Raw genomic sequence first — 57,671 nt, forward strand, 5'->3', positions numbered from 1 at the left:
TGGATGGATGGTAAGGCCGATATCGGCCGCTTCTGCGCCCATCTCGATCGCCAGCGCGATTTCCGAGATGAGATCACCAGCATGCGGACCGACGATGGCGCCACCCACCACGCGATGGGTTTCTTCGTCGAACAGCAGCTTGGTGAAGCCTTCGGTGCGATCGATGCCGATCGCGCGGCCGCTGGCCACCCACGGGAATTTTCCGACGCCGATCTTCAGGCCTTTTTCCTTCGCTTCGCGCTCGGTCACGCCGACCCAGGCGACTTCCGGATCGGTATAAGCCACCGACGGAATCACGCGCGCGTCGAAATGGCTCTTCTGACCGGCTACGACTTCCGCCGCGACCTTTGCTTCGTGCGTGGCTTTGTGCGCCAGCATCGGCTGACCGACCAGGTCGCCGATGGCGAAGATGTGCCGCACGTTGGTGCGCATCTGCGTATCGACATTGATGAAGCCGCGCTCGGTCACTGCCACACCGGCCTTGTCGGCGCCGATCTTGTTGCCGTTGGGTGAGCGGCCGACCGACACCAGCACGCGATCGAACACAGTGGTTTCGGGAATGTTTTCGCCTTCGTAGCTGACCTCGATGCCCTTCTTGGTGGCCTTGGCCTCGACCACTTTGGTCTTGAGGTGCACGCCTTTGAGTTTGCCGCCCAAGCGCTTGGCCAGCGGTTTGATCAAGTCCGCATCGGTACCCGGAATGATCTGGTCCATGAACTCGACCACGGTCACTTCGCTGCCGAGTGCGGAATACACCGTGGCCATTTCCAGACCGATGATGCCGCCGCCGACCACCAGCAACTTGGCCGGCACGTCTTTCATTTCCAGTGCGCCGGTGGAATCCATGATGCGGTCGTCGTCCCACGGGAACGCAGGCAGCTTCACCGACTGCGAACCAGCAGCAATGATGGCGTATTCGAAACGCAGCAGTTTCTTGCCTTCGGCGGTTTCGATTTCCATTTCGTTCGGCGAGACAAAGGTGCCGACACCCTGCACGGTACGCACCTTGCGCTGCTTGGCCATGCTGCCGAGGCCGCCGGTCAGCTGGCCGACCACCTTGGTCTTGAAGTCGCGCAGCTTGTCGATGTCGATCTTCGGCTTGCCAAAGCTGACGCCGTGCGCGGCCATGGCTTCGGCTTCATCGATCACCGCGGCGGCATGCAGCAGCGCCTTGGATGGAATGCAGCCCACATTGAGGCAGACGCCGCCGAGCTTGGCATAGCGTTCCACCAGCACGGTGTCGACGCCGAGGTCCGCAGCACGGAACGCAGCGGTATAGCCGCCCGGACCCGAACCGAGCACGACCAGCTTGCACTCGATGTCGGCCGCTTTTCCCGATGAAGCTGCCGCTTGTGGCGCCTTGGCCTCCACTCCTTTCTGGGGGGAGGGTTGCGGCGAAGGGGCGGGGCTTGCAGAAGTACTCGGCGAGGTCGCCGCCTCACTCTTACCCTCTGCAGAGGGAGATGCAGAGTCGGCTGCGCCCGCGGTTTCCAGGATGGCAATCACCGTACCTTCGGAAACTTCATCGCCCACTTTGAGCTTGAGTTCCTTGATCACGCCAGCGGCGTTGGAGGGAATCTCCATCGTCGCCTTGTCGGACTCCAGCGTGATAAGGCTTTGTTCCTTTGCCACGCTGTCGCCGACCTTCACCATGACCTCGATGACCGGCACGTTGTCGTGACCGCCGATATCGGGGACTTTCACTTCGATCGTATTGGCCATGACCGCCCCCTTCAGAGCAACAAGCGACGGATGTCGCCGAGCTGGGTGGCGAGGAAGGTGGTGAAGCGCGCGGCGAGCGCGCCATCGATCACACGATGGTCATAGCTGAGCGACAGCGGCAGCAGCAGGCGCGGCACGAATTCCTTGCCATTCCACACCGGCCTGGTCTGCGCCTTGGAGACGCCAAGAATCGCCACTTCCGGCGCGTTGACGATCGGCGTGAACGAGGTGCCGCCGATGCCGCCGAGCGAGGAGATGGAGAAGCAACCGCCGGACATGTCGTTCGGCCCCAGCTTCTTGTCGCGCGCTTTCTTGGAGATCTCTCCCAGTTCAACGGCCAGATCCAGCAGCCCCTTCTTGTCACAGTCGCGGATCACCGGCACCACCAGGCCGTCGGGCGTATCCACCGCGATGCCGATGTGGAAGTACTTCTTGAGGATCAGCTTCTCGGTGCTCTCGTCGAGCGAGGCATTGAAGGTCGGGAACTTCTTCAGTGCTGCAACCACCGCCTTGATCTGGAATACCAGCGGGGTGATCTTCAGGTCCTTGTTTTCTTCACCGAGTTTCTTGCGGAAGGCTTCCATCTCGGTGATGTCGGCATCCTCGTGCTGGGTGACGTGCGGGATCATCGCCCAGTTGCGCGCGAGGTTGGCACCGGAAATCTTCTGGATGCGCGACAGCTGTTTCTCTTCGATCTCGCCGAACTTGGTGAAGTCGATCTTCGGCCACGGCAGCAGATTGAGACCACCTGCCGCAGCAGCACTGCCGGACACCGGACGCGCGCCGGACGCCAGGGCGTGCTTGACGTAAGCAGTGATGTCCTCGCGCACGATGCGACCACCGCGGCCACTGCCTTTTACCTGGCTGACATCCACGCCCAGTTCGCGGGCAAAAGCGCGGACGGCCGGCGTGGCATAAGGGGCATCACCCGGCATCACCAGCTTGGCGTCGAACGGCGGACGAGCCTGCGGGGCCACGTCACCTTCCGGGACGTTACCCGGGAGCACGCTGCGACCACCTAGCGGTGCTGGCTCTTCCTTTACCTGGGGCGCCGCCACCGGGGCGGGAGCGGGGGCAGGTGCCGGAGCAGCCGGTGCTTCGGCCTTGGCCGGGGCGGGCGCCGGAGCCGCGGTGGCGCCGGAGGCTTCGATGATGGCAATCACCGCGCCCTCGGAGACTTCATCGCCCACCTTGAGTTTCACTTCCTTGACCACGCCCGCAAAGGGTGCGGGTACCTCCATCGTGGCCTTGTCGGACTCCAGGGTGATGAGGCTTTGATCCTTCTCGACCGTGTCGCCGGGTTTGATCATCACCTCGATGACGGGCACATCCGCGTGTCCGCCGATATCAGGAACGCGGGCTTCTTTTAGGTCGGCCATGATTTCTCCTGCAGTGCGAAGGCGGCCACGCTGGGGAGGCGGGGGCGGCCGCAAGGCTTCCATCATAGCAATCGCTGCTGCTTACGGACATGCCGAATCGGCCATAGCAGGCCATGCGCATACGTATGCGGGTGAATTTGACCCACTTGGAGCTGTCCGATCGGCGTACCGATAACGCGCACTTTGCGCTACGGAAACGGAAAGCTGATGCCTGCGGCTTCGACATGTGGCTCGACTACCTGCAACAAATGGGCCTGCGCGTGCCAGAAATCACCCGTTCGGGTGTTGGCACACTGCAGCAAATAGACGGCGCTTTGGCCCAGGCTGTCGTTCCAGATGGCAGGCACCCGTGCTTTCAGAATGCATAGCCAGGCATTCGGGCAGACATAAAAAAAGTGCCCGGAAGGGAGGCCGGGCACATAACTGTCCCATGCCGGGAAGCATGGTGTTGGGAGGGGCTCTTACCGCTGGGCGTACTGCCTTGCCTGATTGGAACTATCCATGTCTGAAGAGAGCAACTGCAAACGTCCGCCATCGGCAAGGCGAAACTGGAATTGCTGCTGCAGCTGATTGAGCGCGTTCAAGCGTGGGCACAAGGCTTCCGCACGTTGTCCGAGCCTTTCGGCCGGTGTTTCGACCGCCTTGTCGAGTGTTGCATCCAACGCATTGGCCCTGGCTTCCAGTGCCGCAAGCCGATTGGGATCACCGCTGAGTGCATCGCTCACGGCGTCGCCGGTGATACCGCCCACCAGATCGGATACGGTCTTTTCGAGGTCCTGATTGAAGAGCTCGCTTTCGACGCCGGCTTTCCACAAACCACGACCCAACGTCTCATCCACCTGCTGCAATGCTTCAACACGCCGGTCGCGCAGGGTTTGCAATAGATGTGTGCGCTGATCACCATTGTCCACCATTGTGGCAACCACGGTGGCCAGCGCGGCATAACCTACATCCACGCCACCACGTGCAATCGCCGCCATGGCCGGCACGAGTTCGCGCATTTGCTGTTCGTATTCGCGCAGCCGTGCAACGTCCTGAGCAGAAACAGTTACCGCACGGCCATCGACACGCAGTTGCCCGTCATGCATGAAAACATCGGCGGGATGGCCGCTGTCGCGAGTGAATGCGATGCCATTCGGCTGCACCTGCACGTCGTAGTCGCTGTCATAGTCACACTGCAGGTGAGGCCCATGATTGCCCATGGCGTGCACGCCGCCCGCGGCCATCAGGCACGCTATCAATACAAGCAAAACGGCGCGACTGCGCATGGGTCATTCCCTCCCCAACGTAGAACCAGGCCAACCGTTACAGGCTTGGATGCCATCCGATGCGCATAGGGTTTAACGGCAGTGGTGCCATCGACATGGGTCGTACGTCATCCCATGCCATCGGTCACAGCCGAACCGTATGGATCCAACCGGCGTCAGGTTGCGTACGGACTGGCCCGTCGGCAGCTCACCATCCCAGCCCAAGCCACGGTTACAACAAGGCAAACACAGCCTCCGTGCCGAGCTGGGCTAGTGGATGGCGCAGCGCACATAGGAAAAACATTCCACCCACGATAAGTTGCTCTTTCGGATCGCACCCAGGGGCAGAAGCAGATGCAATCCACTGACGTCATCGTGGTCGGCGGAGGGCTCGCCGGATTGGTCGCGGCCACCGAGTTGACCGATGCCGGCCGGCGTGTGCTGGTGGTCGAACAGGAACCCGAACAAAGCCTTGGCGGCCAGGCGCACTGGTCCTTTGGTGGCCTGTTCTTCGTCGATTCCCCGGAACAACGTCGTATGGGGGTACGCGATTCTCGTGCCCTGGCCCTTGCCGACTGGATGGGTACCGCCGCCTTCGACCGGACGGAGGACCATTGGCCGCGGCAATGGGCCGAGGCCTACGTGGATTTCGCCGCAGGTGAAAAGCGATCCTGGCTGCACGGTCTGGGCATGCGCTGGTTCCCGGTGGTGGGCTGGGCTGAGCGCGGCGGGTATGGCGCTATCGGGCACGGCAATTCCGTACCTCGTTTCCACGTTACCTGGGGGACCGGCCCCGGCGTGCTGGAACCGTTTGTACGCCGTGCGCGTGTCGCGCAGGAAAAGGGCTTGTTGCAGTTCGCGTTCCGTCACCGCGTTGATGACTTCATCGTCGAAAACGGCTGCGTGACAGGCGTGCGTGGCACAAGACTCGCCGATGATTCCGTAGCACGCGGCAAACCCAGCTCGCGCGATGTCATCGGTGATTTCGAATGGCGCGCGCAGGCCGTGATCGTCGCGTCCGGCGGTATCGGGGGGAACCATGAGCTGGTACGCAGGAACTGGCCCGAACGCTTGGGGCCCCCACCCTCCCACATGCTTTGCGGCGTACCCGCGCATGTTGACGGCCGCATGCTCGGCATCAGCGAAGCGGCGGGTGCGCGCCTGATCAATCGGGATCGCATGTGGCATTACGTCGAAGGGATCGAAAACTGGGATCCGATCTGGCCCATGCATGCGATCCGTATCCTGCCTGGCCCTTCGTCACTGTGGCTGGATGCGCGCGGACATCGCCTGCCCGGTCCGCTGTGGCCCGGTTTCGACACGATGGGCACGCTGGAATATCTGCGTCGCACCGGTTTCGACTACAGCTGGTTCGTGCTGGACCAACAGATCATCCGGCGCGAATTCGCGCTTTCCGGCTCCGAGCAGAATCCCGACCTGACCGGCAAGAGCTGGCGGCAAGTTGCCAGGCGTGCGGTCGGCAAACAGGCGCCGGCACCGGTGGAAGCCTTTAAACGACACGGTCGCGACTTTGTCGTGCGCGACAACCTCGATGATCTGGTCGCCGGAATGAATGCGCTGGCAGGCAGCCAACTGATCGATGCCACACGACTACGCGAGGAGATCGAGGCACGCGATCGCCAATTTGATAATCCCTATGCCAAAGACAGCCAAGTGATGGCCATCCATAATGCGCGCCGCTATCGCGGCGATCGACTCGTACGCGTGGCCAAGCCGCACCGCATCCTTGATCCGGCCAATGGACCGTTAATTGCGGTACGACTGAACGTGCTCACGCGCAAGACCTTGGGTGGGCTGGAAACCGATCTGCAAGCTCGGGTGCTGGGGCAGGATGGACAGCCGCTGCGTGGCCTTTATGCCGTCGGTGAGGCTGCAGGTTTCGGCGGCGGCGGATTACACGGCTACCGCGCATTGGAAGGCAGCTTTCTGGGCGGCTGCCTGTTTTCCGGAAGGATCGCCGGCCGTGCCACCGCGTCCGCCATCGCATGAAATCCAAGCCACGCATTGCCATCTATGGCACCGGCATGATCGGCAGCTATCTGGGCGGACGGTTGCATGATCATGCACGTGTCCGCTTCATTGCCCGTCCCCACGTCGCCGCCACGCTCAATGAACACGGTTTGCGCGTGAGCGATCTGCACGGCCGGCAGCAACACATAGCGCCGGACGAACTCGATATACACACCCATCCTGATGCCGTACGCGATGCGGACCTGGTACTGGTGACGGTGAAATCCGCGGCAACCATGGATGCCGCACACGAACTCGCCGAGCTGCTGACGCCAGGGACCTTGGTCATCAGTTTCCAGAACGGGGTGCGCAACACCGCTGAGCTGCGCGCCGCCCTGCCCGGACACAAGGTGCTGGCCGGCATGGTGCCGTTCAACGTGACCCAGCCCGAACCAGGGCATTTTCATCAGGGCTCGTCCGGCGAGCTGATTGTCGAACGATCGGACGCGCTGGCAGCTTTCGCCGACGTGTTCGCTGCGAGCGCAATACCGCTGCAGCAGCAGGAAGACATGCAAGCCGTGTTGTGGGCAAAACTGCTGATCAACCTGAATAATCCGTTGAACGCACTAAGTGGATTGCCTTTGCGCGAGGAGCTGGCCCAACGGGCGTGGCGGCAATGTCTTGCACTACTGCAACGCGAAGGTTTACGTGCACTGGACGCCGCGGGAATCCGCCCTGCACAGCTCACGGCTTTGCCAGCACGCTGGCTGCCTGGCGCGCTGTCGCTGCCGGATGGATTGTTCCACCGCATCGCGGCACGCATGCTCGCCATTGATCCACTGGCGCGATCATCCACCTGGGATGACCTGCAAGCCGGGCGACGAACGGAAGTGGATTACATCAATGGAGAAATTGTCGCACTCGCGGCATCGAAGGGGCAGCGAGCATCGGCGAATGCGCGCATAGTGTCGTTGATCCGCGACGCGGAACAGTCGTTCGAGCCATGGAATGCGCAGGCGTTGCTGAGAGAATTACGGGATGCACCATGACGGGGATTACGCGGAGTTTTTTGCACTTCTTGCAGACATCACAAAACCCGCGATCCCGGCGAAGGTCGATACCCCGATAAGCCTTTGAAATGAGTGCCGCTTTACCGCGGCAGATCCTCGATGTGCGCGATCTTGCCATTGGCGATGGTAAAAATCGTTGTATGGCCGTCACGCCGGTACTGCCACTTCTCCCCCTTCTCCTTCGCCTGCTGCTTCTTGCTCTTGCCGACGGATCGGGAGGAGCCCTTGCGCGCACTCTTGTCACTCGCACTTTTCGTCCGCACCACTGGATTTCCCATCAACGCCTTCACCTTGGCCGCGCTGTCACCCACTACCAACAGCTGACTGCCCACGCGCAAGCTTTCCAGCGCATGTGCGCTGACGCTGCATACCAGCAAGGCGACGACAAAAAAATAACGGTGCATGACATGCTCCCTGTCGTAATCCGGCCACATTCCAAGGCCAGCGAAGCAACCCAATCAGAATCCGGTGCCGCGCTCCGCGAGATAGGCCAGTTCGTCCGGCGTACTCACTCGGCCCAGCACGGCATTGCGATGCGGAAAGCGGCCAAAGCACGCGATGACCGCTTCGTGGCGTCGAGCATAGTCGAGAAAGCTGCGAAAACGATCTGGAGCTTCCCTGCACAGGGCCTCGAACAACGCCACAGAGCGTTGCTGTAACCCAATATCTTCAGCATGTTCCAGCGGCATGTAGGCAAACACTCGCTGGAACGCTGGAAGCTGGCGGTCAAAACCTTCCTCGATACCTGACAACGCCAGTTGTTGTGCACGCACATCCTGCGCCCAGGCACGTGGATCGTGACGATAGAGATTGCGCGAAAACTGATCCAGCACGATCAACAGGGCCAGCCAACCGGAGGGTGTGTCAGGCCAATCTGTCAGCTTGTCAGCTGCGGCCAAGTCGACCTGCGCCATGAACCGCTCGCGGATCAACGCATCGAAGGCCGGATTGCTGGCGTACCACTCGTCGTGATGGGCAGGATCGAACCAGAATGCCAGCACAGCCTGTGCGTCTGGCGGCGGGCAAGTCATCAGTGCCCTACGGCCTTGGCTAGGCTGTGCATGTCCAGATCGATCAACTGCAGGCGCGACAGCTGGCGAAGCATGGTGGTCGTCATCTCGCCCGGCCCTAGCCGGCCGAGCACACGCTCGAACGCTCGCAGCAAACGCTGCTCGCTGCGAGCAAGCAGCCGTATCCAGGCGTCATCGCTGCGCGGCAGGCCTCGCAGCAGCAGGGCATCAAAGCGCTGCCGCACCGCACCAATCATGCGGCTGCGGGTCGCTGGCGTCAGCGCATGCCTGCGCATCTGTGCCTGCAGCTCAATGATCACTTGATCCAACGACTGGGCTTCTTCGTTCAAAACGGTGCGTAACCCCGGTTCGCTTACCTGAGCAGAGGCATGGCGATACAACGTCCGCAGCTCGATGCTGCGACGGATCAGTCCATTGCACAGGTATCGGGGTATGAGCGACACGCTGGTCGCCTCCTGCCTGGTCTCAAAACAAGGATGGCGCCATGTTGCAGAACCGGTACTTAGCGGCGCATTAACCTGCGAGCCTTCGTGAGAGCTTGCTCAGCCAACGTTTCACTGGCCGACCTGAACCAGGTTCAATGGCCGGCCGTTACTGGCCCGGATGCCTTCCTGCAAGACGGACAGGCGCTGGATAGAAGGGCACAACGCCTGGATCTGGGGTCGCAGCACCTGTAGGCGCTGCTGCAGACGCGGCTGAAAGCCGGTAGCGAGATGGGTGGCACGATCGCGCAGCGCCGCCGCTTGTTGCAGATCCCCGCTGACGGCCGCGCTGACGGCCTGCTGCCCCAGTGCCGAGGCGAGCAATGGCGCGATATCGTTGATGACCTGATTGGCGTATTGGTTGGCAGCGTCGCCGTGCCAGTCGTGGGTACTCTCGCTGGCCGCGATGCGTTGATGCAGTTCGGCTGCATGAGCGGCCAAACGGCGATCAAGTTCGGCCTGTGTGTCGGCGTCCAGATCCAGGCCACCGGATTCATCCCGCACTGCTTGCATGGTCACATCCACACCTTGCTGGGCAACGGCTTTGACGCGCGGCATCAAAGCGCGCAGATCGCGCTGAAACAGGGCGAGTCGATCTTGGTCTTCATCGTTCAAGGCGACCGTCTGGCCATCCGTAATCAGCGCGCCGTCGGTCAATATCACACGTGTCGGCGCAGGTGCTGGACGATCAAAAATAAGCTGGTTCGGCCGTACCGTGAGGTCATAGCTGCTGGTGGCGCGGCATACCGTCGCCAGGTCCTGCGCATGCAAGCCGCCACAAGCCATGGCAAACATGACGACGGGAAGCAACCGATTCAGGCGCATAGATAAAGATCCGGGCAACGCGATGGCGACATGGGTCGATAGCGATAAAACCCGCCGCAGGAACTGCGGCTGAACCGCCCGGATCAGGCGCGGCGCGCGCGAAATTGCAGGCGTACTGCCGGATGCCCCAGTTGCCAGGCCAGCCATAGCAGCAGCGGTATCGCGAGCACGCGCAAACCGATGCCTGCCAGTAGAACCCGCTTTAGCTCGCCCATCTGCGCAGCCTGCGCGGGCGTGGACTGCCCGCCCGCCAGCAAGACCGTATTGGCCGCCTCGAACACACTCCATTGCTGCCATAGCAATACGCCGCGATAGGCACTCCAGACGCAGAGTCCCAGGGCAACCACGCGCAGCACCGGCCGCGCCCATGCCTGTCGCAGGATGCAGCCCGCACTGGCCACGATCACCACGAACGCCACGACCAGATAGCCGATATCCCAAGCCAGCATGCCATGCAGGGCCGAAGCGCTCTGATCATCGCCGGCAGGCAGCGTCTGCAAGACTCCCCATATCTGCTGGGCGTGATGGATGTACTGCACACCGCCGAAAGCAGCCAGCAGCAGCATGACCCAGGCAAACATGCGCCACCAAGCAAACCCGGGCTTGCGCCGGTCCAGGTTGGTTCGGGAGATCAACATCAGGTGGAAGCCTTCTTTAACGTATTGAGGTCGCTCAACACTTGAGCGGAGTTTTTCTCAGGATCCACGTCGCGGTAGATCTTGGCGATCTTGCCGTTGGGATCAATCAGGAAGGTGGTGCGCTTGGCGAAATGCATACCGATGGCCGAGGTCAGTACCCCATAGCTGGTGGCTACCTGGCGGTTGGCATCCGACAGCAATGGAAACGGCACGTGATACTTGGTCGCGAATTCTTCGTGCGATTTTACGTCGTCCAGGCTGACACCCACCACTTCCGCACCGGCCTGGCGAAGCTTGATGACGTTATCGCGAAAGGTGCAGACCTCGGTGGTGCAGCCCGGCGTGAAGTCCTTGGGATAGAAGTACAGCACCAACCAGCGCCCGTGATAATCGGCCGGGGTACGCCAGTGTCCGTTCTGATCCTCCAGCCGGAAATTGGGCGCGACCTGGCCCACCTGCGGATTACCCAACGCCACGCCCGCCCATGCAGGAATCGCCAAAAGGCCCAGCAGGCAGGCCATCGCGAGCATGATTGAAAAGCGGCGCATGGACATCACTCCCCAAGGAAATAGAAGCCGGTCTGAAAAGCCCTGTGGCATCGAGTATACGCGGGCGATTCATGCCTCGAGCAGTGCGGCTTTGGCAAAACGAAAGGCGCCACCAGGGCGCCTTTCGTACATCGTCATAGCAGAAGCCGATTACTTGGCCGGCTCGATGTCGAACTTGTCGATGGCCACGCCGAGATTGATACCTTCACCCGTGCCCGACAGTGCAATCGAGGTCGTGCCCTTGGTCAGTACCTGTGCCGTGCCGCTGCTGACCGCGCCAGCCGACGCTCCGGCCTGGGCATAACTGCCGAAGACATCGTGGATGCCGTAGACATTACTGATGTCGCCACGACCGCTGACACGGAACTTGCCAGCCGTAAGGCCACCACCGTGCATGCTGAGGCTCACGGCGGCACGCTGACCGTTGTCGCACGTTACATGGCCACTACCCGTCGCATGCTGATAAATCGCCGACCAGCCAGCCAGTTCATACGTCAGATGGCACTTGATGGGTGCCGAGGCAGCGAACGTCGGGGTCACTGGTAGTCCAGCTAGTCCGCCGGCACAAAGCACCATCGCGGCGGTCAGTCCAAAAGTACGCTTCTTCATGGGGGGTCTCCTTACATTGCGTTACGGTCATCAATGCCGTGACGGAAGTGTCACGTTTGGAAACTGAACAGATGAGCAAGAATGCTCCTATGTGTTAAGCATCGGCAAGTTCTTGTGATGGCGATGTAGATCCGGCCTGTTGTTTCCATGCACTTGATGCTTAACTAACGACACGCCATGCACACTGGAACGCGCGTGGCGCCTTTTATTGCCACGGAGGAAACATGGTCAAGTATTCGCTGGTCGGTTACGACAGCTCCGACACCTCGCAGCGCGCCTTTCGTTTTGCCATGGAATTGGCACGCGCGGGCGATGGGCGAGTACGGGTGGTATATGTGCTGCAGGTGACCCAGGGCGGCGCGGACGCATGCTCGCTGATGATCACCGACGAATCCCGCCAGCGTACCCAGGAAATGTTGGATGAGCTGCGCGCGATCGCCCCGGATGCCATCGATCGTGTAGACCTGGAAATCACCCACGGCAGCCCCGGCGATGTGCTGCTCAATCAGGTCCGCCAGCATCCGGATATCGACCACATCGTCATCGGCCATACCTCAAGAGGTACCCTGGCCCGCTGGCTGTTGGGCTCCGTGTCGGAGGACGTGCTGGCCGGCGCCCACGTGCCGGTGACCGTCGTTCGCTAGGGCCCGCTTACACTATTTTCGTGGCTCGCGCCGGGAGCTGTTTGCGCGCCGGCCAAGGGAAGAGCTGTGGAGTGTACGTCCGTACACGACTGAGCGATGACGCGGGATGGTGGGCAAACAGACCCGGCCCCCGGGGTTGCCTTGAATGGCCCTCATGCGGCAACGCGAGCTACGCAAATAGTGTAAGCAGGCCCTATATTCCTGTCATAGCAGCCTTTAGGTCGGCTGGCATTAATCCGCCGCAGCGTTCTCCCTTTATGCTGTTGTCCCCGATCTGTCATGGATCGGACGGCCTTTTCTGTACAGGAACCTCCCCACGTGGACTACAGCTCCGCCCTGCCTTGGACTCTGGAAAGCCTGAATTTCGCGGGTATCGATGTTGCCCGCGTCCGGCACAACCAGGATCTTTTCTTGCTGCTTTGCAGCGCTTCGTTTGTTGAAAGCGGCTCGGACCTGTACACCCATAACCTGATCGAACACTTCGATGGCGACCTGGAGCTGCAAGCCTGGCTGCGCGAGCACTGGGAGCACGAGGAGCTGCAACACGGCCGCGCCCTCGCCGCCTATGTCCGTCATGTCTGGCCGGAGTTCGACTGGGACGCAGGTTTCAAGGCGTTCTGGAACGACTACGGCGCTCTGTGCACGAACGAGCAACTCGAACCGTCGCGCGGCCTGGAATTGGCCGCCCGCTGCGTGGTGGAAACCGGCACCGCCAGCCTGTACCGCGCCTTGAACGACATCGTCGACGAGCCGGTGCTCAAACAGCTCACCAATAACATCAAGAGCGATGAAGTGCGGCACTACAAGCACTTCTACCAGGCCTTCCAGCGTTATCGCGAAAGCGAGCGGCTGGGGCGCTACAAAGTTTTCCGCGCGATCCTGCGCCGGGTCAATGAGATCCGTAACGAGGACAGCGATATCGCGCTGCGCCACGTGTTCAACCAGTGCTATCCCCAGCACAAGGATGACAAGGCGGCATTCCTGAAAGTGGCCGGTCCGGCCCAGGCGCTGCTGCGCCGGCACATCCCGGCAGAAATGACCGTAAAGATGCTGCTCAAACCGCTGAATCTGCCTCCGCGGTTGCTCCAAACCTTGGAGAAGCCGTTGGCCAAGATCAGCGAGAAACTGTTTTTGCACTAGGGCCTGTTTGCGGCCCCCTTTACTGATTAACTACTGGTTGCCACTGGTGCTTGCGGGCGGAGCCGCGTTGCTGCCGTTATCACGCGGCTGCAGGTCCACCTCACGCTGCGCCTGCTGCACAATCTTCAGTTTCGAAAGATCGACAGGGCGGATTTTCGTGATCGTGCACGGCCCATACGGACGCCCCGCCAGGACCTTGTCGAAGTTCACCGATACCTCGCGGAAGGTCGAGGTCAGGCCGATCGCCTGGGTCCATATCAGGTTGGGACAGCTCCATACGTCCAGCAGGTAGGCCTTATTGGGCACGGTGTAAACCACCAATTGCGTATCGGATAGCGGCTCCCACGACCAGATACGAGGGGTCAGGTAGCGGAAGCTACGTATCGGCGCCCCCGCCGCCTCGTTATAGGCATTCTGGCGCTGCTGATCACGCTGGGCGACGGGCAAATTGGAACAGCCGGCCAGCATGGTGGCAATCAATAAGGCGCTTACGGCACGTATCGTCGACATGGCAAAAACTCTCGATTCATCTGCCACGACTTAACGCACCAGCACACGGGAAGTGCACAAGTACCGTCGTTCTATTCAGCCCGACGAGGGTTGCTCCGTTTCGCGTGTGCGCTCACTGCCGCGAGACTCCGATTCCGGCCAGTGATACCAGTCCTTGTGCAACGCAAACTGCTTGCAGCTGAGACAGATGGTGATTTCCCAGCGGTAGGCGCAACCAGGACAAACGCCGCCGGTCCAGAACGTATTCCACACCGTACCGCAGCCGCCCATGTGGCGGGAGCAGAGCCAGCGGCTCGTGCTCAATGGGCGCCAGGCGCAGTGTGGGCAGTAGATGTCCGGCTCTTTCACGGCCTTAGTTGCCGGTCTTTCCCGCTGGCGTGGCGTTGTTGCGCTGCAGACTGTCGATGTGGTGTTGCGCTGCCTTTTCCATTTTGAACTGAGTCAGATCCACCGGCCTGATCTGCTTGATTGCGCAGGGAATATGGCTGCCGCCAACCAACACTTCGTCAAATCCCACCTGCACCTGATTGGCGAAGGAAGTCAGGCCGATGGTGTTGGTAAAGGTCAGGTAATTGCATGGCCAGACATCCAGCAGGTACGCACGTGTCGGCAGCGTGTAGATCACCAGTTGCGTGTCGCTCAGCGGTTCCCACGAATAGATGTTGTTGAGAACCAGCCGGAAACTCCGCACCGGTGCGCCCGCCGCAGCGGTATAGGCTTGTTGACGCTGCTGCAAATGCTGGGCATACGGCACGCTGGCGCAAGCCATCAGGCTTGCAGCCAGGAGTACCACGATCAAAAGCCGCATCTTCGACATACGTTTTCCTCCATGCAGCGGATACGCCATCGTTGACACTTGGGCAGCCTAACCAGGCCTGTTCACTTCTTGCCCAGTTCGGACCACTGCGACGGATTAAAGCCACCGGTCTCGAACACCAGCGTCTGCTTTCCGCCATCCTGCATTTCGACATCCATGGTGATGCGTCTGGTCTTTTCCATGGCCTCGATAAATGGCTTGTCATCACGAATGAAGATCGCCGGCTCATTACCAGTAGTGGGCAGAAAAGCACGCAGCGGATGCGACTTGCCATCGAACTGTGCCTGGATCATGCAATTGCCCTTGCACACAAAGCCATGCCCGCTACCGAACAGGAAGACACTTTGTCCCCATTTGGTGTGGCGCCGCAGCACCAGGCGCACCGCACGGTCACCCGAAGGTGCCGTGGTATAGAGACTGGCCGTGGACTGGGTGCCGCCTTCCATTGGGCCCACCTGATACGTCCACAGCGCAGCCAGACGGTGTTTTTCGCTGGTTTCCTTCCAGCGCTGCTCGACTTCCGGCAAGGTCTGCTGCACTTCCTTGGCGGCGGCGGAATTGGGGAAACGTTGAACGATTTCCTGGCCAAGTCCGGACGCCATCTCGTCATTTTTCATTTGCAGCATCTGGCGATAGGTCTGCAACTGGTCATTGGCTTCTTTGGCCTCCGCCTGGGCCTGTGCCTGCGCGGCATCGGCCTGGGATGGCGCAGCGCTCTGGTCCTGCTGCGAGCAAGCAGTCAAAACCAGCAGACCGCACACAGCAACTGCAGTCACGGAACGGCGAAAAAGCAAACGAGTCATTGTCAGTGCACCGGCGATGGACAGGCTGCTAGCTTGAAACGAGCCCTCTTCCGGCGCAACCGGCCAAAGCGCGAGATCGGCGTTATGCCGCGGCCGACTGACCAAACCGTTCACGCAAAACCGTGCGATAGCGGCGGCTACAGGGGATTTTCACGCCGTCGCGCATCAACAGGCGCGCATCGCCGGTATCCAGCGGTTCGATCTCGGCCAGGAAATCCAGGTTGACCATATAGCTGCGGTGCACCCGCACGAAATGCTGCGCATCGAGCCGTGCCTCGATACCGCCCATGGTCGCGCGCAGCGGATAATCACGCCCGCGCACGTGCAAATTCACATAGTTGCCGGAGGCCTGCAGCCATTCGATCTCACGTGCCGCCAGCAGGAATTCCTTGCCGAGCTTACGTACCAGAAAGCGCTCGGGCTGTTCGACCGGCTCCACCGGCGGCCCGACATCCGGCTCCGCCAACAAGCTCGCTTCGCCCTGAAAACGCACCACCCACAAGCGATACAGGCCGATGCCCGCCAATATCCAGAAATAGCTGCGGACGTCCTTGAGGTATTCGTAGCCGAAATCCTTCCACCAGGCGCCGAATTCGTAGTGACGGCCGACACTGAGATAGGCAAGCTTGCGCAAGAGCACCATGCCGCCGACATGGATCAGGCTGTACACCACGCTGCAGACAAGATGCAGCGGCAGATGACGCCACTAGGCTTCGAGCCGGATCGGCCAGCGCCGCGATGCGTAGACCAGCGCGGGTATCAAGGCCAGCATCATGATCGAGCTGCTGGATTCCCACACCCAGGGCTGCCATGACGACACATCCGGGTGATCCATCACGGCAACCACCGCGTTGAACACGGTATTGATGGCAAAGAATACCGGCCAGAAGCCGATCTCGAACGATCGCCGCCAGCGTTGAAAGCTTTCGAACGTGAAACCGTGATGTGTCCCCATAGCGGGATTCTACCCAGCCTTCTGTGGTGATTCGCCACCCGCAGGCGCGACCTTTCGCAGTATTGCCATAAAGCACAGCAGACGAATCGCTTGCGCATCGGTGAGCGCTTCCGATAATGCCCCATCCAGGCAAGGATCCCTCATGTCGCCCTCCCCCGCGTCGGGCTCTACCGATTCGCTGTTTCAACATCGCGCGTATGTCGCCTTCTGGTGTGCTCGCACCGCCTCCAGCTTCGGCTTCCAGATGCTGGCGGTCGCAGTGGGCTGGCAGATCTATGCCATGACCGGACGCGCCTTCGATCTGGGCCTGATCGGCCTGGTGCAATTCTTTCCATCCGTGTTGCTGGCATTACCTGCCGGTCATCTCGCCGACCAGTTCGATCGGCGGCGCATCGTACTGATCGGGCAGATCGTGGAGTGGATCGCGATCATGCTGCTGGCGATCCTGACCTTGCTGCACGCCATCAACGGAGTCGGCATTCTGTTGCTGATATTCGTCATCGCCACCGCCAAGGCGTTTGAATCTCCTTCGATGCAATCGATGGTGCCGGCATTGGTACCCCCATCGTTGCTGCCGCGAGCCATGGCCGTAAATGGTTCGGCCATGCAAGCGGCATCGATCGTGGGACCTGCCTTGGGCGGCTTTCTTTACATCGCCGGTCCTGGCGTGGTGTACAGCGCCTCGGCAGTGTTGTACCTGATCGCCGCTACATTCGTGTCTCAACTTCGCTATGAGCAGGCGCCACCGAAACGCGAGCCGGCTACGCTCAAGACCCTGTTTGCCGGCGTGCATTTCATTCGCGAGCGCAAGGATGTACTCGGCGTGATTTCATTGGATCTGTTCGCCGTGCTGCTCGGCGGCGCGACCGCATTGCTGCCGATTTTCGCCAAGGATGTGCTGCACACCGGCCCGTGGGGCCTTGGCCTGCTGCGTGCGGCCCCGGCAGTCGGCGCCTTGCTGATGTCGTTCTGGCTGGCACACCACAGCATGGAGCGTCGCGTAGGCAAAATCATGTTTGCGTCCGTGGCTGGTTTTGGCATCGCAACGCTGGTTTTCGCGCTGTCCAAAATCTTGTGGCTGTCACTGGCAGCATTGTTTGCACTGGGCGCGTTCGACATGGTCAGCGTGGTGATCCGTGGCTCGCTGGTGCAGCTGGACACTCCGGATGCCATGCGTGGGCGTGTCAGCGCGGTCAACGCCATTTTCATCAACACCTCCAACCAGCTCGGCGAGTTCGAATCCGGCATGATGGCGGCGTGGTTGGGGGCCGTGGGTTCCGCGGTTTTCGGCGGTATCGGCACATTGGTGGTGGTGGGTTTGTGGATGGGGATGTTCCCCAGCCTGCGCCGCCGCGAACGCCTGCACCGGGAACGGCCCACCCAGGATAAGGAAGCATCGGCACAGACGATCTAGCCAGCAGCCCGATGTCGCCAAGTTATCTACGATGCGTGCAACACCTGTCGGATCACAACATCTTCAGATGACATCGGCACTGGTGATCAGCCCTACATGACAGGCCAGCTGACGATGCTTGAGTTCGTTGTATTGTTCGGCTGAATCACCAGGCAGTTATAGCGTCCGCCTATTCGCCAGGAATTCGTCCACGGATAAACCTTCGCATCCACGGGAGCCGTCGTGATCACTGTTCATCACCTTAATAACTCGCGCTCGCAACGTATCCTGTGGTTGCTGGAAGAACTCGATCTGCCGTACGAGATCAAGCATTACTGGCGCGATCCGAGGACCATGCTGGCGCCGCCTGAGCTGCGTGCGGTGCATCCTCTGGGCAAATCGCCGGTGATCACCGATGAGGCACTAACCTTGGCCGAATCGGGAGTCATCATGGAATACCTGGCGGATCGCTATGGTTCTGGCAGGCTGATTCCTGCACACGGAACCTTGGCCCGTCTGCGCAGCCAATATTGGCTGCATTACGCAGAAGGATCGGCCATGCCGCTGCTCCTGCTGAAGCTGGTGTTCCGACGCGTTGAAACCGCTCCGGTCCCGTTTTTCGTACGGCCGGTCGCGAAAGGCATTGCCGGCAAAGTTCAGCAGAGCTTCGTGGATCCGCAAATCGCCTTGCATCTTGCCTATCTGGAAGGCGAGCTGGCCAAAACGGAGTGGTTCGGCGGCGCAGATTTCAGCGTTGCGGACATCGGCATGAGTTTCCCCCTGGAGGCGGCTGCGGCACGCAGCGGACTCGATGACCGCTATCCGCGCCTGCAGGCCTTCCTGCAACGCATCCACGCGCGCCCGGCCTATCAGCGGGCGCTGCAACGCGGCGGTGAATACAGCCTGTTGAGCAGCTGAATGCGAGTATCATTGATTAACGTCACGCTCACGTCAGCGCTGGCAATTTGCAGTATCCGGACAGTTGGAGAATCCCATGAGCAGGCAAGCCGATATCGAACGTCGCCTCGACGACCTCAGCACCCGCGTGCGGCATTACACCGATGGCGTCTCCGAAACGGCCGATGGCATGGCGACACGTGGACGTCGCGCCGTGGGTCGCTTCAACCGCGTCGATACGGGCAAGCGCATCGTCCGCGCGGCGGAGGATTTCGCGGACGAAGCCAATTACCAGTACCGTCGCCTGCGTCGCCAGGTCAATCGTCATCCGGTGGCGACCGCCGCTATCGTGGCTGGCACCATCGGTGCGTTCCTGTTGTTGCGCCGCGTTTTCCGCAGTGACGACGAGGATTGATCGAGCAGGCCTCAGAGCAAGCAGCCCATCCGCAAAAAGAAACCCGCCTTTCGGCGGGTTCTTTTTTACTACATCAGACGTTCTGCGGATTCGGCTTGTCCGGATCAAGCTTGTACTCGCGGATGGCGCGCGCGACATCCTTGGCGTTGACCTTGCCGTCCTTCGCCAGCGCGGCCAGCGCGGCATGCGCAATCCAGTAACGATCCACTTCGAAGAAGTTGCGCAGGTGTTCGCGTGTATCCGAACGGCCGAAGCCATCGGTGCCGAGCACGGTGTAACGCATGCCATCCGGCATGAAGGCGCGGATCTGGTCGGCGTATTCACGCACGTAGTCAGTCGCTGCAATCGCCGGACCTTGATGGCCCTGCAACAAACCGGTGACATACGGTACGCGCTGTTCGGCTTCCGGATGCAGGCGGTTCCAACGCTCGGCATCGAAACCCTCGCGACGCAGCTCGCTGAAGCTGGGCACGGACCAGATGTCGGCGCTGATACCGAAATCCTTTTCCAGCAGCTCGGCCGCAGCGATCACTTCCCGCAGGATCGTGCCTGAACCCAGCAGTTGCACGCGAGGTTCGCTCTTCTTCGCCTTGCCAGCATCCTTGAACAGGTACATGCCCTTGACGATGCCCTCCTCGACGCCTTGCGGCAGATCGGGATGGGCATAGTTCTCATTCATGACCGTGAGGTAGTAATAGGCGTCTTCCTGATCCTCGATCATGCGGCGCGTGCCATCCTGCAGGATCACCGCGACTTCGTAGGAGAAGGTCGGATCGTACGCACGCGCATTCGGAATCGCACCGGCAAGCAGATGCGAATGACCGTCTTCGTGCTGCAGACCTTCACCGTTCAGCGTGGTGCGGCCGGCCGTACCACCGATCAGGAAGCCGCGCGAACGCATGTCGCCAGCGGCCCAGGCAAGATCGCCGATGCGCTGGAAACCGAACATCGAGTAGTAAATGAAGAACGGCAGCATCGGCTGGTTGCTGATGCTGTAGCTGGTCGCCGCGGCCATCCAGGCGGCCATGCCGCCGGCTTCGGAAATACCTTCCTGCAGCACCTGGCCCTTCTGGTCTTCGCGGTAATACAGCAGTTGGTCGGCATCCTGTGGACGGTACTTCTGGCCGAACGGTGCATAGATACCGATCTGGCGGAACATGCCTTCCATACCGAAGGTGCGTGCTTCGTCAGCGACGATCGGCACCACGCGCGGACCGATGGCCTTGTCGCGCAGCAACAGATTCATGCCGCGCACCAGTGCCATGGTGGTGGAGATTTCGCGATCGCCGGTGCCCTTGGTGATCTGCTCGAACGCAGCCAGATCCGGCGCCTTGAGCTTCACATCGGTGTGGCGGCGGCGCTGCGGCAGGAAGCCGCCGAGTTCCTTGCGGCGTTCCAGCATGTACTGCACTTCCGGGGAATCCTTGCCGGGGTGGTAGTACGGCACGTCCTTGAGCTTGTCGTCCGGCACCGGAATGTTGAAGCGGTCACGGAAGTGGCGCACGGCTTCGTCGTCCAGCTTCTTCTGCTGGTGTGTCGGGTTCTGCGATTCGCCGGCGGCGCCCATGCCGTAGCCCTTCACCGTCTTGGCAAGGATCACCGTGGGCATGCCCTTGGTGTTCACCGCCGCGTGATAAGCCGCGTATACCTTGTGCGGATCGTGGCCGCCGCGGTTCAAACGCCAGATGTCGTCGTCACTGAGGTTGGCGACCATCTCGCGCGTCTCCGGGTATTTGCCGAAGAAATGCTCGCGCGTGTACGCGCCGCCGAAGGCCTTGCACGCCTGGTATTCGCCGTCGATGGTTTCCATCATCAGCTTGCGCAGCACACCGTTCTTGTCGCGTGCGAGAAGCGGATCCCAGTAGCTGCCCCATACCACCTTCAGCGCATTCCAGCCGGCGCCACGGAAGACACCTTCCAGTTCCTGGATGATCTTGCCGTTGCCACGCACCGGACCATCGAGGCGCTGCAGGTTGCAGTTGATCACGAAGATCAGGTTGTCCAGGCCTTCGCGACCGGCCAGGGCGATGGCGCCCAGCGATTCGGGCTCATCGGTTTCGCCGTCGCCCAGGAAGCACCAGATCTTGCGGTCGGACTTGGGAATCAGGCCACGATGTTCAAGATACTTCCAGAACTGTGCCTGGTAGATCGCCTGGATCGGACCCAGGCCCATCGACACCGTCGGCACCTGCCAGTAATCGGGCATCAGCCAGGGATGCGGATAGGAAGAAAGGCCGCGGCCATGGCCGGCGACTTCCATGCGGAACAGATCAAGCTGATCTTCGCCGATACGACCTTCGAGGAAGGAACGTGCATAGACGCCGGGGCTGGAGTGGCCCTGGTGGAACACCAGATCGCCCGGATGATCGGCGCTCGGCGCACGCCAGAAATGGTTGAAGCCCACGTCGTACAACGTGGCCGACGAAGCAAAACTGGCGATATGGCCACCGAGCTCACCGGGCTTGCGGTTGGCACGGACCACCATCGCCATGGCATTCCAGCGGATCAGCGTACGGATGCGCCATTCCATGGCACCGTCGCCAGGCATCTTGGCTTCCAGATGCGGCGGGATGGTATTGACGTATTCGGTGGTGGGGTCGAACGGCATATAACCGCCCGAACGGCGCGCGGAATCGACCAGCTTTTCCAGCAGGAAGTGCGCACGCCCGGTACCTTCGCGATCGATGACGGCACTGAGCGACTCAACCCATTCCTGGGTTTCGGTGGGGTCGAGGTCCTGGTGGAGGATATCGTCGAGCTGATCCATGGAATGTCTCCGCGGCGCCGTGCGCCGCCATGCGGTGGATGCGCGTCGCTGGGGAGGCGACGAAACCGGAGCATCGATCCGGCGACTTGAGGCGGCACGGAATAAGGACCGCGTGGCGTGTTCGCCGCAGGACGAGCTAAGTCTTCCGATTCTAGCCCTCAGCTGGTGATCCCGCCAATTGCCAAGACGCTACATACGTATGCGCACGGGCATAGGCCTGATGCTTTATGGCAAGCACACAAAATGCCATACGGTGTTTTCGACGCGGCGCAAATAAAAAAGCGGCCTAAACGGCCGCTTTTTTTGATTGCCATATGCACGATCCAGACTTGGGTCAGCGTCAGCCCCGCTCACCTTGCGCTGCAGCACGAATCTGCGCATCGACCACAGCGATGGCTGTCATATTCACCACGCGCCTTACGGTGGAGGACGGAGTGAGAATGTGCGCCGGCTTGTTCACGCCCATCAGGATCGGCCCGATCGCTACGCCGTCGGTCATCACGCGGATCATGTTGTAGGCGATGTTGGCGGCATCGAGATTGGGCATCACATACAGGTTGGCACGCCCACTCAACGTGGTGTTGGGGAAAATGCGCTGGCGCAGCGCTTCGTCCCAGGCCGTGTCGGCCTGCATTTCGCCATCCACTTCCAGCTTCGGCACGCGCGCCTTGAGGATCTTGTACACCTCGCGCATCTTGGCCGCACTGGCGTTCTCGTGGCTGCCGTAGTTGGAGTGCGAGAGCAACGCGACCTTGGGCTCGACACCGAACAGCTTCAGGCGATAGGTCGCTTGCAGTGTGGCCTCGGCAATCTGCTCGGCCGAGGGGTCGCACTGCACGTGCGTGTCGAGAAAGAACCAGGTGCCTTTGTCGTTGATCACACCGCTCATCGCCGACGTGCACTGCACGCCCGGGTCGAGCCCGAACACGCTGCGGATATAACCCAGCTTCTTGTGATAACGCCCGACCAGGCCGCAGATCATCGCATCGGCCTCACCACGCTCGACCATGATCGCTGCGATCAGGGTAGGACGAGAGCGAAGCAGGTTCTTGGCTGCCGCCGGTGACACGCCACGGCGCTCGGTCAATGCGTGGTAATGCTGCCAATACTCGTTGAAGCGCGGGTCTTCATTGATGTTGGTCAGCTCGAAATCAACGCCCGGACGCATGCGCAGGCCCATGCGTTCAATGCGTGCCTCGATCACTTCCGGACGGCCGATCAGGATCGGACAGGCGAGCTTTTCATCAATCAAGGTCTGCACCGCGCGCAGCACCGTTTCTTCCTCACCCTCCGCATACACGACACGCTTGCGATCCGTACGCGCGCGCTCGTAGATCGGCTTCATGATGTAGCCGGTGCGATAGATGAACTGCGCCAGCTTCTCCAGATACGCATCCATGTCGGTAATCGGACGCGTCGCGACACCCGACTCCATCGCAGCTACCGCCACGGCGGGTGCCAGCATCACCAGCAGGCGCGGGTCAAAGGGGCGCGGAATCAGGTAATCCGGACCGAAGGTCGGAGGATCGCCGGCGTACGCGCTGGCAAGATCACCGGATTCCATTTGCGCCAGCGCAGCGATCGCGTGCACACAGGCCAGCTTCATCGCTTCGTTGATACCGGTAGCGCCCACATCCAGCGCGCCGCGGAAGATGTAGGGGAAGCACAATGCGTTGTTGACCTGGTTCGGATAGTCCGAACGGCCGGTGGCGATGATGCAATCCGGGCGTACCTTCTTGGCGTCTTCGGGCAGGATTTCCGGATTGGGATTGGCCAGCGCCAGGATGATCGGCTTCTCGGCCATGCTGGCGACCATTTCCGGCTTCAGGATGCCGCCGGCCGAGAGACCGAGGAAGATATCCGCTCCCGCGACGATGTCAGCCAGCGTGCGCGCCTTGGTATCGCGCGCGTAACGCTGCTTGTCGGGATCCATATGGTCGCGGCCGGTGTACAGCACACCTTCGCGATCATAGGCAAGGATGTTCTCCGGTTTCAGGCCCAGCGCCACCAGCATGTCCAGGCAGGCGATGCCCGCTGCACCCGCACCGGCCGTGGCCAGCTTCACGTCCTCGATCTTCTTGCCCACCACTTGCAGTGCGTTGACCACCGCTGCACCAACGATGATCGCGGTACCGTGCTGATCGTCGTGGAACACCGGAATCTTCATGCGTTCGCGCAGTTTGCGCTCGACGATGAAGCATTCCGGCGCCTTGATGTCTTCCAGATTGATGCCACCGAAGGTGGGCTCCATCGAGGCGATGATATCGACCAGTTTGTCCGGATCGCGCTCGGCCAGCTCGATATCGAACACGTCGATGCCGGCGAACTTCTGGAACAACACGCCCTTGCCTTCCATCACCGGCTTGCCGGCCAGCGGGCCGATATCGCCCAGGCCGAGCACGGCTGTGCCGTTGGTGATCACTGCCACCAGGTTCGAGCGGGCGGTGTACTCGCTGGCCGATTGCGGATCCTCAACGATTGCCTCGCAGGCATAGGCCACACCCGGTGAATACGCCAGCGACAAATCACGCTGGGTAATCAGCGAGGTAGTTGGCGAGACCTTGATCTTGCCGGGACGCGGAAGGCGGTGGTACTCGAGTGCGGCTTTGCGGAAGTCGTCGGAATGAGCCATCTGATGCAATGCAACGAAAAAGGGAGGGAAGAGAGCTGCCAAGCAGGCAATGGCGGGCATGGTAGCACCGGGGGTGCTTCGGGTTCGCGCCCGCCTATGTAGGCACCCGCCTTCTTATAACCAGGATTTTGCCCACGAATCCCTCCTTTGGAAGTTACACGCCCAACGACAGTGACTCCGCCTCCACCTTCGACATGCGGATGCGATTGATAAACAACGAGAACGCCAGCTTGCCGGCCAGGCCGTGAACATGCTGCATCCATGGCGGTAGCCAACGCGGGGATGCCAGCACACCGGAAATAAAATGTGGTTCCAGGCTCATCACATCGTGCAGGGTCAGCTTGCCGGCAAACAGATAACGCAGCAGATCCAGACGACGTTCCTTCAATGCCCAGCGGAAGAAGGTGTGCACGTCCAGCAGGCCGGACAGATAAACATTGTCCTTGGCGAAAGCCGCCCCCCCGGTCAGCGGTACGCCGCGAAATACGCGCTGCGCGGAATGGAAGCTGTCGGCCACACTTTGACCGCAGCGATTGAAGAAGCGATACACCTCAACAAAGTCCGCGCCATTCAACGCCATGTCGATGGCCAGAATGCGCAGGCTGATGCGTTTGAGCCTGGCAATATCGATCGCGCCCGACATCAGTTCGGCAAACACCGCCAGCCCTTCCTGGGTTGCCGTGACACGCGGCGAGGTGCGCGCCAGCGATGCCAGCAGCGGTTGTTCGCGGCCATTCAATGCCGTGAGCGAATGCACAAAGGCTTCGTGATTAAGCAACTGGTGGCGATCGTACTGACTGAAACGCATGCCACCACGCAAGCGGATGCGCGTCGCGCCCGCCGCCGCTTTCGCGGTGAGATCGTTATCGATTTCCACCGCAATCTTGCCGGCACCGAAAAACTCATCGAGCACCTTGGCCAGATCCGCGCGGAGTTTTTCGGAAGAGATGTTGGCGGAGATGTCGTCGTCGTGCAGATCCGCGCCGAGCTCGTCGGACAGCTCCACGAAATAATGAGCGGCATCGAGATTGCTGCGGTCACTGCCCGGGATGGCATCACCGGGGCGGCCATAGAGCTGGATGGAAGGCGCCGTGACACCCTCGGTACCGACAGCTTCCAGCATCTCGGCAGCGATGCGCCAGGATTCGGCGGTACGGCGCAGATAGTCACCGAGTGGATCGTCGTTGCCCGCTTCGCTTTCGATCGCGGCAAGTTCCCTGCGCACCTCGGACAGGTCGGGTTTTTTGTAGGTTACTTCCGGCAAGGCGTACTGCCCTCTGCCGTACTCCTCGATCATCCGGTCTTCCAGTGATGCCGGCCAGCTGACCGTCGCCAGGATGTTGATGCCGCGCACCGCCGCCAGCAGACGCTTGTCGAGCGCGGCGTAGACTCCCAAGCCGGCGGGTATCGCGTCGACTGGCGTGCTCATTACTTCATCACTCCCTTTCACGCGAACCGCGCGGCCCATGCAGCTTGCCCACCGGACGCCCGCCGCGCTGACGGCGCAGACGTGATTCCAGCATGGTCGCTTGTTCCTCGCGCTCGTCGCGCAGCTTCAGATAGTTGCGCCAGCGTTCGGCGGAAAGTTCGCCGTCATGCAGCGCTTCTTGTACGGCGCAACCGGGTTCGCTGCCATGGCCACAATCGGCGAAACGGCAGTTTTCGGCCAAGGCTTCGATATCGGCGAACAGATCGAGATTTTCCTCGCCCGTGAGCTTCAACTCGCGCATGCCGGGCGTATCGATCAGGCAACCGCCACTGGGCAGCTGCAGCAAGGCGCGGTAGGTCGTGGTGTGGCGGCCACGGCTGTCATGATCGCGTACCGCACCGGTCGCCATGCGTTCGCTGCCCATCAAGGTGTTGGTCAGCGTGGACTTGCCGGCGCCGGAAGAACCGACCAGCACGGCACTATCGCCTGGCTTCATGTAAACCGACAAGGCGACAACACTGGCCGGATCCTTGCCGTTGATGGCATGGATCGGCGTGCCCACCGGCAAGCGGGCACGCAATTCGGCAATCCTGGCCTCAGCATCATCGCGTTGGTCGAGCTTGCTGAGGATGACCACCGGCTGCGCGCCGGAACCTTCCGTCAGGGAAAGATAGCGTTCGATCCGTGCCGGATTGAAATCACCATCCAGGCCAGTCAGCACCAGCACGTAGTCGATATTGGTGGCGATCACCTGGCGCTCGTAGCGCTCGCCCGCCGCTGCCCGCGACAACACGGTGCGGCGCGCTTGCACGGTGAGGATGTGCGGCGGCTTGCCCGGCTCGATTTCCACGAAATCGCCCACCGCCGGCCGCTCGGCCGGATCCAGTCCGCGCTTGAGGAAGTGACCGGCCGGTTGGGCACCAAAGGTCTGGCTGCCGTCATGCAACTCGTAACCGGCGCGGTGCTGAGCCACCACACGGGCCAATAGCAGTCCGTCACCGGGCAAGGCCTCGCCCCGCCAACCGATACGGCGGAGCTGTTCGATGGTCTGGGCATTGCTCATGAGGTTGGATTATGCCGGGTGGCGCAGGCAACGGGGAACATATCGTTGACGTGAGACAGATATTTTCGCTTCAAGTCTTGCGGGTGGGAGGTGGCGCCGAGGGTTGCGATGCTTTTCCCGCTCCCCTGTTTCGCCCCATTTCGGCCCCACAGCGCCCGTCCACGCTGTTAGCATCGTCCCGAACCGGCGGCATGCCGGGTTTCCTCGAAAAATAAAGGACGAAGCCGTTGGCCCCGATCAAACCCAGCGCGCATCTGAACGAGGTGCGTTACGAAATCCGCGGTGCGCTGACCCGTCGCGCGCGCGAACTCGAAGCCGCGGGATTGCCCATCATCAAGCTCAATATCGGCAACCCCGCCCGCTATGGCTTTACTGTGCCGGATCACCTGCGCGAGGCCATCGCCGCGCACCTGCACGAAAGCGAAGCCTATGGCCACGAGCAGGGCCTGGAACAGGCACGCGAAGCGATCGCCGCGCAACAGCGGGCGCGCGGTGCGCATCATGTGGAAGTCGAGCGCATCTTTATTGGCAACGGTGTCAGCGAATTAATCGATCTAAGCCTGCGCGCACTGCTGCAACCGGGCGATGAAGTGTTGCTGCCAAGTCCGGACTATCCGCTGTGGAGCGCGGCCACCATCCTCAATGGGGGCGTGCCTCGCTATTACCGCTGCCTGGCCGAGAACCGGCACATGCCCGATCCGGAAGAGATCGAGGCGCTGATCACGCCGAGGACCCGTGCGCTGGTGCTGATCAACCCGAACAACCCCACCGGCGCAGTGTATCCGCGCGCCTTGCTGGAGCAGATCGTCGCCATCGCCGCGCGCCACCACCTGCTGCTGCTTTGTGACGAGATCTACGACGAGATCCTCTACGACGACACCACCTTCCAGCCGCTGGCGGAAGTCGCCGGCAACACGCCGTGCATCAGTTTCGGCGGCTTGAGCAAGGTGCATCGCGCTTGTGGTTATCGCGTGGGCTGGTTGAGTCTTTCGGGCGATCCGGCGCGCACCCACGATTACCGCGACGCACTGCAGCTGCTGGCGGCCTTGCGCCTGTGCGCAAACGTCACCGCACAATGGGCGGTGATTCCTGCGCTGCAAGATACGCCGACCATCAACGCCCTCACCTCGGCGGGCGGACGCTTGCACGACGCACGCAAGACCGTGCTGGAAGGTGTTGCAGCCAGCCGCTATCTGGATCTGGTAACACCGGGCGGTGCGCTCTATGCGTTCCCGCGCGTGCGAAGCGATCGCATTGCCAATTTCAGTGACGACGCGTTTGCGCTGCGCCTGCTGGAAGAAGAATCAGTGCTGGTCGTACCCGGCTCCAGTTTCAACGTGCCCACCAGCCGCCATCTGCGTCTGACGCTGCTGCCGCCACCGGCACAACTGCACGAAGTGTTCGTGCGCATGGAGCGGGTATTGGAACGGATGGCGGCCGAACAAACACCGCGCGCAGCGGCGATCGCCTGATCCATGGCTTTGCGTTATCTGGCTCTGGGTGACTCCTACACCATCGGCGAGGACGTGCTGGCTAATCAGCGCTGGCCGATGCAGCTCACTGAAAAGCTGCGCGGGCAGGGTCTGGTTATCGACGACCCGCAGATTGTCGCGGTCACCGGCTGGACCACGGACGAATTGTCCGACGGCATCGACAAGGCCGAGCTCGCTGCAAGCTATGACCTGGTCACCCTGCTGATCGGCGTCAACAATCAATATCGGGGCCGGCCGGCCGAGGAATACCGTGCTCAGTTCCGCGCCTTGCTGCTGCGCGCGATGAGCCTGGCTGGCAAGCGCCCGCAACGTTTGGTGGTGGTTTCCATTCCCGATTGGGGCGTTACGCCATTCGGCCACCAGAGTGGCCGCAATCTGCGGCAGATCGCGGCGGAACTGGATGCATTCAATGGGATCGCCCATGCGGAAACCCTTGAGGCCGGCGCCCGGTTCGTGAATATCACCGGCATTTCCCGCGACCACGCCAATCTGGTCGCTTCAGACGGCCTGCACCCTTCGGGTGCCCAGTACAGCCTGTGGACCCAGGCGATCGAACCCGTCGTGCGGGCCGCTTTAAGCTAAGAAAGCTCGGGGAAAGGCCGGCAGCAACCTCTTTGCAACCTTTTCGCCATCACTTGGTGACGTTGCAGTATGAGACTGAGCACCCGGCAACCAACCGGGGACCGACGCCATGGCCATCCTTCGCTGCCGAAGCGCATTCATTTCCGACGTTCATCTGGGCACACCTGACTGCAAGGCGGCTTACCTGCTGGATTTCCTGCGGCAGCTGCAGTGTCAGAAGCTGTATCTGGTGGGCGACATCATCGACCTGGAAGCCCTGAGCCGCCGCCGCTGGTGGCATCCAGACCACGGAACCGTGATCGCCGAAGTGCTGGATATGGCACGTCGCGGGGTCGAAGTCACCTACATTCCCGGCAACCACGATGCCGCACTGCGCGGCATGGTCGGGCAATCGATCTGCGGCGTACGCATCGAACTGGATGCCGTGCACGTGGGCGCCGACGGACGCCGTTATCGCGTCAGCCACGGCGACGAATACGATCCCGAGCAGATCGGACGCAGCTGGATGTTGCATATCGGCGAAGCCATGCATCGCTTCATCTGCTGGGGCAACCGCCGCGTGAACGCCTGGCGCCGCCGTATGGCGCTCCCCTATCTGCCGTTGTCGATCATTGTGAAATCGCACATCGGCAAGGCCCTGGCCTATATCCGCGCGTATGAAGAACGCGTGGCCACCGACGCGCGCGAACGAGGCATGGACGGTCATATCTGTGGCCACATCCATTACGGCCAGGTACGCACCATCGATGGCGTGGTCTACCTCAACGATGGCGACTGGGTGGAACACTGCACCGCACTGATCGAGGACGAGGTCGGGGCGATGGAACTGATCCACTGGAGCGAGCAGCCCACGGCACTGGGCCGCGCCAGCCGCGAACTGGTCATGCCCTCGCCCACCGCCGCACTGGCCCTGGCGCCGCTGGCCCGTCGCAAGACTGAACTGGAAGACCTGCGCCCGGCAGCCTGACGTCCGCTCCAGGGCCGAAAAAGGGGCGAGCTGGCCACCTCGCCCCTCGCCCTCTCCCCGCCTTGAACGCGCCCAATCCGCCAGCATATGCAAGGGGATACAATGGCCTTTCCCCACCGGAGCCCCTACATGTCCCTCGACAGCACCACCCGCGAACGTATCGAAAGCCTGCTCAAAGACCACCGCGTGGTGTTGTTCATGAAGGGCACCCGCCAGCAGCCGATGTGCGGCTTCTCCGCCGCCGCCACCAACACCCTCAACGAACTGCTGCCGGAATACCACACTGTCAACGTGCTGGAAGATCCGGAAATCCGCGAAGGCATCAAGGCATTCGGTAACTGGCCGACCATTCCGCAGCTTTATGTGGATGGCGAACTGGTCGGCGGCGCCGACATCATTCGCCAGATGTATGGCAGCGGTGAACTGCACCAGCTGTTCGGTGCCGCAGCCCCGGACCGCACGCCGCCTGAAATCACCATCACCGACAAGGCCGCCGAGGCGATCCGCCAAGGCACGGCCAACGCCCAGGGTCTTGCGTTGCATCTGGAAATCGGCCCGGACCATAGCGCCGGCTTCCAGCTCGCACCGAGCAGTGATCACGACATCGTGGTGGTCGCCAACGGCATCGAAGTGCATTTCGATCCCGCCAGCGCACAGCGCGCCAAGGACATCGTGATCGACTGGGTCTCCACCATGCAGGGTGAGGGTCTGAGCCTGAAGTTTCCGGGCGCCACCGAGCTGAAATCGATGAGCGTGCATGAGTTGAAACAGCGCCTGACCAAGGGTGATATCACACTGATCGACGTACGTCCGGCCCAGGGCCGCATGATGGCGGCGCCGCTGCCGCAGGCGCGTGTACTGGAAGAAGAAGGCTACGCCGCACTCGCTGCGCTGCCCAAGGACACCGCACTGGCCTTTATCTGCCATCACGGCATCTCCAGCCGCAGTGCTGCCGAACGCTTCATCGCGCACGGCTTCACCAACATCTATAGCGTCGATGGTGGCATGGATGCATGGGCGGCTGAGATTGATTCGAGCGTACCGCGCTACTGAACCCCATCCCGAGCGCATCCCCGCAATGAAAAAGCACGAGGTTCAAAACCTCGTGCTTTTTTTGTGCCTTGAATGACCCGACTCCCCGACCTGGCGTGTAGTTGCACGGACAAGAACTATCGAGCAGGGAATTCGGCAACATCGACTTCCCAGTGGATCTTTTTGCGACACCCTTCGAGGTCATCGGTTCAGATAGACAGCTATCTAACCCACTCCCCTTCGCGTACTTTCACGACCCACATGCATGTAAGCCTAATGCCATAACTTCAGCAAGAAGTATGCAAAGCACACAAGCATAAACGGACAGAAAGCAAGGTTCTCGCCTACATCGGAAAACTATCTGGTGTGAATAAACAGTTGTATCGCATGCCTTTTGATGTAACGACATCAAGGTGATGTCAGGCACGACATGCGCAACGATTCCCGCATGTGCAATTGCCGCCACCAAGCGCCGTAGCCATTTTTCGGTCAAGTAACCGTTGCACAGCAACTCCTCCAAGCCATAGCGTGTGTCCAGCCAGCGCATCGCTTGTTCGGCGAACCCGCACTCGTGACGGGCACATTCGGCGCCTCGGCAAACAAACCCATCGAGAGCAGCGCTCGGACGCTGCAACTTTCGAGGCGTTACCGCTTCGCGGTAGCGGCTTGCCAACTGGAGGGATCCATGCAGATTCGTCAAAACAACCAAGCACGCCATCGCAAAATCGCGATGAGCATCGCCCTCGTGCTCGGCATGGGCGGCGGCGCCGTGCTGGCGCAAAGTACGTCGGGCTCGATCCACGGAACAGCTGCCGCGGGCGCCGAAGTCACCGCTGTCAATGAAGGCAACGGTTCCTCTCGCACCATTACCGTGGGACCGAGCGGAACCTTTCAGTTCAATGCACTGCTTCCGGGCAAGTATCAAGTCAAGCTGATCGATAGCGGCAAAACGAGCACGCAGGAAGTGACCGTACTGGCCGGTCAAGGCGCCAGCGTGAATCTGGCTGCCGATGTCGCCGCCAGTGCCAGCTCGGCAGATGCCAAGAACCTCGACACCATCAGCGTGTCGGCCAAGTCGATGGCCAATATCGACGTGTCCTCGGTGCAAACCAATACCGTGATCACCGCCGAGCAAATGAAGTCGTTACCGATTCCGCGCAATGTGACTGCCATTGCCTTGCTGACGCCCGGCGCCGTTCAAGGCGACTCAGCCTTTGGCAATCTTGCATCCTTCGGCGGCGCATCCGTTGCCGAAAACAGCTACTACGTCAACGGCTTCAACGTCACAAACCAATTTGACTCACTGAGCTTTTCGCAGGTTCCGTTCGAAGCGATTGACCAGGAATCAATTCAGGACGGCGGCTATGGCGCCGAATACGGCAACTCGACCGGGGGTGTCATCTCGGTCACCACCAAGCGCGGCACGAACGAATGGAAAGGTGGTGTGGATGTCACCTGGAATCCCACATCATTGATGGCGCGCGACCCGAACGTCTACAAAAAGAACGGCAATCCGCAGTACATCACCAGCGGCAACAGGAACTACCGTTTTGGCAACGCTGACGGCGCACCGGTTGACTTCAATTCGCGCTGGAACGCCTGGATTGGCGGCCCGTTGATCAAAGACAAATTGTTCGTGTTTGGTCTGGTAAGCCAGACCCAGACCAACTCTGCCGGATATGGCAGTTATGTTCCGGGCGGCGCCCCCGCTTCCGGTGGCTACACCGCGCAAACCGAGAAAGATCCGTATTGGTTGCTGAAGGTCGACTGGAACATCAACGACAACAACATCCTCGAATACACCGGCTTCAACGACACGCGTCACTACAGTACGGATGTCTACTACGCCGGCTTTGCAACCGATGGCTCCAACCGTCCTTATCATTACGATTACCAGGGCGTGGTGAAGAGCAAGGCCGGTGGCCAGAACAATATCCTGAAGTACACCAGCTACATCACCGACGACTTTACGCTGACCACGCAATATGGCCAGAACAAAAACAGCCGTTATAACGTCGCCTATGCGGCCAATGGCGCGGTGGAATCGTATCCGGGCATTATCACGCAGCAGGCTTCCGGTTGCCCGCGAATCTCCGATCGCCGCAGCCCGGTGGTAGATGGAAGCATTCCGGCTTATAACCACTGCTCCTTCGTGCCTGGAAGCTTCCTCACCGCCCCTCAGAGCAACGACACTCGCAAGTCCTTCCGCATCGACCTGGAGTACAAGCTTGGTGATCATGACATCACCGGCGGCTGGTCACGCGATCGCACGACGTCGTTCTTCGGCCAGGGCTACGAAGGCGGATCGATGTGGTACTACAGCGGCGATCCCGGCGACTATTCGGCGCAGCAAATCATCTTCAATACCGGCGCCAAAGTAGGTATGACGCAGCGCGCCGCGTATCTGCAGGATAACTGGCATATCACCGATAACTTTCTGCTGCGTTATGGCCTGCGCAACGACCAGTTCAACAACCAGAATGGCCTCGGCCAGACTTACGTCAAGCAGGACCACAACCTGCAGCCACGCCTTGGCTTCTCCTGGGATGTCCATGGTGATTCGACCCTGAAGATCTATGGAAGCGCGGGCGACTACTCGCTTCCGGTGGACGCCGGCGTCGCCGTTCGCGGTGCGGCGGCTTCCATCTACAGCTATCAAAACTTCAGCTACACGGAGGTCAATCCGGTCACTGGCGCGCCGATCGATCCGGTTGCCACAGGCCCCATTGCGTATGCGAATGGTGCAGCTGGCATAACCCCCAACCCAACCAGTTACGCAGCGAGCAATCTCAAGCCGTTCAAGCAACGGGAATTCATTCTTGGCGCGCAGCAACAAGTTGCCGACTGGACGCTTGGCATCAAGGGAACCTTCCGCAAGGTGCTCACCGGTATCGACGATATCTGCGATTTCCGTCCGATTGCCAAGTACGCCAATGCAACGTATGGCATGAACCTCCCAACGGATTCACTCTCGCCTCCGTATGACTTCATCAACGGCTGCTTTATCGGCAACCCCGGCAATCGCGCAGATTTGACGCTGCCGCTTGACCCGAACAATCCAGGCAAGCTTTACCCGATCCATCTGACCGGCACTGACGTTGGCGAGCCCAGCTACAAACGCAATTACTACGCGCTTTCACTAACGGCTGAGCGCAATTTCATTAACAAGTTCTACTTGAATGTCTCTTACACGTTTGCCAAGTCATACGGCAACTCGGAAGGTTTGGTAAATTCCAATATTGGTCAGTCCGACACAGCTACTTCTGAGTTGTTCGACTACCCGGAAATCATGATCGGCAACAATGGACCGCAAACCAATGATCACACCCATACGGTGAAGGCTTACGGTGCATGGAAGATCACCCATGAATGGACCGTCGGCGCGAATCTTTTGGCGCAAACCGGACGCCCCAGGAATTGCTACGGCGACGCCCCGATTGATTACGATATCGGCGGTTACGGTTCGTCCGGAGGCTCCTCGCCCTATCTTTACTGCGTGGCGGACGGCGTCGGTCAGTGGGTATCACGTGGCTCCGCCGGAAGGACGCCTACCCTGTGGCAGCTTGATCTGAATGTGGCCTATCAGCCTGAGTGGCTCAAGGGCCTTACGCTTCGCGCAACCGTCTTCAATGTGTTCAATAAGCACACCGTACTCAGCGTCAACGAAAACCAGAACGCCAACTACGCACCACCTTCCAATGGGGGACAAGGTACGTGGCAGACGTTCAACAACACGACATACCTGACTCCGACAGGTTACCAAGTACCCCGCTACGTCCAGCTCAACGCCGAGTACGATTTCTGATCGCGACCTGACAAACACGTAACGAGCTCTTCCACCCCTCAAGGCCGCCGGTTTCCGGCGGCCTTTCTTTATACGTCGCCGTAGTGCGATGTTGATCGCTGATGTAGTCTCATCCATGGATTCAGATCGCGCTTACGGGGAATCGCAGCATGACGGCAAACCAGGCTCACCCGTCGGTGGACCGTGCGGCCGGCCTGTCGCCGTCCGCACGCCGCTTCCTTGATGAGGCAGGAATGGCGCTTGGGCGTGGGCAGCCTGACGTTGCTGAGCGCGCACTGGTGAGCGTGCTGGCGCTGGCGCCGCAATGTGCGGAAGCGCACCGGTTGATGGGTATTGCGTTTCAAATGCGCGGCGATCACGTAAAGGCCGTCGAGTCCTTGCAGCGCGCACTGGCTGTGTGTCCTGGTGATGGCGTGATACTTACCAGCCTGGGCAGCTCGCAGTTCGAGACCGGTGCGATCGATCTGGCATTGGCCAGCTTGCGGCAAGCCTGCGAGCGCGAGCCGGGCATGGCCTCTGCCTGGTACAACCTGGGCAAGGCGCTCAAGCTCCAGGTGCATACGGATGAAGCGTGCTCAGCCTTGCAACGTGCGTTGGCGATTGAGCCTGGCCATGTCACCGCACGCATCACCCTCGCCGATGCGCAGGCCAGCCAGGGAAATGTCGCAGACGCCATCGACAACTATCGAGACATCCTGCGGCGCCAACCCGGCAACTACAAAGCCTGGTTTGCCTTGGCCAACTTGAAGACCTTGCGTTTTACGGAAAAGGACACCGCCCAACTGCATCAGCTTTTTCGGCAGCCCGGCGTGCAAACCGAGGCTCGCCTGTCCATCGGCTTCGCACTGGCCAAGGCGCAGGAAGACCAGAGCAACTATCCCGCCGCTTTCGAAACGCTACGCGAAGCCAATACGCTCAAGCGTAAGCAGGTGCCGTGGAACGCGTCCGCCGAACGGACGCAGATAGACGCCATCATGAGGGCTTTTCAAGGTCCCGCACCCGCACCGCTGGACCCGGCCCTGGGCCAGGAGGTGATCTTTATCGTCAGCCTTCCCCGCTCCGGCTCCACGCTCACCGAACAGATCCTCGCCTCGCATCCCGACGTCGAGGGCGCCAACGAGATCACCGACTTTCCGCAGGTGATTGACGACGAATCCAGGCGCCGCGGACAACCTTTCCCGCAGTGGGTCGCCGCGGCGACTGCCGAAGACTGGGCGCGCCTGGGGCGCGATTATCTGCAACGAACCCAACGCTGGCGGGAAAAGCGGCCGCGCTCCACCGACAAAAATCTGGTGACCTGGGAACTGGTCGGCGCCATAGCGCGGATGTTGCCGGGTGCGCGCATCGTCAACTCGCGACGCGATCCGCTCGAAACCTGCTTTGCCTGCTATCGCCAGCTGTTTAGCAATGGCGCGCATTTCAGCTATGACCTGGACGACATGGTCAGCTATTACGCTGACTACGAGCGCCTGATGCGTTACTGGCAAGAGGTGCTGCCCGGCAAGATTTTCGATCACGTCTACGAAACCCTGCTTACAGACACCGAGCCACAGATTCGCCAGCTGCTCGATTTCTGCGGACTCGGCTTTGATCCGGCCTGCCTCGCTTTTCATGAAACATCCCGCACCGTGCTCAGTACCGCCAGTGCGGCGCAGGTCCGCCAACCACTGCGCATGGATACGCCACGCAACACGCGTTACGGTGACAAGCTGGATCCATTGCGCGAACGGCTCCGCGCAGCGGGCCTGATCTGATCCAGGATTGAACGCCAACGCAAAAGGCCGCCGGATACCGGCGGCCTTTTGTTTGTCGATGTTTCCTTCGTAACGAGGCACCTGACGAATCAAGTGCCGCGCTTTCACACCACGACCCGATTACCAGTCGTAGGTAATACCGAACTGCAGATAGCGCGGTGTTTCCACGCCATAGCTGTTCTGGCTGGGCGTACCGTTCTCGATCGCCGACAGGTACAACGGGTTCGGACTGGACGTCGATCCCGCCTGCGCGTAGATCTGCGTGATGCGCTGCTGGTTGAACAGGTTGTAGACCTGGAGCTGGAAGCCCAACTTCTTGTTCGCCCACTCCGGACGATATTCCACCTGCAGGCTCAGAATTTCCGTCCAGGGGTTGCTGCCAGTCGCACCAGGCGCGGATGGGTTGCCAAAACACCAGTGATACGACGAGCCGTAGCTGATCGGGTCGGTCTGGTTGGGGCCGTAGTAACCCAGGCAATCCTTGGGCGTACCGGAAGCCATCTGCAGAACGCCACTGACGGTCCACTCCGGCAGGATCTGGTACGTACCGTAGAGACGGAACTGGTGCTTCTGGTTGTTCGCCTGCAGACCGTTGGAGAAGGACATGATCTGCGGATAGTCCCACTGCTCGGTGGCGGACACCGAGTTGCCGCCCTGGCCGATGTTGGACTGCACCGGACCTTCGGTGTTACCCCAGCTGCGCGAGAACACGTAGTCGAACTTCGCCGTCCACTTGCCGTCCCACGGATGCTCCAGGAACATGTCCAGCGAGTAGTAGCGGCGAATCAACTGCGGCATGCCCAGCATCGCGTTGGTCACCACCGCTGTGTTGTAACCGCCGGCATTGTTCTTGGCGACGATCACGTTGTACTGGCCCGGGTTGATCAGGATGCTGCCGTCGATATCGCTGAGCGTCAGCGTGGCCGGATTGGCACCCTGCGCGATCATCGCGTTGTAGATCGCCTGGGTATAGCCGGTATCGTCGATCGCACGACCGAGACTGCGATACATCGCCGTCACACCGTAGTCCCACGACGGGTTGATCTGTTGCTGCATACCGAGGACGAATTCGTCCTGGTACTCCGCCTTGAGGTTACGCGACGCCACCACCTTGGGATCCAGCGAGCTGCCGTTTTCGTTGTTGACCGGCACGTTGGTGGTTGGATTGGACGCAATCGGCGTCAGACCTTCCGGAATACCCGTAACCGGATTGATGCTCGAGTAGGTGTAATAGGTTTCCTCGTACAGCGGCGCACCGGCGTCACGCAGGGCGACCGCCGATGGCATGGCCAGATAGTAGCGGCCGGCGTTGCCGAACACCTTCAGGGTGGAATCGCCGAACACGTCCCAGGTAGCGCCCAGGCGCGGCGCCCATTGCGGACTGGTCAGGCGCAGGTAAGGCACGCCGGAGGGGTTGTAGTTGGTGAACTGGTCATTACGCAGACCCAGACTCAACAACAAGTTTGGCAAGACCTGCCAACGATCCTGGATGTACTGCGCGCGCTGCGCCACTTCCACCGTCGCCGCATCCGTGAAGATGTACTTGGCAACGTAATATCCCTGTGCGCCGTTCGGATAATTCGCGGGCGCATCCACCCAGCCGTAAGCACCTGCCGTGCTGCCGGCGATATAGGTAGTCGGACTGGCCGCCTGGTTGTACAGCCAGGCATACCCCGGCCCCGTCATCAGCGAACCGGCGTTGATATCACGCGAAGTGTCGTTGTCGATACCCGCCTGGATATCGTGATCGCCAATCTTCCACTCCACGTCGAAGCGCAGGTTGAGCACGCTGGTGGTGTTGTTGGGATTGTTGATATTCGAGTTGGTGTTCGGATTGGAAATCGGCGAGTTGCCGTTGAGTGCCGGATTCTGCAGGAACGGCAGGATGATACTGGGCAGCGACGAGCCATTGAACGGCGGCTGATCGGTGTACAGCGTACCGCTCATCTTGCCGAACATCGCGTTTACCGTGATGTCGTCGGTGATGTACGACGTGAACTTGCCGTTCCACAGCGAGTAGGAGTTCTTGAAGGACTGGTCGTAGCTGCTGAACGAGCCCGGCGTCAACGTGTTGTAGTTGTAGTTGTAAATCGAGCTGTCATAGGCGTACGAGTTCTTGACGTAGGTAATGCCCAGCGTGTTGCTATCGTTGATGTTCCAGTCGATCTTGCCGTACATCTTCGGATTGGTGTACTGCTGGTAATAGATGTCACCCGTCGTGGCACTCGGCTGAAGATTCGTATCGTGCGTACGATCCGCTTCGGCAGCGATGAAGAAGAACAAGGTGTCCTTGATCAGCGGACCACCCAGATAGCCGTCATACACCGTGTTCCACTGGCTGTCCGCATTGCGGTAGTCGAGCAGATCGCCCTTTTCCTGGCCCGGTGTGGTCGACATCGGGTTTTCGTAATACAGATTGGCCGGCGTGCCGCCTGCAAAGGCCGGTTCCCACAGCACCTGACCGCCGAAGTGCCAGGTGTTGGTACCGCTCTGGCCGATCTGGCTGATCACGCCACCGGCCGAACGACCGTATTGCGCTTCATAACCACTGGTCAGCGTCTGCTGCTGCGCAATGGCACCGTACGGCAGGGTGAGGCCACCCTGGTTGCCGATCGGGTCGGACGTGTTGAAGCCGTTGATGTAGTAAGCGTTCTCGGCCACCGACGAACCACCGAACGACACCAGCGGCGCACCTGTCGGTCCTTTGTTCAAGGCCGAAGCGCCCTGCACCGTACCCGGTGCCAGCAAGGCAATCGCTTCGGCGCTACGCTGCAGCGGCAAGTGCTTCAGCTGCTCGGCGGTAATGGTGGTGCTCTGGTTGGTAGACGTAACGTCGATCGGCGGAATCGCATTCGCCGTCACCATCACCGACGACAGATTCTGCGCATTGGCCGTGCTGGCACCCGATGCAGCGACGAAGTCCACCGCAACCGCGCTGGCAGCAAGCGCGGTCACGTTGTTCTTGCTCTGCACGGTCTTGCCGTTCTGCAACAACGTGACGGTGTAAGTACCGATAGGTAGGGTGATGCTGTAACGGCCGGATTTACTGTCGACCGGCACCGTGCGGTTGAAACCCGAACCACCCGTGATCTGGATGGTTTCGCCCGCTGCAACCGGCGCCTGGCCGGCAATGGTGCCCGTCGTAGACTGCGCAGAGACAAATCCGGAGAAACCAAATCCCATGGCTACAGCCATAGCCAACGCGGTATGACGCACCGGCATCCCTGATGCAGGCGCAAGCCTCTTGATACTCATGCGGTATAACCCCCAGCGGCAAGATTTTTAAAACAGACAAAAAGGCATGCACGGCCTTCCCGAGCCTTGGTGTGGTCTTTTCGACCGCCACCTGCGCGATGCCTGTCTGTCTTCCCCATCCCCTGCAAACCACCTGCGCAGCAAAGTCCCCTTCTTAACCGCTGCTTAGCAATTTGCTGTTCCGACCATAATTGTCTGTATCAGCAAAAGTCAATGACAAAAATTTACGATCTATTTGTAAGCATCAAGTATCGCTATAAATACTTCTAATTCATACAGTTATGCATGTTTTACTGGACGAGAAAAATTGTCGCACGCCAAAACTTACGTTATGAAATAACGTATTTTTGTCGTGTAGCTTACGAAGTGAGGGCTGGCGACGCCGCGGAGCGCGAGGCGGAAAACGGGCGCTCCAGGCCCTTTAAATCGACCCGCCAAGGAGTGAATTACTCCACCGGATCCTCTTCGAACCGCAGATGCTTAACGCTTCGCCCGTTGCGGCGAACCAGCTTGAGGGCTTCGATTCCGATGCGGATGTGCGCTTCCACAAACTGAGCCGTCACACTGCGGTCGCTCAGTTCAGTCTTGACGCCCTCGGGAATCATCGGCTGGTCGGACACCAGCAGCAGGGCGCCACAGGGAATGTGATTGGCAAAGCCCGCGGCAAAGATGGTGGCGGTTTCCATATCGACCGCCATGCAGCGGGTGCGCCGCAGATAGTCCTTGAAGGTCTCGTCGTGTTCCCACACGCGGCGATTGGTGGTGTAGACCGTGCCGGTCCAGTAATCGTGGCCCAGATCGCGGATCATGGTGGAAACACCGCGCTGGAGCTGGAAGGCCGGAAGCGCCGGCACCTCCGGCGGCAAATAGTCGTTGCTGGTGCCTTCGCCACGAATGGCGGCAATCGGCAGGATCAAGTCGCCGAGCTTGTTCTTCTTTTTCACCCCGCCACACTTGCCCAGAAACAGCACGGCCCTGGGCTGGATGGCGCCGAGCAGATCCATCATGGTGGCGGCATTGGGACTGCCCATGCCGAAGTTGATCATGGTGATGCCATCGGCCGTGGCGTTGGGCATCGGGCGGTCGTGCCCTTGCACCTCTACCCCATGCCATTCGGCGAACAGATCGACGTAGTGACCGAAATTGGTAAGCAGAATATGCGGGCCGAACTGCTCCAGCGGGACGCCGGTGTAACGCGGCAGCCAGTTGCTAACGATCTCGTGTTTGGTTTTCATAAGGACTCTATGAGCAACGCGCAGCGAGCCTTCGCAACGCTAAACCGGCGACGCCACGCCGGCAGAATGCCAGATGAGTATGTGCCCTTATCTTAGTGTGTATTGGCGCGGCTGGCTGCACGAAGTCCGTGTGCACCGTCTTGGCGAAGGCTATACGTCGCGCTCGCGCTCCGGCGAATACACTCCGTCCCGCGTACCCGTATCGCCAACCTTGGCGCACTGCGACAATCACATGACAATAACGCGTGTTATGTTCGACACGCCTTTTGAGGGTGAGAGGGGTGGCACATGCGAATGGGTTTGGCTATCGATGCGTCCTGCGATCTGCCGCAGGATTTTCTGCAGCAACACAACATCGCTGTCATGCCCATCGCGGTACGGGTCGACCAATCGACTTTCAAGGACAATCGCGATCCCGCCGAAGTCCAGCGCTTTCTCAGCCTGAAGCTGGGTAGCCGCAGCCATTCCGCGGAAACCGAACCCTGTTCGGTGGAAGACGTGCAGAAGCTGTTCCTGGAAAAACTGGTGCTGGAAAATGACTGCGTGTTCTGCCTCACCATCACCGCGACCCGCAGCCCGATCTACGAGCACGTGGTCAAGGCCAGCTTCGCCGTGCTGAAGCACTACCGCCAGGTGCGCGAACCGGCGGGCATGACCGGCCCCTTCCTGATGCGCGTGATGGATACGCGCAGCCTGTTCGCCGGCTCCGCCCCGTGCGTGGTCGAAGCCGTGCGCCTGATGCAAGCCGATGAAACGCCAGCGGCGATCCGCGAACGCCTGGCCTATATCGCCGAGAATTCCTACGGCTACATGTTGCCGCGCGACCTGTATTACTTGCGCGCACGCGCCAAGAAGAAAGGCGATCGCAGTGTGGGCCTGTTCAGTGCCGTACTGGGCTCCACGCTGGATATCAAGCCGCTGCTGCGTGGCTACCGTGGCGATACCAGCCCGGTCGGCAAGGTGCGCGGCTGGGAGCACGGTTGCGAAACCCTGTTCCAGTATGCCGCCGACCGCGTGCGCGCGGGCTTGCTGGTACCGGTGATGTGTACCGCCTATGGCGGCGATCTCGACGAGCTGCCGAAGCTTCCAGGCTACGACAAGCTGGTCCAGGCCTGCGAAGAGCACGGTGTCACCCTGATGCAGGCGCCCATGAGCATTACGGGCATGGTCAACGTGGGCGAAGGCGCGGTCACCATCGGCTTTGCCGCCGAGGAACATCCGATCGACTTCTGACCGCGGGCGCCCCATCCACTTCGCCTGCCCGCTGGGTTACGCTGCGCCCATCTAGCCCATCGGATGTACGCAGGCAGCGACATGCATCGTCTAGGCGCTCCCGCCCTGTTGCTCGTCGCCCTGCTCTTCGCGGGTTTGCACTTGCCCTTGCCAGCCCGTGCCGACACCACGACGGTATACAAGTGCAGCTCGCCCCAGGGACAAGTGATTTATCAAGGCACGCCCTGTACGCGCAATCAACAGCAGCAGACGATGCAGCTGGAAAACGGCGAGCCAGTCTCCTCACCGCTACCGGCCTCGCCGGGCAGCACCACGAGCATCGCCGCAAAAGCGCCCGCGCCGCCAGCCCTGCCCAGTACGCCACCATCATTGATGTACCGCTGCATCAACGCGGTCAACGGCAACAGTTACTTCAGCAGTAACGGTAATCCGCAGCCGTATTACGCACCCTTGGCGGTCACCGGCATCATCCCCACTCCGCTCGGCCAGACCTACGCGCCGCCCGGCCGCGGCGCGCCGACCGCAGCGACTATCGCCAGCCATTACGTGCTGGTGCACGACTCCTGCCAGGCCATGACAGCCGAAGACACCTGTTCGGAGCTACGCAATGAATACGACGAGAACGAACGCAAACTGTCGCGGGCCTTCAAGAGCGATCAACCGCCCTTGCTCCAGCGCGAAAGCGACTTGATCGCCCAGCTCAACCATTGCTGAGCAAAGTCTGCGCAATATGTACGCAATGTCATGCAAAGGCTTGTCGTGAAAAGCCTGGTAAGAATTATCCACAGGGTTGCTACCAGGGTTTCCCCAATTGCTGTGGACAAACCAAGGAACCGGCTTCGTCAAAAGCCGTAATTGAGAAACCCTCCATCCACCGCCAACACCTGGCCAGTGATGTAGCTGGCTGCCGGCAGGCAGAGGAAGGCAATGGCGGCGGCGACCTCTTCCGGCTCGCCGATCCGCCGCAGTGGCGTGCGATCGAGTACTTCGTCGAGATAGTCCGCATCCGCCAATGCCGGCTCGGAGCGTTGCGTGCGGATGTACCACGGCGCTACCGCATTGACGCGAATACCATCGATGGCCCATTCGGCAGCAAGGTTACGCGTGAGCTGATGCAGCGCCGCCTTGGTCATGCCGTACGGTGAGCCCGTACGCACATGCGTCATGCCAGACACGGATCCGATGTTGACGATCGCCGCGTTGGCGTGTTGCGTCAGATAGGGGTGGGCAAGCCGGCACATTTCGTAAGCGGAAAAAAGATTCTGCTCAAAGATCGAGCGATACTCCGCGGAGTGGTAATCGAGCGTGGCCTTGGGCATGTTGCCACCGGCATTGTTGATCAGGATCGACAGCGGCGTGTCCAGATCGGCAATCCAGTCGAACACCGCCATGCGATCCTCGGCTTCGCTGACGTCCGCCGCGAACGACAGCACGTCGATACCGGGGAAATCGTCGGTCAGCTCCACGCAGACCTGTTCCAGATAATCCTCGTCGCGCGCCACCAGCAGCAGGCTGGCGCCCAGTCCGGCCAATTCGCGAGCCGCGGCATAGCCGATGCCTTTGCTAGCCCCGGTGATCAAGGCGGTGTGTCCCTGTAATTGCCAAGCATCAATACGACTATTCATGCACAAAGCTTACATTAAGGATGCTCTGATCCATTCTACGCAGGCGGCATGATGTCCAGAAGGCCCGCCGACGCGGAGAGGGCACATGGATGTGCCCGGCTTTGAGGAGCGAGGAGACGGCCAGTCTTGTCGAGCCGACGGCCCTGGGCCTGCGAACAGACAGGCTCGGTGACGCCTACGTAGAATGAATCAGAGCATCCTTACCGGCTTGTCTGAAGCGCCACGCGGCGAGACACTTCGCTCGGTCGCATCGCAGACTGAGGTCATCGCCATGAAAGCCGCCCCCGCACTGCTTTGCCTGCTGAGCCTCGTCGCCTGCAGCGGCAAACCCCCGACGCCCGAGTCGGATCCCGCCAAGAGCGCCTCGACAGCGGCCCCCTGGGACGCCATGAAGCAGGACGAGCAGCGCGCCAAGGATGTGCAGAAGCTGGTGAACAAGCAGGCGGCGGATCAGGACAAGCAAATCGAGCAGCAATCGCAATAAGCAGGGTTGCGCACCAATACCTGCGGATCAGTTTTTTCGCTCGCACGTCTGCATTAGAACAACCACTCTCGTGCACGTGACGTTTGGACGTCCGTACGTCTGAAGCTTGTCAAGGCACCCCGATGAAGGCATGGTTCGGGCATGAGCCCTGATACCACGCATCACCTCGACACCACCGTCCCCTTGCTGGAGATCCACGAAGCCAGCGTCATGCGCGGCGAACGGCTGATTCTTGATCGCCTCAGTCTTCGTCTGGCCATCGGCCAGCACACGGCGATCCTAGGCGCGAATGGTTCAGGTAAATCGACCCTGATCCGGCTTATCTCACGCCAGCTTTATCCACTTGCGCGCCGTGACGGTGCACCGGTGATGCGCGTGTTTGGGCGCGACCGCTGGAGCGTCAGCGAATTGCGCGGCCTGATCGGCATCGTTTCGCCCGCCGTACAACTGGACTACACCAGCGACTCGCCCCTGGAAGTCTTCGACGTGGTGGTGTCCGGCTTCTTCGCTGCGCGCGGGCTTGGCCTGGATCATCAGGTCACCGCATCCATGCGCGAGCGCGAGCATCAAGCGCTGGCGCAAATGGAAGCCTCGCAACTGATCGGACGCGAAATGGCCAGCCTGTCCACCGGCGAAGCCCGGCGTGTATTGATTGCGCGTGCACTGGTGCATCGTCCGCGTGCGTTGCTGCTGGATGAACCGTGCGCGGGACTGGATCCGGCCAGCCGCCGGCGTTTTCTGGAAAGCCTGCGCCAACTTGCTCATCACGGCACCACGCTGTTGCTGGTGACGCATCACGTGGAAGAAATCCTGCCGGAGATTGATCACGTGCTGTTGCTGCACGACGGCAAGGTGTTGCAGGAAGGCAGCAAGAACCGCGTATTGACCGATGAAGCGCTTACTGCCGCATTCGGCATGCCGATGCGTTTAGCCAGGCAAGGTGAGTATTACGCTGCCGACGTCGGTTGACGCATCGCGCGCCATCCCTGCCAACATCGGTAACCGTGTGGATAGCTCTCCCGTAAAGGGAGAGCTATCCCGTGCCATCAATGTGGCGAGCAGAAGCAATACGAATACACGTTTGGCCGCCCCGCCTGCGCACTGCTCAGCATCTGCAACTCAGGAGCCAGTGCCGGCAGTTGCGCGACCCAGCCCGGCAGCCTGATGCCATAGCTTTGCAACGCCGACACCATCGCCGTCTGGTTGAGGCTTACCGCAAACCGTTCGAACGCGCTCATCGGCTGTTCCTGGTAGCGCACGGAATAACCCTTGCCCAGGTTGGCCAGATCGGCTGCATTCGCAATGGCGGTATCGAGCCCGCCAAGCTGGTCGACCAGGCCACGCTGCAAGGCCTGATCGCCGGTCCACACGCGCCCCTGCGCAATCGCATCGATGGCGGCGTAATCCTTGCCACGCGCTTGCGCCACGCCACCGACGAAGTCGTGATATCCCTTGTTGATCACGGACTGGATCACGGTCTGTACCTTGGGATCGAGCGGACGGCTGACATCAAACGCGCCCGCCAGCGGCGAAGTGCCGACACCATCGCTGTTGATCCCCAGCTTGGCCAGCGTGTTGGGGATGGTGTAGTACATGCCGAAGATGCCGATCGAACCGGTGATGGTGTTGGGATCGGCGTAAATCCTGTCGGCGTTCATCGAGATCCAGTAGCCGCCGCTGGCCGCCACGTCACCCATCGACACGACGACCGGGATGCCGGCCTTGCGCGTCTGCTCCACTTCGCGCCGGATCTCCTCGGCGGCATACACTTCGCCACCCGGCGAATTCACGCGCAACACCAGCGCCTTGGTGCGCTTGTCTTCGCGTGCGCTGCGAATCAACGCCGCGGTCGACTCACCACCGATGGAACCGGCCGGCTGCTCGCCACCGGAAATTTCGCCCTCGGCCACCACCACCGTCACGCCCGGACCAGCAATCTTGTTGCGGCTGGGCAGATTGGCGACGTAGCGATCCAGATCCACGCCACGGAAGCCATGACCATCCTTGCCCGCCGGCACGCCTTGCGCACGCAACGACTCAACCAGTTCCTCGCGCGTGGCGAGGCCGTCGATCAGATGCTCATCCAGCGCGAGCTTGGCCAGATCGCCTTCTGTGCTGGCAATGCGATCGGGCAGTTCGTCGATATCAGCACGCACGACGGTAGGATCGAGCTTGCGCAGTTTCGCGATGGTGGCGATGTATTGATCCCACAGACCGCCCATCCAATAGCTGTCCGCTAGCTTGGATTCGGGCGAGGCATGATCAAGCACAAAAGGCTCGGCCGCACTCTTGAACTGGCCGACGCGAAACAGGTAGACATTCACGCCCAACTTGTCGAGCAGGTCCTTGTAGAACAGGCGATAGTTGGCCAGGCCAGTAATCAGCAGACCGCCCTGTGGATCGAGCAGGATGCGATCGGCATGCACGGCGAGCAGGTACTGGTACTGATCCAGACTGGATGCCCACACCACTACCGGCTTGCCCGCAGCGCGGAAACGATCCAGTGCGGCGCCTACTTCAGTCAGCGCGGCAAAACCACCGCTTTGCAGCTCGCCCGGATCCAGCACGATGCGGGTGATGCGCGAATCCTTTGCCGCCGCATCGATGGCGCCGGTGAGGTCGCGCAGCTGCACTTCCTTGGGCTCGTTGCCGGAGAGTTTGGACAGTGTCCGCTTCAATGGACTGATGCTGTACTGCTCCACCAGTCGTCCTTCCGGCTTCAGCACCAGCACGCTGCTGTCCTGGATATCGCTATTGTGCTTGGCCGCTCCGATGCCAAGGATCAGCAACAGGAAAAGAAACAGGAATCCGAAAAACACCAGATTGATCAGGATCAGCCTGACCATGTTGATACCGCGCCCGAATACGCGCAGAAAAGCCCAGAATCCGTTTGGCTGCCGCGGTTGGCGCAAGGGCGGGGGTGTCGTCATAGATCCATCGATTCCGTATGGGATGCTCAGCGTAACCGCTTGCGCGGTTCAGGTCATGAGGGAATCGTGGCATCCGCAGTCGCCGTCGCAACAGGGCCAAACGTACCAGGCTGGTGACGGCGCGACCTGAGCCAGAAACGGGCGAACAGCAAGACGGCTGCCATGGTCAGTCCGGCGATCAGACCCATCCAGATGCCACGCGCGCCCAGACCAACATGGAAGGCCAGCCACCAGCCCACCGGCATGCCGACCATCCAATAGGCAAACAGGGTGATGGCCATCGGCACGCGGGTATCTTTCAGCCCGCGCAGGGCTCCGTTGGACGCCACCTGGATACCGTCGGAAAACTGGAACAGACCGGCCAGCACCAGCAATTGCGAAGCCAGCTCGATCACCGTTTTGTCGCGGGTATAAAGCGATGCGATCAGGTGCGGGAAACCCAGCATCAGACCTGCCGATATCAATTGGGTACCGAGGGTGAGGCCGATGCCGCAGAAACCGGCATAGCGCACCCCCTGCGAATCGCCGCGCCCCACCGCATTGCCCACCCGCACCGTGATGGCCATGGCCAGGCCCAGCGGAATCATGAAAAACAGCGAAGCCACATTGAGCGCCACCTGATGGCTGGCGACGATGTCTTCGCCCAAGGTGCCGATCAGCAAGGCCGCCGCCACAAACAGGCCGCCCTCCGCCAGCAGGGTGATCGCCATCGGCACGCCGATATGCATCAAGGCACCGATGCGCTGCAGGTCCGGCCATTCAAAATGATCGAACAATCCCAGCCCGCGGTAATGGCGATGACAGGCGACATAGATGGTAAAGGCCACCATCTCCAGCCACAGCACCGTCGCGGTGGCGATGCCGCAGCCGCGCGCGCCCTGTGGCGGCAAACCCAGCTTGCCGAACATAAACACGTAACCCAGCGGCACCAGCAAGACCAGGCCACCGAAGCTGAAATACATCGACGGGCGCGTCAGCGAAAGGCCTTCGGACAAGCCGCGCAGGGCGAAATAGCAGGTCAGCGCCGGCGCGCCCCAGCTAATCGCCCGCAGAAACGCGCCCACGTCCACGTAGAGGCCCGGCGACACGCCAATCAGTTTGATCAGCGGTTCAGCATGGCGCACGGCAAACCACAGCACCACGCCCATGCCCAGCGCCAGCCAGATCGCCTGACGGAACACCGCGCCAGCCTCATGCCGACGGCCCGCGCCATCGAGCTGCGAAATGGACGGCGGCACCGACATCATCATGCCGATGCCCAGGACGATGGCCAGCGACCAGATGCTGGCACCGACGGCGACCGAACCGAGCACGTGCGCGCTCACATGACCGGCCAGTACGGCATCAATCACGTTGCTGCCCACAGCGGCAAGCTGGGCGAGGATCAGCGGCAAGGCAAGGCGCACCGTGGCGCCGATCTCCCGCGACGCTCTGGCCCGGTCGAGATGGAACGCGGACATGGGAATGGGTTCTCCTAGGCGCTCATTGTACATCCCGGTATCCAATCCCCACGGCTAAGAAGCGAAAGCCATCCGCGCGGCTTCTATGCCAAGATCGCAAACTGCGCCGCTGGGGACCGGTTATGAAGGAATTGACCTCGTTCGAGGGCATTAAATGCGCCAACTGCACCGAACCGCTGCAAGGGGAGTATTGCCATCACTGCGGTCAGTCCGTGCACAGCGTGCTGCGCCCGGTGCATGGACTGGTTGAAGAGCTTTTCGAAACGGTCCTGCATATCGACGGCCGCATCCTGCATACCGTACCGACGCTGTTTTTCAAACCGGGATTTCTCACCCTGGAATATTTCAGCGGACGTCGCGTGCGCTACATCGCGCCCTTCCGGCTGATGTTCGTACTGTGCCTGCTGTCGTTCTTCACGTTGCACCTGGCCGCGGATGTCATCGCCGGCCGCGCCGATCAACGCCACCAGCAAACACTGATCAGCGGCGCCTCCAGCAACTTCGAGGACGATGACACGGCCGGTGAGGTGCAAAAGGATCTCAGCCGCAAGCTGGCGATTCTGGATGCCACGCGCGCCGAAAGTGCCAAAACCAGCGGCAACCCAGCCCTCGTCGCCCAGATCGACGCGACAGAACAAAAGTACCGTCAGGATGCCGGACAACGCCTGATCGAACTGGGCCAGCCCAACACGGCAGCGGCAACCACCGCCGCCGCCATCCCCGCGGCACCCAGCACAGCGCCATCTGCCCCATCTCCGGCCGCCGGGAAACACAGCGACGACTACACCATGTCACCGGTAGATATCCGCTGGCTGCCTGCCTTCGCCAACCAGCGGCTGACCACACTGGGGCAACACGTGCTGGACAACATGCGCGACCTGCTGCAAGGCAACCCGGCCCAACGGCAGGAGGCCCGCGAACGGGTGATGACCAATGTGTTCGGCGAATTGCCCGGCACCATGCTGGTGCTGATCCCCACCTTCGCCCTGCTGCTGACGCTGTTCTACGCGCTGAGACGCCGGCTCTACATGGAGAACCTGATCGTCGCCCTGCATAGCCACGCCTTTATCTTCCTCAGCCTGTTGCTCATCACTTTGGCCGGCATGCTCTCGACCTGGCTCAAACCCCACGCCGCCTGGACCGGATGGTTGCTGGGCTTCGTCCAGCTGGCTCTGATGCTCTGGCTACCGGTCCACCTGCTGATCATGCAGAAGCGGGTTTATCGCCAGGGCTGGGCGATGACCGTCGTAAAATTCTTATTTATCGGTGGCTGCTATTTCTGGTTGCTCACCTTCACCCTGAGTCTTGCTGCCGTACTCGGCCTCGCCCACTGATTGTCATTTTTCAGGGCGCAAAAGAGCGGTTTTACACAGCGTCAAGGTATTGACATACACGCGTGTCAAGTACGTGGACGAATCCAACGCACGTTCGAAGCTGCCACGCAAAATATTGATCCATATGATTATTTTTAACTGGTCAAAACTTGAACAGCGTGTCACAAGGGCCGTTTTGATGCGCATTAAGACCTCCTCTCAACGGCGCATCCACAGACTTATCCACAGCTCTTGTGGATAAGGGAAAAACCGTGTTCCGATGAGCCACTTAGCTATTGTTCCTCGATGACAGGACAGCAATCGCAGGCAAGCATCCATCGCAACATCCTTCGTGGTTTTTGAATCGAGCTGATCGACGCTCGCCATACACTCAAACCGGCACCGCGCCCTCTCATCACTCATGCCATCCGTCCTTCGCGTCGCCCTGCCGGTTCCCCTGCCCACGCTGTTCGACTACCTGCCCCCCGCCAACGGTGAAGCAGCCATCGGTTGCCGGGTGCTGGTTCCGTTCGGACGCGGCAAGGCGGTTGGCGTGATCGTTGAAACGGACAGGCCATCGCAGGTCGGCAATGCGCGGCTCAAGCGCGTACTGCGGATACTGGATGATGCACCGTTGCTGGATGCCGAGCTGATGCAAACGCTCGCCTGGGCCGCCGACTACTGGCTGGGCGCACCGGGCGAGGCTTACGCGAACGCCTTGCCGTTGCTGTTGCGCGAAGACAAACCGTTGCCGGAAACCCGTGAACCGGTCTGGCAGTTGACCATCGCCGGACGCAGCGCGCTGGATGCCGGCAGCCGGCGTGGCGGAAGCCGCGCCTTACTGCAAGCCTTGTCGGCGGCGCCGCTCCCGGCGGCCGAACTGGATACCTTGCTGACCGACTGGCGCGTCGCCGCGCGGCGACTGAGCGAAGCGCGCCTGATCGAGCGCGGCGAACCGATGGCTTCATCCACATCGCCTTCTACGCTGCCCGCGCCCCCCTTGCACGCCGAACAGCAGGCTGCCGTGGGTGCCGTGGCCGAAGCCTTCGGCAAGTTTCAGCCATTCCTGCTCGACGGCGTCACCGGCAGCGGCAAGACCGAGGTCTATCTGGCGCTGATCGAACGGGCGCTGGCGCAAGGCAGGCAAGCCTTGCTGCTGGTACCGGAGATTGGCCTGGCACCCCAGACGGTTCGCCGCTTGCGCGAACGACTGGGTGTACCGGTTGAAGTGCTACATTCCAACCTGGCCGAAGGCGAACGCGCGCGCGCCTGGCTGCGCATGCGATCGGGCGAATCGAAGGTAGTGCTCGGCACGCGCTCGGCCGTCTTCACACCGTTGCCGCAGGCGGGGCTGATCATCGTCGACGAAGAGCATGACGGTGCCTACAAACAGCAGGAAGGCTTTCGCTATCACGCTCGCGATCTCGCCCTGGTGCGCGGGCGCGCCTTGAACGTGCCGGTGCTGCTGGGTTCGGCCACGCCATCCCTGGAAAGCCTGGCCAACGTCGAAGCAGGCCGCTACCAGGCGCTGCATCTGCGTTCCCGTCCCAGTGCGGCAAAGCCACCGCAAGTGCAGATCATCGATATGCGCGCGCAACGGCTGGAGCACGGCCTTTCGCCAGCCTTGTTGCACGCTGTCGGCGATACCGTCGCGCGCGGCGAACAAGTGCTGGTGTTCCGCAATCGCCGTGGCTACGCGCCGGTACTGTTGTGTCATGGCTGCGGCTGGCACGCGGAATGCCCGCGCTGCGAACATCCGATGACCTTGCACGCTGGATGGCGGCGGCTGGTCTGCCACCACTGCGATCATCAATCCGCCGTGCCAACCACCTGCCCTGTTTGCGGCAGCAACGAACTGAAGCCACAAGGCCAGGGCACCGAACGGCTGGAAGAAGCGCTGACCGCGCAATTCCCGCAAACGCCAGTGTTGCGCATCGACCGCGAAACCACACGTCGCCGCGATGCCTTCGAACAACTGCTGGACAATCTGCAAGCGGATGCGCCTGCGATTCTGGTCGGCACGCAGATGCTGGCCAAGGGGCATGATCTGCCGAACCTCACCTTGGTGGCGATCGTCGGCGTGGATGAAGGTTTGCTCAGCGTCGACTTCCGCGCCAGCGAACGCCTAGCGCAACTGGTGGTGCAGGTCGCTGGACGCGCCGGACGCGCGCGCAAGCCCGGCCGCGTGTTATTGCAGACACATCACCCGGATCACCCCTTGTTGCGCAGCCTGCTTTCGCAAGGCTACGCCGCAGCAGCCAAAGACCTGCTCGGCGAGCGCAATCAAACGGGCTTGCCACCCTATGGACATCAAGTATTACTGCGCGCAGAAGCACATCAGCGCCTGGCAGTCGACACTTTCCTCGGCGAAGCACGCGCCGCACTGCCTGAGACGGATACCTTGCAGATCGCCGGCCCGATGCCGGCACCGATGCCATTGCGCGCAGGTCGCCAGCGCGGTCAGCTACTGATCGAATCCACTACCCGGCGCCATCTGCACGCAGTCGTTCGGCCGTGGTCGCTACAACTGGCGCAACTGCCTGGCGCACGTAAGGTGCGCTGGTCGCTGGATGTGGATCCGGTTGATCTCTATTAGATGCAGGCTTAGGCGACCCGCGGAACACCTGGAACAGAGTCCGCATGAGTAGCCGGTTGTTCGCGGCCATGCACGATGCTGAAGACTACCGGCACGAAGAGCAGCGTGGCGCAGGTAGCGAACAGCAAACCGCCGATCACGGCGCGGCCCAGCGGCGAGTTCTGCTCCTGCGTGATCGCCATCGGCAGCATGCCGAGGATCATCGCCAGCGCGGTCATGCACACCGGGCGAAAACGCGTGAAACCCGCTTCCATCGCTGCCTTCATCGCGTCGCCGTGCTCGGCCAGCCGCTCACGCGCAAAGCTCACCACCAGGATCGAATTCGCCGTCGCCACACCCATGCACATGATCGCGCCGGTCAAGGCAGGTACGGACAGCGCCGTGTGCGTGACAAACAATATCCACACGATTCCCGCCAGTGCAGCGGGCAGCGCCGTGATGATCACGAACGGGTCCAGCCACGACTGGAAGTTCACCACGATTAGCATGTAGATCAGCACAATCGCACCTAACAAGCCGAACAGCAGGCCCGAGAACGCGATGTTCATCGCGGTTACCTGCCCCAGCAAGCGGATCACCGAACCTCTTGGACGATCTTTGGCGGCATTATCCAGAATACGTTGAACACCGTCGGACACCGCACCCAGATCACGCCCCTGCACCGCCGCATAGATATCAAAGGAAGGCGCGATGTCGTAATGCGAAACCACGGCCGGCGTCGAGCTGCGCGTGATGCTCGCCAGCGCTCCGAGAATCTGCTTTGCCCCCGTTTCGGACGACGTGATGGGCAGGCTTTGCAGATTGGCCAAGCTATCTATGCGGTATTGCGGCGTCTGCGCGACAACAGCATAGGAGACACCATTGGCATGATTGAGCCAGAACGTGGGAGCCACCTGCAGACTGCCGGCCAGTGACGACACCATGCTGTCGGTCACATCACGTTCCGTGATACCGAGTTCATCCGCCCGTACGCGATCGACATCGACATTCAATTGCGGCATTCCGGTCGATTGCTGCAGCCTTACATCCGCGATGCCCGGTATGGCCCTCATTGCACGAAGAAGGCGAACCGCGTAAGCCTGATTGGCAAGATTGTTTTCCCCGGAGATTTTCACGTCCAGCGGCGCGGGGGCACCAAAATTGAGAATCTGGCTGACCATGTCCGCCGGCAGGAAGGCGAACGTCGTGCCGGGAAATTCACGCGGCAGCACCGCGCGCAGCGTCTTGGCGAAACCAGCGCTGGGATCGTGACCCTGCCGCAACAGGATCTGGATGTCGCCATCCTGTGGACCGATGGTTCCGCTGTTGTTGTAGACCATGTTGATGCCACTCAACGGCAGACCGATGTTGTCGATGATATCGTCGAGCTGATCCGGCGGAATGACCCGCCGAACAGCCGTTTCAATGTGATCGAACTCGGCCGCGGTATCTTCAATACGCGTGCCGATGGGCGCACGCACATGAATCGCGATGGCGTCCTCGTCGGTCGACGGGAAAAAGTTTCTGCCGAGGAACGGTACCAGGGCGAATGACACCACCACAAAGCCCAGAAAGGCCCACACAAATCGCCATCGTGCGCCAAGCGCCAACGCCAAGGTGGCGTGGTAGTTATCGCGAATCCGCATGAAGCGGCGCTCGAAGCCTTTTTGGAAGGACACCAGGGCATGATGCAATTTGCCGGCCTTTGGCGATGCACGTTGACCTTCCCCATGATGCTTGGCATCTGCCTTTTCCGGATGGCCGCTTTCCCCTGCTCCAGCCGCATGCGGCTTCAGCAGATACATGGCCATCGTCGGCACCAGCGTACGCGACAGCACGAACGAAGACACCATGGCAAAGATCACCGCCAATGCCATCGGCCGGAACAGGAAGCCGGCAATACCATTGAGCTGGAACATCGGCACGAACACGATGCAGATGCACAGCAGCGATACAAAGGCCGGTGTCACGATCTGCTTGGCGCCGTCCATGATCGCTGTACGTACATCCTTGCCATGCTCAAGATGCCAATTGATGTTTTCGATGGTGACGGTGGCGTCATCCACCAGGATACCGACGGCCAGCGCAAGACCGCCCAAAGTCATCACATTCAAGGTTTGCCCGAACGCCGACAACAAGGCGATGGCGGACAATATCGCCAGCGGAATCGATATGGCGATGATGACGGTCGAACGCCAACTGCCCAGGAACACCAAAATCATCAGCGAGGTGAGGCAGGCGGCGATGATGCCTTCACGCGCGACCGAAGCGATGGCGCTGCGCACGAAGATCGACTGGTCCCCCAGCAAGGTGATCTTCAAGTCGCGGGGTAGCGTTTCTTTCGCCAACGGCAGCAGCTTTCTGATGCCGGCCACAATGTCCAGGGTCGACACGTTTCCGCCCTTGAGCATCGGCATCAGCACGGCCCGATGTCCGTCGACCCGCACCACGTTTTCCTGGGGCGGTGAACCATCACGCACATGCGCCACCTCGCCGATGGTGATGGTGGCGTTGTCGATGGTCTTGATCGGAAGCCGGTTGAGCTCATTGATCGCCAGGGGGCTATCGTTCAACTCAACGGTGTATTCAAAATTGCCGATTTTGATCGTACCTACAGGCACGATCTGGTTTTGCGCGGCAAGCGCGTTGCTAACGTCCTGTGCAGACAGCCCCTTGGCAGCCAGCGCCTGCGGATCCAGATCCAGCATGACTTGACGCTGTTTGCCGCCATAAGGCGTGGGGATAGCGACGCCGGGCACTGACACCAGCATCGGGCGCAAGAAGTTCTGCGCGAGATCGCGGGTTTTCTCCTCCGACAATTGGGGGCTGGAAAGCGCCATCTGCAAGATGGGTACGGTGGAAGCGTTGTAGTTGAGGATGTCCGGCGGCGTGATGCCCGGCGGCATCTGCTTGAGCACGGTCTGTGAGATCGACGTGACTTGTGCCGTGGCAGTACGGATATCCACGCCAGGCTGAAAGAAGATCTTGACGACACCGATGCCTGGCAGCGACTGCGACTCGATGTGCTCGATGTCGTTGACCGTGGAAGTCAGTTGCCGCTCGTAGTAATAAATCACGCGGCCCGACATCGCCTCCGCAGACAGGCCGTTGTAGGTCCATACCACGCTGATCACCGGAATGCCGATGTTCGGAAAAATGTCAGTGGGAGTACGCACGGCCGACAGCGGGCCGATCAGCAGGATGAACAGCGCCAGGACCACGAACGTGTAAGGCCGTGCCAGCGCGATGCGGACCAGACCCAACATACGAAGGGTTCCAGTGACCACGATTGGGCGGAGTATCGCGCAATCGCGGACGAGGCGAAGCACGCCCGCTCAGGCTCGTGCTGATTCGTTCACAAACGCATCGAATAACCAAAAGATGCCTTGATCAATACTGCGTAGGCGGTATTGGTCAAGGCATCTTCAAGCGGCGGTTAACACCACCGCACTCCGGACAAACAACTTGAACCCTAGCCCTCTAGCCTAACGACCTGAGGGCCAGGTCACCGTGTCATGCCGCGCACAGAGAAATCAGTGCAAACCGGCTTTTGGAGGCTCGCTGGCTTGGGCCGTGGCTGCGGGATCAATGCCCGCCACATTACGGTCCCAGCCACCGCCCAACGCCCGGATGAGGTCCACACTGGCCTGTAACCGCCTTGTACGGATGGTCTCGGCTTGTTGCTGCGTCGACAGCGCCGCCTCTTGCGCTACGACCACGTCAAGGTAATTGACGATGCCTTCGCGGTAACGATTGGTGGCAATATTCAGTGTCTGCTGTGCGGCAGCAAACGCCTGATCTTCCTGTTCCGCTTCGGTACCCAGATCCTGCAACAGCACCAGGTCATCCTCCACTTCACGGAATGCATCAAGCACAACTTGCCGATAATAGGCTGAAGCCTGGGCGAATTCGGCATGTGCCTGGCGCAACTGCGCACGACGCAATCCGGCGTCAAACAGGTTCAAGGTCGCCAGCGGCCCGAGTGCCCAGAAACGGTTGCCGATCGAAAACAGATTATTAAAGCCGGTGTTCTGAAAGCCGTAGGCTCCCGACAAACTCAGATCCGGAAAGAAAGCGGCGCGGGCTACGCCTATCCCTGCGTTGGCTGCGTAAACACGACGCTCCGCGGCGGCAATATCGGGACGGCGTTCCAGTAGCGTCGACGGTACGCCGACTGGTGTCACGGGTACGGCCAGTTGCTCGCGCAGGGGAGCGATCGAGAAACTCGATGCCGGCACGCCGACCAGGCTCGCAATGGCATGTTCGGTCAACGCACGCTGGGCGATCATGTCCATGACCTGCGCCTGCGCGTCATGCAATTGGGTCTGGGCGCGCGATACATCCAGGCCCGAGGCCACACCACCGTTATGACGATCTTCCGTCAGCACGAGCGCGCGCTGATAGGCTTTCAGTGTGTCCTGCAGAATGCCTACCTGGATGTCGTAACCACGCAAGCGCGCGTAATTTTCTGCCAGTTGCGCTTCCAGACTCAGCTTGGCCGAGGCGAGATCCGCTTTCGATGCCTGCGCCAGGGCGTGTCCCTGGCTGACTTCATTGCGAATGCGTCCCCATAGATCCAGGTCGTAATTGGCTTCCACGCCTACCGTATTGGCGTCATATTCATTCGGCTCGTTGCTGCCGCGCAATGGACGGTAATTTGACTGGCGTGCGCGTATCGGGCTTCCCGAAAAATCCAGGCTTGGAAACAAGCCCGAACGCAGTTGGCTTTCATAGGCTCGTGCGGTGTCATACCTGGCCAATGCTGCGGCCAGACTCGGGTTGTCCGCATCCAGCTTCGATTCCAGCTGGGTTAGCGTGCCGTCGTTGTAAATCGCCCACCAATCGCCGCGCGAAAACTCGTCGGCAGGGGACGCTACCTTCCATGCCGTATCGCCCTCCTTGTAGCTGCTCGGCATCGGCGGCAGATTTGGCGTGTGATAA

General features: G+C 60.7%; 44 protein-coding genes and 1 pseudogene (2 of these 45 cut by a window edge). 19 read left to right on the plus strand and 26 right to left on the minus strand.

Going from position 1 to position 57,671, the window contains the following annotated elements:
* The 3 genes from lpdA to ISP19_RS11760 all read right to left on the minus strand — a co-directional run.
* A protein-coding gene (gene lpdA, locus ISP19_RS11750) for a dihydrolipoyl dehydrogenase (RefSeq protein ID WP_204682310.1) crosses the window boundary here: on the minus strand, positions 1-1,722 show its 5' portion. It extends 87 nt beyond the left edge of the window; 1,722 of the gene's 1,809 nt are visible here — the first part of the coding sequence; it begins with the start codon at positions 1,720-1,722; its stop codon lies off the left edge, out of view.
* A gap of 11 nt (positions 1,723-1,733) precedes the next feature.
* The gene (gene aceF / locus ISP19_RS11755) at positions 1,734-3,101 is read right to left on the minus strand and encodes a dihydrolipoyllysine-residue acetyltransferase (RefSeq protein ID WP_204682312.1); all 1,368 of its coding nucleotides are present in this window, start codon (positions 3,099-3,101) and stop codon (positions 1,734-1,736) included.
* 461 nt (positions 3,102-3,562) lie between these two features.
* The gene (locus tag ISP19_RS11760) at positions 3,563-4,369 is read right to left on the minus strand and encodes a DUF2884 family protein (RefSeq protein ID WP_204682315.1); all 807 of its coding nucleotides are present in this window, start codon (positions 4,367-4,369) and stop codon (positions 3,563-3,565) included.
* A 333-nt stretch (positions 4,370-4,702) separates the two neighbouring features.
* Between ISP19_RS11760 and ISP19_RS11765 the strand changes: the two genes are divergently transcribed.
* Positions 4,703-6,358, plus strand: a complete 1,656-nt coding sequence (locus tag ISP19_RS11765; RefSeq protein WP_204682317.1) for an FAD-binding dehydrogenase — start codon at positions 4,703-4,705, stop codon at positions 6,356-6,358.
* The gene (locus ISP19_RS11770) at positions 6,355-7,368 is read left to right on the plus strand and encodes a 2-dehydropantoate 2-reductase (protein WP_239556755.1); all 1,014 of its coding nucleotides are present in this window, start codon (positions 6,355-6,357) and stop codon (positions 7,366-7,368) included. The genes ISP19_RS11765 and ISP19_RS11770 overlap by 4 nt, the downstream gene beginning before the upstream one ends.
* Positions 7,369-7,469: 101 nt before the next feature.
* On the opposite strand, the gene ISP19_RS11775 is transcribed toward ISP19_RS11770, so the two are convergent.
* From ISP19_RS11775 to ISP19_RS11805, 7 genes are all read right to left on the minus strand, one after another.
* Positions 7,470-7,793: a DUF2845 domain-containing protein gene (locus ISP19_RS11775; protein ID WP_204682318.1), complete on the minus strand. Its 324-nt coding sequence runs from the start codon at positions 7,791-7,793 to the stop codon at positions 7,470-7,472.
* Between the two features lie 54 nt (positions 7,794-7,847).
* Entirely contained in the window at positions 7,848-8,420 is a 573-nt protein-coding gene (locus ISP19_RS11780) for a DUF924 family protein (protein WP_204682319.1), read from the minus strand.
* The gene (locus ISP19_RS11785) at positions 8,420-8,863 is read right to left on the minus strand and encodes a DUF2383 domain-containing protein (protein WP_204682320.1); all 444 of its coding nucleotides are present in this window, start codon (positions 8,861-8,863) and stop codon (positions 8,420-8,422) included. The genes ISP19_RS11780 and ISP19_RS11785 overlap by 1 nt, the downstream gene beginning before the upstream one ends.
* A gap of 111 nt (positions 8,864-8,974) precedes the next feature.
* A complete protein-coding gene (locus ISP19_RS11790; protein ID WP_204682321.1) occupies positions 8,975-9,727 on the minus strand; it encodes a DUF2884 family protein in 753 nt (250 codons plus the stop codon).
* An 83-nt stretch (positions 9,728-9,810) separates the two neighbouring features.
* Positions 9,811-10,365 carry a hypothetical protein gene (locus tag ISP19_RS11795; RefSeq protein ID WP_204682322.1) on the minus strand — a complete coding sequence of 185 codons (555 nt, stop codon included), beginning with the start codon at positions 10,363-10,365 and terminating at the stop codon, positions 9,811-9,813.
* Positions 10,365-10,913 (minus strand): peroxiredoxin, encoded by a 549-nt coding sequence (locus ISP19_RS11800; protein ID WP_204682323.1) that lies wholly within the window; start codon positions 10,911-10,913, stop codon positions 10,365-10,367. The genes ISP19_RS11795 and ISP19_RS11800 overlap by 1 nt, the downstream gene beginning before the upstream one ends.
* A gap of 150 nt (positions 10,914-11,063) precedes the next feature.
* The gene (locus tag ISP19_RS11805) at positions 11,064-11,522 is read right to left on the minus strand and encodes a hypothetical protein (protein WP_204682325.1); all 459 of its coding nucleotides are present in this window, start codon (positions 11,520-11,522) and stop codon (positions 11,064-11,066) included.
* A 224-nt stretch (positions 11,523-11,746) separates the two neighbouring features.
* Between ISP19_RS11805 and ISP19_RS11810 the strand changes: the two genes are divergently transcribed.
* Together ISP19_RS11810 and ISP19_RS11815 are read left to right on the plus strand one after the other, a co-directional pair.
* Entirely contained in the window at positions 11,747-12,166 is a 420-nt protein-coding gene (locus tag ISP19_RS11810; RefSeq protein ID WP_204682327.1) for a universal stress protein, read from the plus strand.
* Positions 12,167-12,484: 318 nt separating this feature from the next.
* Positions 12,485-13,306: a ferritin-like domain-containing protein gene (locus ISP19_RS11815; RefSeq protein WP_204682329.1), complete on the plus strand. Its 822-nt coding sequence runs from the start codon at positions 12,485-12,487 to the stop codon at positions 13,304-13,306.
* Positions 13,307-13,336: 30 nt separating this feature from the next.
* On the opposite strand, the gene ISP19_RS11820 is transcribed toward ISP19_RS11815, so the two are convergent.
* The 5 genes and pseudogenes from ISP19_RS11820 to ISP19_RS11840 form a co-directional block, all read right to left on the minus strand.
* Entirely contained in the window at positions 13,337-13,816 is a 480-nt protein-coding gene (locus ISP19_RS11820) for a DUF6491 family protein (RefSeq protein ID WP_204682331.1), read from the minus strand.
* 75 nt (positions 13,817-13,891) lie between these two features.
* Positions 13,892-14,164 carry a hypothetical protein gene (locus ISP19_RS11825; RefSeq protein ID WP_204682333.1) on the minus strand — a complete coding sequence of 91 codons (273 nt, stop codon included), beginning with the start codon at positions 14,162-14,164 and terminating at the stop codon, positions 13,892-13,894.
* Positions 14,165-14,168: 4 nt separating this feature from the next.
* Positions 14,169-14,633 carry a DUF6491 family protein gene (locus tag ISP19_RS11830; RefSeq protein ID WP_204682335.1) on the minus strand — a complete coding sequence of 155 codons (465 nt, stop codon included), beginning with the start codon at positions 14,631-14,633 and terminating at the stop codon, positions 14,169-14,171.
* Positions 14,634-14,695: 62 nt separating this feature from the next.
* Positions 14,696-15,436: a hypothetical protein gene (locus ISP19_RS11835; protein WP_204682337.1), complete on the minus strand. Its 741-nt coding sequence runs from the start codon at positions 15,434-15,436 to the stop codon at positions 14,696-14,698.
* Between the two features lie 82 nt (positions 15,437-15,518).
* Positions 15,519-16,391, minus strand: a pseudogene (locus ISP19_RS11840) (LytTR family DNA-binding domain-containing protein).
* Between the two features lie 142 nt (positions 16,392-16,533).
* On the opposite strand from ISP19_RS11840, the gene ISP19_RS11845 reads away from it, so the two are divergent.
* The 3 genes from ISP19_RS11845 to ISP19_RS11855 all read left to right on the plus strand — a co-directional run bounded on the left by ISP19_RS11845 (position 16,534) and on the right by ISP19_RS11855 (position 19,096).
* Positions 16,534-17,805 carry an MFS transporter gene (locus ISP19_RS11845; RefSeq protein ID WP_204682339.1) on the plus strand — a complete coding sequence of 424 codons (1,272 nt, stop codon included), beginning with the start codon at positions 16,534-16,536 and terminating at the stop codon, positions 17,803-17,805.
* Positions 17,806-18,027: 222 nt separating this feature from the next.
* On the plus strand, positions 18,028-18,702 hold the full coding sequence (locus tag ISP19_RS11850; RefSeq protein ID WP_204682342.1) for a glutathione S-transferase family protein: 675 nt from the start codon (positions 18,028-18,030) through the stop codon (positions 18,700-18,702).
* Between the two features lie 76 nt (positions 18,703-18,778).
* Complete coding sequence (locus ISP19_RS11855) at positions 18,779-19,096, plus strand: hypothetical protein (protein ID WP_204682345.1); 318 nt, start codon at positions 18,779-18,781, stop codon at positions 19,094-19,096.
* A gap of 73 nt (positions 19,097-19,169) precedes the next feature.
* Here the strand turns inward: ISP19_RS11855 and aceE are convergent, their stop codons facing one another.
* From aceE to rsgA, 4 genes are all read right to left on the minus strand, one after another.
* The gene (aceE, locus tag ISP19_RS11860; RefSeq protein ID WP_204682347.1) at positions 19,170-21,863 is read right to left on the minus strand and encodes a pyruvate dehydrogenase (acetyl-transferring), homodimeric type; all 2,694 of its coding nucleotides are present in this window, start codon (positions 21,861-21,863) and stop codon (positions 19,170-19,172) included.
* A 340-nt stretch (positions 21,864-22,203) separates the two neighbouring features.
* On the minus strand, positions 22,204-24,495 hold the full coding sequence (locus ISP19_RS11865) for an NADP-dependent malic enzyme (protein WP_204682349.1): 2,292 nt from the start codon (positions 24,493-24,495) through the stop codon (positions 22,204-22,206).
* Between the two features lie 154 nt (positions 24,496-24,649).
* Complete coding sequence (locus tag ISP19_RS11870) at positions 24,650-25,924, minus strand: peptidase MATCAP family protein (RefSeq protein ID WP_204682351.1); 1,275 nt, start codon at positions 25,922-25,924, stop codon at positions 24,650-24,652.
* A gap of 7 nt (positions 25,925-25,931) precedes the next feature.
* Positions 25,932-26,987 carry a ribosome small subunit-dependent GTPase A gene (gene rsgA, locus ISP19_RS11875; protein WP_204682354.1) on the minus strand — a complete coding sequence of 352 codons (1,056 nt, stop codon included), beginning with the start codon at positions 26,985-26,987 and terminating at the stop codon, positions 25,932-25,934.
* 227 nt (positions 26,988-27,214) lie between these two features.
* Here rsgA and ISP19_RS11880 point away from each other — a divergent pair, with 227 nt between their 5' ends.
* The 6 genes from ISP19_RS11880 (at position 27,215) to ISP19_RS11905 (ending at position 36,620) form a co-directional block, all read left to right on the plus strand.
* Positions 27,215-28,459, plus strand: a complete 1,245-nt coding sequence (locus ISP19_RS11880; RefSeq protein WP_204682356.1) for an aminotransferase class I/II-fold pyridoxal phosphate-dependent enzyme — start codon at positions 27,215-27,217, stop codon at positions 28,457-28,459.
* Positions 28,460-28,462: 3 nt separating this feature from the next.
* Positions 28,463-29,062, plus strand: coding sequence for an SGNH/GDSL hydrolase family protein (locus ISP19_RS11885; protein ID WP_204682358.1), 600 nt, complete (start codon positions 28,463-28,465; stop codon positions 29,060-29,062).
* A 109-nt stretch (positions 29,063-29,171) separates the two neighbouring features.
* The gene (locus ISP19_RS11890; RefSeq protein WP_204682360.1) at positions 29,172-30,029 is read left to right on the plus strand and encodes a UDP-2,3-diacylglucosamine diphosphatase; all 858 of its coding nucleotides are present in this window, start codon (positions 29,172-29,174) and stop codon (positions 30,027-30,029) included.
* A gap of 129 nt (positions 30,030-30,158) precedes the next feature.
* Positions 30,159-31,082, plus strand: coding sequence for a Grx4 family monothiol glutaredoxin (gene grxD, locus ISP19_RS11895; RefSeq protein WP_204682362.1), 924 nt, complete (start codon positions 30,159-30,161; stop codon positions 31,080-31,082).
* Positions 31,083-31,746: 664 nt separating this feature from the next.
* A complete protein-coding gene (locus tag ISP19_RS11900; protein WP_204682364.1) occupies positions 31,747-34,866 on the plus strand; it encodes a TonB-dependent receptor in 3,120 nt (1,039 codons plus the stop codon).
* A gap of 149 nt (positions 34,867-35,015) precedes the next feature.
* The gene (locus ISP19_RS11905) at positions 35,016-36,620 is read left to right on the plus strand and encodes a tetratricopeptide repeat-containing sulfotransferase family protein (protein ID WP_204682366.1); all 1,605 of its coding nucleotides are present in this window, start codon (positions 35,016-35,018) and stop codon (positions 36,618-36,620) included.
* A 120-nt stretch (positions 36,621-36,740) separates the two neighbouring features.
* On the opposite strand, the gene ISP19_RS11910 is transcribed toward ISP19_RS11905, so the two are convergent.
* Both ISP19_RS11910 and ISP19_RS11915 read right to left on the minus strand, forming a co-directional pair.
* The gene (locus ISP19_RS11910) at positions 36,741-39,875 is read right to left on the minus strand and encodes a TonB-dependent receptor (protein WP_204682368.1); all 3,135 of its coding nucleotides are present in this window, start codon (positions 39,873-39,875) and stop codon (positions 36,741-36,743) included.
* 446 nt (positions 39,876-40,321) lie between these two features.
* Positions 40,322-41,110, minus strand: coding sequence for an AMP nucleosidase (locus tag ISP19_RS11915; protein WP_204682370.1), 789 nt, complete (start codon positions 41,108-41,110; stop codon positions 40,322-40,324).
* 288 nt (positions 41,111-41,398) lie between these two features.
* Between ISP19_RS11915 and ISP19_RS11920 the strand changes: the two genes are divergently transcribed.
* Entirely contained in the window at positions 41,399-42,343 is a 945-nt protein-coding gene (locus ISP19_RS11920; RefSeq protein ID WP_204682372.1) for a DegV family protein, read from the plus strand.
* Between the two features lie 81 nt (positions 42,344-42,424).
* Entirely contained in the window at positions 42,425-43,057 is a 633-nt protein-coding gene (locus ISP19_RS11925; protein ID WP_204682374.1) for a DUF4124 domain-containing protein, read from the plus strand.
* A gap of 128 nt (positions 43,058-43,185) precedes the next feature.
* Here ISP19_RS11925 and ISP19_RS11930 read toward each other — a convergent pair whose 3' ends face one another.
* Complete coding sequence (locus tag ISP19_RS11930; RefSeq protein ID WP_204682376.1) at positions 43,186-43,968, minus strand: SDR family oxidoreductase; 783 nt, start codon at positions 43,966-43,968, stop codon at positions 43,186-43,188.
* 184 nt (positions 43,969-44,152) lie between these two features.
* On the opposite strand from ISP19_RS11930, the gene ISP19_RS11935 reads away from it, so the two are divergent.
* The gene (locus ISP19_RS11935; protein ID WP_338082382.1) at positions 44,153-44,452 is read left to right on the plus strand and encodes a hypothetical protein; all 300 of its coding nucleotides are present in this window, start codon (positions 44,153-44,155) and stop codon (positions 44,450-44,452) included.
* Positions 44,453-44,593: 141 nt separating this feature from the next.
* Positions 44,594-45,421, plus strand: coding sequence for an ABC transporter ATP-binding protein (locus ISP19_RS11940; RefSeq protein WP_204682378.1), 828 nt, complete (start codon positions 44,594-44,596; stop codon positions 45,419-45,421).
* A gap of 77 nt (positions 45,422-45,498) precedes the next feature.
* Here the strand turns inward: ISP19_RS11940 and sppA are convergent, their stop codons facing one another.
* Both sppA and ISP19_RS11950 read right to left on the minus strand, forming a co-directional pair.
* The gene (gene sppA, locus ISP19_RS11945; protein WP_204682380.1) at positions 45,499-47,382 is read right to left on the minus strand and encodes a signal peptide peptidase SppA; all 1,884 of its coding nucleotides are present in this window, start codon (positions 47,380-47,382) and stop codon (positions 45,499-45,501) included.
* Positions 47,383-47,435: 53 nt separating this feature from the next.
* Positions 47,436-48,842 carry an MATE family efflux transporter gene (locus ISP19_RS11950; protein ID WP_204682382.1) on the minus strand — a complete coding sequence of 469 codons (1,407 nt, stop codon included), beginning with the start codon at positions 48,840-48,842 and terminating at the stop codon, positions 47,436-47,438.
* Positions 48,843-48,964: 122 nt separating this feature from the next.
* On the opposite strand from ISP19_RS11950, the gene ISP19_RS11955 reads away from it, so the two are divergent.
* Positions 48,965-50,176, plus strand: a complete 1,212-nt coding sequence (locus tag ISP19_RS11955) for a DUF3667 domain-containing protein (RefSeq protein ID WP_204682385.1) — start codon at positions 48,965-48,967, stop codon at positions 50,174-50,176.
* A gap of 400 nt (positions 50,177-50,576) precedes the next feature.
* Entirely contained in the window at positions 50,577-52,751 is a 2,175-nt protein-coding gene (locus ISP19_RS11960) for a primosomal protein N' (protein WP_204682387.1), read from the plus strand.
* An 8-nt stretch (positions 52,752-52,759) separates the two neighbouring features.
* Here the strand turns inward: ISP19_RS11960 and ISP19_RS11965 are convergent, their stop codons facing one another.
* The gene (locus ISP19_RS11965) at positions 52,760-55,996 is read right to left on the minus strand and encodes an efflux RND transporter permease subunit (RefSeq protein WP_204682389.1); all 3,237 of its coding nucleotides are present in this window, start codon (positions 55,994-55,996) and stop codon (positions 52,760-52,762) included.
* Positions 55,997-56,263: 267 nt separating this feature from the next.
* Positions 56,264-57,671, minus strand: partial view of an efflux transporter outer membrane subunit gene (locus tag ISP19_RS11970; protein WP_204682390.1) — the 3' portion only. Its footprint extends 77 nt past the window's final position; 1,408 of the gene's 1,485 nt are visible here — the last part of the coding sequence; its start codon lies off the right edge, out of view — the gene reads right to left on this strand; its stop codon occupies positions 56,264-56,266.

It is taken from the genome of Dyella flava, from assembly GCF_016904955.1.
GTDB lineage: Bacteria > Pseudomonadota > Gammaproteobacteria > Xanthomonadales > Rhodanobacteraceae > Dyella_B > Dyella_B flava.

What these genes read in the sequence shown, in the direction of transcription:
- ISP19_RS11965 (WP_204682389.1), bottom strand. Translation starts at nt 55,996, where the DNA reads ATGTTGGGTCTGGTCCGCATCGCGCTGGCACGGCCTTACACGTTCGTG.
- ISP19_RS11800 (WP_204682323.1), bottom strand. Translation starts at nt 10,913, where the DNA reads ATGCGCCGCTTTTCAATCATGCTCGCGATGGCCTGCCTGCTGGGCCTT.
- ISP19_RS11775 (WP_204682318.1), bottom strand. Translation starts at nt 7,793, where the DNA reads ATGCACCGTTATTTTTTTGTCGTCGCCTTGCTGGTATGCAGCGTCAGC.
- ISP19_RS11855 (WP_204682345.1), top strand. Translation starts at nt 18,779, where the DNA reads ATGAGCAGGCAAGCCGATATCGAACGTCGCCTCGACGACCTCAGCACC.
- ISP19_RS11870 (WP_204682351.1), bottom strand. Translation starts at nt 25,924, where the DNA reads ATGAGCACGCCAGTCGACGCGATACCCGCCGGCTTGGGAGTCTACGCC.
- ISP19_RS11950 (WP_204682382.1), bottom strand. Translation starts at nt 48,842, where the DNA reads ATGTCCGCGTTCCATCTCGACCGGGCCAGAGCGTCGCGGGAGATCGGC.
- ISP19_RS11805 (WP_204682325.1), bottom strand. Translation starts at nt 11,522, where the DNA reads ATGAAGAAGCGTACTTTTGGACTGACCGCCGCGATGGTGCTTTGTGCC.
- ISP19_RS11760 (WP_204682315.1), bottom strand. Translation starts at nt 4,369, where the DNA reads ATGCGCAGTCGCGCCGTTTTGCTTGTATTGATAGCGTGCCTGATGGCC.
- ISP19_RS11900 (WP_204682364.1), top strand. Translation starts at nt 31,747, where the DNA reads ATGCAGATTCGTCAAAACAACCAAGCACGCCATCGCAAAATCGCGATG.
- ISP19_RS11830 (WP_204682335.1), bottom strand. Translation starts at nt 14,633, where the DNA reads ATGTCGAAGATGCGGCTTTTGATCGTGGTACTCCTGGCTGCAAGCCTG.
- ISP19_RS11925 (WP_204682374.1), top strand. Translation starts at nt 42,425, where the DNA reads ATGCATCGTCTAGGCGCTCCCGCCCTGTTGCTCGTCGCCCTGCTCTTC.
- ISP19_RS11780 (WP_204682319.1), bottom strand. Translation starts at nt 8,420, where the DNA reads ATGACTTGCCCGCCGCCAGACGCACAGGCTGTGCTGGCATTCTGGTTC.
- ISP19_RS11770 (WP_239556755.1), top strand. Translation starts at nt 6,355, where the DNA reads ATGAAATCCAAGCCACGCATTGCCATCTATGGCACCGGCATGATCGGC.
- ISP19_RS11835 (WP_204682337.1), bottom strand. Translation starts at nt 15,436, where the DNA reads ATGACTCGTTTGCTTTTTCGCCGTTCCGTGACTGCAGTTGCTGTGTGC.
- ISP19_RS11795 (WP_204682322.1), bottom strand. Translation starts at nt 10,365, where the DNA reads ATGTTGATCTCCCGAACCAACCTGGACCGGCGCAAGCCCGGGTTTGCT.
- ISP19_RS11885 (WP_204682358.1), top strand. Translation starts at nt 28,463, where the DNA reads ATGGCTTTGCGTTATCTGGCTCTGGGTGACTCCTACACCATCGGCGAG.
- ISP19_RS11810 (WP_204682327.1), top strand. Translation starts at nt 11,747, where the DNA reads ATGGTCAAGTATTCGCTGGTCGGTTACGACAGCTCCGACACCTCGCAG.
- aceF (WP_204682312.1), bottom strand. Translation starts at nt 3,101, where the DNA reads ATGGCCGACCTAAAAGAAGCCCGCGTTCCTGATATCGGCGGACACGCG.
- ISP19_RS11790 (WP_204682321.1), bottom strand. Translation starts at nt 9,727, where the DNA reads ATGCGCCTGAATCGGTTGCTTCCCGTCGTCATGTTTGCCATGGCTTGT.
- aceE (WP_204682347.1), bottom strand. Translation starts at nt 21,863, where the DNA reads ATGGATCAGCTCGACGATATCCTCCACCAGGACCTCGACCCCACCGAA.
- rsgA (WP_204682354.1), bottom strand. Translation starts at nt 26,987, where the DNA reads ATGAGCAATGCCCAGACCATCGAACAGCTCCGCCGTATCGGTTGGCGG.
- ISP19_RS11905 (WP_204682366.1), top strand. Translation starts at nt 35,016, where the DNA reads ATGACGGCAAACCAGGCTCACCCGTCGGTGGACCGTGCGGCCGGCCTG.
- ISP19_RS11930 (WP_204682376.1), bottom strand. Translation starts at nt 43,968, where the DNA reads ATGAATAGTCGTATTGATGCTTGGCAATTACAGGGACACACCGCCTTG.
- grxD (WP_204682362.1), top strand. Translation starts at nt 30,159, where the DNA reads ATGTCCCTCGACAGCACCACCCGCGAACGTATCGAAAGCCTGCTCAAA.
- ISP19_RS11845 (WP_204682339.1), top strand. Translation starts at nt 16,534, where the DNA reads ATGTCGCCCTCCCCCGCGTCGGGCTCTACCGATTCGCTGTTTCAACAT.
- ISP19_RS11915 (WP_204682370.1), bottom strand. Translation starts at nt 41,110, where the DNA reads ATGAAAACCAAACACGAGATCGTTAGCAACTGGCTGCCGCGTTACACC.
- ISP19_RS11955 (WP_204682385.1), top strand. Translation starts at nt 48,965, where the DNA reads ATGAAGGAATTGACCTCGTTCGAGGGCATTAAATGCGCCAACTGCACC.
- ISP19_RS11765 (WP_204682317.1), top strand. Translation starts at nt 4,703, where the DNA reads ATGCAATCCACTGACGTCATCGTGGTCGGCGGAGGGCTCGCCGGATTG.
- ISP19_RS11865 (WP_204682349.1), bottom strand. Translation starts at nt 24,495, where the DNA reads ATGGCTCATTCCGACGACTTCCGCAAAGCCGCACTCGAGTACCACCGC.
- ISP19_RS11920 (WP_204682372.1), top strand. Translation starts at nt 41,399, where the DNA reads ATGCGAATGGGTTTGGCTATCGATGCGTCCTGCGATCTGCCGCAGGAT.
- ISP19_RS11910 (WP_204682368.1), bottom strand. Translation starts at nt 39,875, where the DNA reads ATGAGTATCAAGAGGCTTGCGCCTGCATCAGGGATGCCGGTGCGTCAT.
- ISP19_RS11960 (WP_204682387.1), top strand. Translation starts at nt 50,577, where the DNA reads ATGCCATCCGTCCTTCGCGTCGCCCTGCCGGTTCCCCTGCCCACGCTG.
- ISP19_RS11890 (WP_204682360.1), top strand. Translation starts at nt 29,172, where the DNA reads ATGGCCATCCTTCGCTGCCGAAGCGCATTCATTTCCGACGTTCATCTG.
- sppA (WP_204682380.1), bottom strand. Translation starts at nt 47,382, where the DNA reads ATGACGACACCCCCGCCCTTGCGCCAACCGCGGCAGCCAAACGGATTC.
- ISP19_RS11935 (WP_338082382.1), top strand. Translation starts at nt 44,153, where the DNA reads ATGAATCAGAGCATCCTTACCGGCTTGTCTGAAGCGCCACGCGGCGAG.
- ISP19_RS11940 (WP_204682378.1), top strand. Translation starts at nt 44,594, where the DNA reads ATGAGCCCTGATACCACGCATCACCTCGACACCACCGTCCCCTTGCTG.
- ISP19_RS11820 (WP_204682331.1), bottom strand. Translation starts at nt 13,816, where the DNA reads ATGTCGACGATACGTGCCGTAAGCGCCTTATTGATTGCCACCATGCTG.